We start from the raw sequence: 57671 nt of genomic DNA on the forward strand, positions 1-57671 counted from the left end.
GTGCTTCCACTGCCTCCGGACTATTAATCGTGACATTGCCATCTTCGTCGAAAAAATCGCCATTATTAGCATGTAAAAATTCAGTAAAGCTGACAATAAGTTGTTCAGCGCGTCCCCAGTGCATACTGAATCCTTGAATACCTTCCTCTTCTTGAATCGTTTGTGCAACCTCTACAGCCTCTTCATACGTTTCAGGTACTTTCAAATCATACTTTTCTAACAAATCCTTGCGATACCATAATGGATGTAAGTCATTAAACCATGGAACCGCCCATACATGTCCATCATACGTCATGGCATCAACTTGTCTTTCAATAAATTCTGATTGCATTTCTTCTGTAAACAAATCATCTAATGGCTCTATCCATCCTGCTTCTGCAAATTCAGCAGTCCATACGACATCCATATTCACAATGTCAAGATTTTCAGAGCCAGCCGACAATTGCGTTACAGTTTGATCATGCATTTGTGATGCGTCATTCGACATCTCTACAAATTCTACTTGTATATCATCATGTTCTTCATTAAATCTTTGACGTGCTTCCTCCATCATTCCATTAGGATCAGATTCTAGTTTTGCCATATGGATGGTTTGTACATCCGCATTATTTTCGTTTTCAGCTTCATTTTGTTCCTCATCCGCATTTTCATTACTACAAGCGACTAAAAATACTATTACAATTACTACAACAAAAAGTGAGAAACGTTTTTTAAAATAATTTTTCATAGTTAATTTTCCTCCTTTAATTTTGTACTCATGACTTTGAACAAAGGAAAAGCTCCAACATCACATAATTTGCAAACACCACCCCCTCGAATTAAACGTTTTCATTTTAGGTTAAACGTTTAATCTAAAATTAGTGTTTAAACGCTCTCGCGTTTAACTAATTTACAATTTAATCTAATTTTATTAGACAAGATTCTTTCTCCTCTTATTTTTTTTATTAATAATTTAATGGATTGCTGCCCCATCTCATTTAATGGTAGACTCACCGTAGTTAATTTAGGTGTTAAATACTGGCTGATCTCTCGATTATCAAAACCTATAACCGCTAAATCACCAGGAACGTCTATTCCTAATTCACTTGCTGCCTTTAATACACCACCTGCCATTAAGTCATTCATGGCTAATATAGCACTAGGTTTATGGTTAGTCTGTAATAAAACATGGCCTTGTTGATAACCAGAATTAAATTCCCAATCCCCATTAGTAATCCAATCTGGATTCCATTCTATTTGATTTTCTTGGAATGCTTTTTTAAAACCTTTTAATCGTTCAATAGTTGATTCAGAATTTTTAAATCCTGTAATTAGTCCAATATCTTTAATTCCTTCGTCGATTAGATAGTCCGTTGCATAAAAAGCCGCACTAAAGTCGTTATAATTGACCGATAAATCTTTTGGATTAGATGTATCACAATAAGTATATACAACAGGTATAGATGAATCTGGCAGTATCCCTTTTACATCACGTGAATGAATCCCAATATAGATAATCCCTTCAACTTGACTTGCTAATAAAACTTTAAACATTGGTGCTGCTTCTTGTTTACATATTTCGGAATCGGGATATTGCACACCGGTTTTTTTCTTCATACGTAAGTTCATTAGTAATATAGAATATCCATGATCTTCCGCAAAAGAATTTATTCCATCAATTATTTCTGGTGCATTAAAAACAGACAAGTCTTCGACAATAACACCAATCGTTTGAGATTTATTCATTTTTAAGCTTTTGGCCATTCGATTAGGAGCATAATTAAATTCTTCAGCTATTTGCAAGATTTTCTTTTTAGTTTCTTCACCTACTCGACCTCTATTATTGAGAACATTTGAAACAGTAGCAACAGAAACATTTGCCTTCTGAGCGATTTTTTTTAAACTAGCCATTTTTTCACCACTTTGATAAAACGTTTAATCTTTATAAGAAAATTAACATGAATTCGCTTTCCTTGTCAATAAATATTAGAAAATTAATCCTATTTCTTATCCTTTACTACCTTTCTTTCCGTTTTGCAGACTGAACAAAAAAATATTGTATATAAAAAAGTAGTTCAGTAAGGAGTACAAATTGCCTGCACTCCAGAACTAAACTATTTAAAGTGTCTTCATTTGTTTCAACACAGGCACACCATCAATCGGTACCGCTCCAATCGTTTTCTTATAAAACTCCACGGGACCAGCATCACCTATGATTGCATACGCGTAACCTTTAGCTCGTAATTGAAACAAGCTAGCCAACAACAACTGATAACCAATTCCTTGCCCTCTTGCACTTTCCTTCATTCCGGTAGGGCCAAAAAAGTTTCGAAATGTCGTATCATAACAGGCAAAACCTAATATATCTTTATCTTGGACTGCGATTAAACAGTTAGCAGGTACCTTTGCGCAAGCGACTTCACATTCACTTACCCAGTTTTCAGAAAAATGCTCTCGAACCCAATCCATCACTTTATGTTTTTCTGGTGGTAAAACCGTTCGAATTTGATAGTTTTGCGTCGTATCAAGTGAATCTTCGGATAATGAATATAAATTGACTAACATATCTGTCATTCTCACAGCCTCCTTAAAAACTTTAAACAAGTCGGTTTAATCATTTCATATTGATCAGGTACCGGTTGTAATGTACCATCTGAGGTAATTTTTAGTACTGTGATCATGTCACTATGCTCATTAGCAACCAACATAAATGCACCATCAGGCGTTACAGCAAAATTTCGTGGCCAACACCCTAGTGTTGATACCTCATCATGAAAGGTTAGCACGCCATCGGTAAACACTTGAAAAACGGTAATAGAATCTCTTCCCCTATTCGATACATATAGGAAATGCTCATCTGGCGAAAAGTGTATATCCGCACAATAATTATCTATCTCTTCGTCTTGAGGAATAGTAGCAATTTCCTGAATAAGCTCCATCTCTAACTTCTCTTGATTAAAGCGGTAGACTGAAACAGTAGAACTGAATTCATTTGCAATATAAATGAATTGCCGATTCTGAGAAACAACTAGATGCCGTGGTCCCTTACCTTGTCCTAAATCAAATGAATGAACATGATGTAAGCTTAGTTGATTGCGAATTATTTGAAATAGTGACAAGGTATTCTGACCTAAATCCGTAACTAAAAAAGTATTCTGATCACCTAATGGATAACAAGTATGTGGGTGTGAATGCTTACCTTGCTGAACCATCGGCAGTTTAATTGCATCACTACACGTTTCTATTGAACCATCCTCTTTTAGTGGGTGTAACGAAATATTCCCTTCCCCATAATTTGCGATTAATAAAAATTCCCCTTCTTCATCGGCATGGACATAACAAGGCCCTGATCCTTTTGTAAACTGTCTACCAAGTTCAATGAACTGCGAATCAAGCTGAAAACCCGCTACTTCTCCCTTATCCACCTCACTGACAGCATAAATGATGTCTAAATAAGGGTGAGGCGCTAAAAAAGAAGGGGAAGTAATCCCCTTTATCGTAGACTGCTTTTCAAATGAATGTGTTTTTGAATTGTAAGTTACCAAATGTATCGCTTCCTCCACTTCTTGCCCATATCCTCCAGCAAACATTTTATAGCTACTCATTTGAATGGATCTCAGTCCTTTCGAAAATTGATTAATAGATTGGTAATACGTGAAAAAACACATTTGGAGATGCCATCCGATAATAATAACTGGACCAGCCTAAACCGGTTGTTTTATCTAGATTAGCATTAAACGGTAGACGATCTTGTTCTAGTTCCTCAATCCTTTCTATCTCACCATTCAAATAGTCCATAATTCGTTCTATTGCGGTTTCTAAACGAGCAATAAGTCCACCATAACGAATATCGATCACTTCCCAGCCAAAAGGCTTATTAATGGTCAACCATTGCTTTTTATGTGCATTTCGCAAAACTTTAACCTTATCTATAATTTCAGGTAAGTCTACATCAGCTATTCGCCGTAAGGTCTCTACCTGTTGATCATCATACGTTGTTTTTAGCTTTATACCGATAGCAGCCTTTTGTGCTAATACTGCCGACAATTTCTCTGGTACTTCAAAAATAAAGTCAAGCTCTAAACGTGGGTCTCGTGACTGTTTTATCTTATTCTCCAATTGTTGATAATGAAGAGAAACGTCATGTTCCATCCCTTCTATATGTTTATCAAATAAGCCGAGAAGTACGTCTTGCCATAACAAAAATTTCGATGGATTTGTTTGGTCCAAGTTTCCTTTTACCACTCCCGGAATGGCATCTAAATCATTTAATTGTAAAAAGGTCTTCGCATCTAAACCAGTACAAAATTTAGTACGGGCATACCAATGTTCCTTATCAACAGTAGTTTGGAATTGATGTTCTGCATATAATTGTAAGCCAAGCATCGCCGAATAATAGTTATTTTCGTAACCGTCATCCCCCCATAAAGTAACAAAAACATCTTCTATACCTTCTTGCTTACATACCGATAGAGCCGCTTCACTTGTTTTTAATGATAGTCCATAATTCGTTGCGAAGGTATTCCAAACCCAAATACCACCAGCAAACGCAGGTGTTTGTCCCAATTGTTTATGTTTAGCAATCAACGCCTGATAATCTTCTTGTTCCGTATGATAGTAATCCCAATACATCAGCTTGATATTGTCAGGTATTTTATTTTTCATAACCTCTGAAATTTCCGTTGACATATCATACTGATCATCCCCAGAATTAGAAGCTAGCTTTAAAAACATGTCACTCCACATCATGACATCAAGCTCTAGTTTATCTGTTATTTCTTTTACCTGTCGTAAATGATCTGTCATCAAATCTATACGATCTTTATAGCCAAATTTATTTAAATAGATCCCTCTTCCTGATTCTTCGGCTTCATCCATTCCAATATGAATACGTTTAGTTCGGAAAGGTTGAGCAGCAGCGGTAATCATTTTTCGTAAAAATTCATATGTTGCTTCCTGTTCCACTAACAAAACACCTCTGGTATCCTTAAGGTGTGCTGCTGCATCCCACTTCAAAAACTCTTCTAAGTGTGCAAGTGTTTGGATACAAGGAATCAGCTCGATTCCAAATTGAAACGCATAATCATCAAGCTCTTGCAATTCTTGTTGTGTATAACGTCCTCGCATATATCCAAAGTAAGGAAAGTCTTTAACTTCATACGTATCTTCCATGTAAAGCATTGCAGCGTTAAATCCCATTAATGCCATTTTTCGAAGCATACCTTTGAATTGATCTACTCGGATCACGGCATTTCTAGACAGGTCAAACATCGGACCAATTGTTTGAAAATGTGGTGTTTCTTTCATCATAAACGTTGCTTGTTCTTCACTGTATTGGACAAATAAACCAATTGCTCTATAGACGTGATAGGCTTGACTATAAGAAATAAACCCTTCACCATTTCTGAACTCAACAACAGTCTCCTTACTATCACTCTTCTCTATTGTTAATGGGATACCGTCTTCATGGAGGGTAATATTAATTTCCTTCTGTAATTCTTCAATACCAGGTAAAAATGAATGAAATTCTCCTTGTAATAAAATATACAAATGGATCACCCTTTCTTTTTTGATTGTCTCTCAATCGTTACCCTTTTACTGCTCCAGATGTTGCTCCTTTTTCAAATGTTTTTTGAGCTACAAGATAGAAAATCAGTACAGGAATTACTGTCATCGCAATCGCCGCAGTCATTAAACCGTAATCTGTACCATATTGTGAACTAACATTAGATAATAGCACTACGATTGGTGCTACGCTTTCGTGTGATACTAATACTAATGAGGAGAATAAATCGTTATATGACCAAAGGAATACAAATATACCCACTGTTGCGAAAGAAGGTAATGATATCGGTAAGAATACTCTAGTAAACATTTTGAATCGACCGCAGCCATCCATTACAGATGCCTCTTCCAATTCCTTGGGGATAGTCGCCATATAACCACTGATAACCAAGATAGCAAAAGGCAAATTACCCGCAGTATGAGGAATAATCAGCGCAAGGTATGTATTGACGAGATCCATTTGAATCATCATCCGGTATACAGGAACAATCGTAGCAAATGCTGGGATTAATAAACTTGCGATTAACAACGCTTGCAATACCCCTCTTAACTTAAATTGCATTCGTGCCATTGCAAAAGCTGCTAATCCACCAATAAACAATACAAGTAGTACAACAGATCCAGATATAATAAAACTGTTCATATAACTCTTTCCAATGTTAACCGTTTCAAACGCATTTACATAATTTTGCATCGTTGGGTCAGTTGGCATTTTAAATGTATCCGTAATAATCTCACGGGATTCCTTAAAAGAATTCAAGAATACCCATGCTAAAGGAAAAATGGTAGTCATTGACCATAAAGTAAGTATGACGTAAATAAAAATTTTTCCTATTTTTGATTGAGTAAAATATCTTTCTTGAAACCTTTCCCAAAATGTTAAACGGTCTTCAGTATAAGAATGCAATGGCAAACACCTCTCTTCCTATTAGTATGTTACTTCTTCTTTTTGCAATAATTTGTTCGTAATAAACGCTAAACTTAAACCTAAAACAACGATTACCACTGCAATAGTAGCACCATATCCCATTGCCGTATCTTCAAATGCTTTCTGATACATATAGGTTCCTAGTACTTCTGAGGAACTACCCGGACCACCTCTAGTAATAATGTAAACAAGTTCGAAAATCTTTAACGTACCGGTAATGGCAAGAACAATACATGTTTTCAAATCACTCACTATTAACGGAATCGTCAGTTTAAACATCTTTTGTACACCGGTAATTCCTTCTAAAGCAGCTGCTTCATAAAAATCATTCGGAATCTTTTGAATAGCCGTTAATAAGATGACAAAGTAAAAGCCAACATAGTTCCAAATCGTTGGTATAGCTACCATATATAAGGATGATTGTTCGGTCAGCCATAACACTCTTTCTAAACCAAGATTAACTAAAATCTCATTCAGCAAACCGTTTCTGTAATTATAAATCAAGGTAAATAATAACCCGATCGCAGCACCGGAAATAACGATTGGAAAGAAAAAAGTTGTCCGATAAAAGCCCGCCCCTTTCGTAATTGCATTAACCATTATCGCTAAAACTAGTGCGATGCCTACCTGAAAAATCGTTACATACAACATTAACTCCAGCGAATTGAATAATGCTTCTCTGGCAATCTCATCACTCCATAACCGAACATAGTTATCTAGTCCAATAAACGTAGAGTTAAAGAATCCATCCGTTTTATAAAAGCTCTGCAAAATATTGTCCACAAACGGATAATACAAAAAGATACCTGTTATGACAAAAGCAGGCGTGAGAAAAAGAAAAACATATAGTTTATCACCTTTCATGACATCCTCCCTTCCAGATGAGCAACGAGGCTGACCCAGATACAGGGACAACCTCCTATTTGCTATCTAGTTATCTATTACTCTTCCATTGCAGCTGCTTCCTCTAATACTTGTTCACCAGTTGTGTTACCACTTACAATATCAGGGACGCTTGTCCGCACATGCGTAAACGCTTCCGGATAAATACGATCGTTAATCGGTAAAGCTACTGCTGGGGCGTCACTTACTAATTGATGACCTGCTTCCAGATAAGCTGGTAAATCTTCCAATGCACCTTTAGCTGGTGGTTGTCCTGTTGCTTCAGCAATCCGAACAATAATTTCTTCTGAAGTTAAATAGTTAAACAAATCTACAACGACATCACGCTTTGCTTCATCTTCATAGGATTTAGTACTGATAAACCATCCTTGAGATGCTCCACCGACAATCTCACCAGTTTCACCTCCATCAGCATAAACCGGCATCGGTAAAACGGTAACATCTTCGCCCATACCTGCTTCTTCCAATTGCCCCCAGAACCAGGAGCCTTCGAAAATCATTGCTGCTTGTTCCTGTTTAAATAATTCCTGTGCCATTGCTAAATCAATTGTAGCCGCATCAGGTGTAAACGCTCCCATATCTGCGTGTTTTTTAATGTTATCTAAACCTTCCGCCCATGTCGGATTTTGGTCTGCTAATTCTGCTTTATAATTTTCCATACCACCTGCCGCGAGTGCGTAGTGTTCTACTACATAATAAGAATCCTCTGTAGACGCTGCGATTGGAACAATATCTGTTTCAGCAAAAGCTTCAATTGCTGCTTCATATTGCTCCCAAGTAGTAGGTAGTTCAATTCCATTTTCTTCAAATAACTTCTTATTTACGAATAAGCCTTCATAAAAACCAGATTGTGGCGCAGCATAAATGTTACCGTCACTATGTCTTTGTTGTTCTAACATGGAATTAAATCCAGATAAGTCAATACCTTCCGCTTCTTCTAAGTTTACAACTTTACCTTCTTCGATAAGTCCTTCTGCATCAACTGTATTAAAATAGAACATCATATCAGGCTCATTATCAGAAGAGAAATCCGTATTTACTTTCGTTCGGATTGTACCAGCATCGGCTGATTGTGAATCATTTTCAATGCTTACATGTGGATGTTCGCTTACAAATTCGTCTAATACTTCCTGAAATACTTCACCAGCTGGATCCGTACCTGCCATTGTCGTAACCACTCGTAAATCAACTTCTCCAGATGCTTCTTCTGTATCTGTCTCTTCCGCACTTTCAGAAGTATCATCATTATCTGCCGGTGTTGAATCGGTTTCATTATTAGAACATGCTACTAAACCTATTAAAACAAACAAAAGTACTAACAACAGACTCCATTTAAAATGCTTCAACCTAACTACTCCTTTTCTATAAAGTTTATCAACAACTTATGTACAGTTGTCTATACCTAATATAGCTTGGCAGGTTTGAAATGTCAATACCTATTCTATAATTTTGCCATAATCAACCATTATTTAAATAAATCTGTTAGAAATCAAAACATACCAATCTATAATAGTAGTACATTTTTCATTAATTTAGATTTATTATTCTATCATACTATTGCTTAAACTCCTCCTATTTAATGATCTGATTTTTTGGATACAGTGAAACCATAATCAGTTGGGGTTTTACAGACGGTTAACACCGTGATAAATGTCAACATATCTTGTATATACCATTTGCAACCTTTTTGCAATAACTGTTCACACACTTTTTACAAAAAATATACCATATATCTTTATTAGGTATAGACAACCATACTTTAAACTGGTATTCTATGATTAACAACTTATTCTCTAAAGGTGTGATCATAATTGAATAGACAAAAGCTTTTGATTAAAAACATGAAAATTTATGCAGAAAACCGGAAACTTCATAACGGATTCATTAAAATCAAGGATCATATCATCGAAGAAATTGGTACATTAGACCAATTAACAACAGAAGAGGAATACCAAATCCTTGATTTTTCAGATAAAAATGTAAAGGCGATACCTGGATTAATCGACGTTCATATACATGGCGCCAACGGAGCTGATGTGATGGATGGCACGAAACAGGCATTGCGAACAATGGCTGATACATTACCGAAAGAAGGAACGACTTCTTTTTTAGCGACCACCATGACCCAAAGTAACGACGATATCGAAAGAGCGATTAAAAATGTCGCTTCTTACATGGGTCAGCAACATCCAGGGGTAGCAGAGATTATCGGGATTCATTTAGAAGGGCCTTTCATCAACATTAAGCGAAAAGGAGCACAGTCTGAAGAACATATTACAGAACCAAATATTTCACTGTTTCAAAAATGGCAGCAATTAGCGAACAAACAAATAAAACTTGTCACACTTGCACCAGAAGTAAATGGTGGAATGGAATTAGTTCAGCATTTAAAAAGCCAAGGCATTATTGCATCAGCAGGACATACCGACGCTACCGCTGACGAAATTAAGACAGCTATCAAACATGGCTTATCTCATATTACACATTTATATAACCAGATGCGTGGCTTTCATCATCGGGAACCAGGTGTAGTAGGTGCTGCATGGCTACAGAATGAACTGATGGTAGAAATGATTGCTGATGGTGTTCATTCCACACCTGAAGCGATTCAGACAGCTTTTGAACTCAAAGGGAAAGACAGATTACTTTTAATAACTGATGCAATGAGAGCTAAGTGCTTGCACGATGGTCACTATGACTTAGGCGGACAAAAAGTCAATGTCGTAGAACAAAAAGCTAGACTGGAGGATGGCACGTTGGCAGGCAGCACTTTAAAATTGGGTGATGCACTGAAAAATATCATTCAATTTAGTGGTTGTACTTTCGAGGAGGCAATCGCCATGACTTCCGCAAATGCTGCTAAAGAATTGGGTATGATAAACAGAAAAGGTACCATTGCCGAGAAAAAAGATGCCGATATCGTTTTATTAGATGATAACAATGATATCATTCTTACACTTTGCCGCGGAGAAATTGCTTACGAAAGGATGTAACAAAAGATGAAAGTAATTCGCACAACTAATCACCAAGAAATGAGTAAAATTGCAGCAAATATTATCCTGGATAGAATTAAATCTAGTTCACAAATCACATTGGGATTAGCTACTGGTGGGACCCCTATTCAAACATATGCCCATTTAGCGCAAGATTATCTGGAGAATAAAACCTCTTATCAGCATGTCATCACATTTAATTTAGATGAGTATATTGGACTTCCTAAAGAGGACCCTAACAGTTACCATTACTATATGGATAAACATTTATTCAGCAAGGTAAACATTCCCAGAGATCAAACATTCATTCCCAACGGGCTAACGGAAGATCTTGAAGCAGAATGCAAAGCATACGAGCAAAAAATCCAACAATACAACGGGATTGATTTACAACTATTGGGATTAGGTATAAACGGTCATATCGGGTTTAATGAACCTGGAACACCATTTGATCAGCACACCCATATCGTTTCCTTAACCAATTCAACGATACAGGCAAACGCTCGCTTTTTTGGAACGGTAGCGGAAGTCCCGAAAAAGGCCATCACAATGGGAATTGGCTCGATCATAGAAAGCAAAGAAATATTACTACTAGTATCCGGAAAAGAAAAGAATCAAGCACTAAACAAACTCTTGCATGGTAGAATTGATGAACAATTCCCAGCATCTATCCTAAACCATCATGAAAATGTTACCATCATTGCAGATGAAGATGCTATAATGAATACGGATATTTAATAAATTACAATGTGAAATTTAATGATATTGCAAGTAGAACACCAAAAACGACGCTAACTAAAGCAACTATTTATTTTAGTAATAAGATCGATAACAGAAAGGAGAAAGTCCAATGATAGATAAGCAATCGCCAATTCCTATTTATCATCAACTAGAAGAGCAAATTAAATCTAAAATAGAAAATGGTGAATACAAGCCGGGTGATGCATTACCATCCGAGCGAGAATACGCTGAACAGCTGAATATCAGTAGAATGACAGTGCGGCAAGCAATTACCAATTTAGTAAATGAACGCTATTTACACCGCATAAAAGGTAAAGGAACATTCATAACCGAGCAAAAGTTAGAACAAAACTTAAATGGACTCACAAGCTTTACAGAGGACATGAAAGCACGTGGTATGGAGCCAGGTAACAAATTAATTAATTTCGAAATCATCCCAGCCAATCAGAGTTTAGCCGAACAGCTTCATATACCGGAACACGCACCGATTTATGAGATAAAACGAATACGCTTAGCTGAGAATATTCCCATGGCTTTGGAGCGCACATATATTTCAGCAAACTTAATAAAAGGCATGACAGATGATATTGTGCAAAACTCACTTTATCAATATATCGAGAGTGAATTAGGATTAAAAATAGGAAAAGCAAGCCAAATATTTGAAGCTACTATTGCTAATGAAGAAGAAATTGAATATTTAGAAATACCTGAGCATTCACCTGTCCTTTTCATGAAAAGAACGACACAACTAGAAAATGGCACGACATTTGAAGTTGTTAAATCCTCTTACCGTGCAGATCGATACAAATTTATGCTTGATCTAGAGCGTTAATAAGGAGCGTCGTATAATGGTTAAAACAGTTACAGAAGCGATAAATCAAAATTCGCTTGCTATCGATGAAATGGAAGCTATCGATATCGTCTCTTTAATGTTGGAAGAAGAAGACCATATTCGAGAAGGAATTAAAAAATCACTAACAACTATTGCTGAAGCAGTTGAGCTAATCGTCGACAGGTGGCAACATGGAGCTCGTGTCTTTGTTATTGGCGCTGGAACGAGTGGACGTATTGGGGTATTAGACGCTGTCGAGCTTGGTCCGACATTTTCAATAGACCCCGATCGATGGATTGCTTTCGTTGCTGGTGGAAAAAATGCCATGTGGGAACCACTTGAACAGCATGAAGATAATACTTCTGATATCGTTCAGGAATTACAACATCACAATTTTAACGAAAACGATGTACTGATTGCTCTCAGCGCGAGTGGCTCGACTCCTTATTCCGTAGCTGCTCTAACCCATGCGAAAGAAAAACAAGCTGCATCGATTTCAATAAGCTGTAATCAACAGACATTGTCAACTAAACTAAGTGATGTTGGCATCGAATTGATAGTAGGTCCCGAAGTAATCCGTGGCTCAACGAGACTAAAAGCTGGAACGGCCCAGAAAATAGCGATTAACATGATATCAACCGCAACCATGGTCAAGCTTGGTAAGGTGTATCAGAATGAGATGATCGATATGCAGCTAATTAATAAAAAGTTAGTAAAGCGCGCAGAGTCGATGCTAATGCAATTGACAAGTATCACGGAAAAAGAAGCACAAGCTTTGATGGATGAAACAAACCATGATGTAAAACTTTCTTTAATCATGGCCAAAACAGGATGCAATAAGAACGAGGCAGCTCAATACCTAGCGAAGGCAAATAACCATGTAAAGAAAGCAATCCAATTATATGAAATGGGTTAAGAAACAGCGTGAAGAGCCGAACGTAAAATCATCTAACTCTTCACAAAAAGTATAGACTTCGCTATAATAGAGAAAGAATAAAGTACATACGCAGTCGATTTTTCTTTTAAAAAGGAGGAGACTCATGGGAATCGCATTAATTATCGGTGTTTGCGTTGCATTTTTTGTGGCTATCTTCGCTGCGGGATATGAAGCGAAACAATAGGTAAAAGGCTTGCTTTTGGTTGAAAGCAAGCCTTTTAATTTGTAAGTTAAGAAAGCATAAAATCAGCGCAATGACTGCGTTAAGCGAAGTAGTTATGTTGAAATGTTTATGTCTATTTGCAACAATTCTTGTCATAAGTAATAGGTTGACTTTTTTACAATGGACAAAGTGACAATCGTTATCCGTGAGTATAAAAGCAACTGTGTTACTTCCTGCTAGTGTTGTAGAGCAGATCTTAACGAAGGGCGCCCATTTCCACTCCTGTGGGAATTGTTTTACCTGAAGATCCACTTTTTCGAACGGGTTTTGCTCGAAAAAGTTAGCTGAAGGCCAAACCTCACGGAAAGCAGCCGGAGTGGTGGTCAAGCAGTTGATATTATTCCATAATAGTCACTAGAGGAAGCGTAAATCTTGAGCATTTAGTGATAAAGGACTAAGCGAATTTTTCTCAGTTTTTCTTAAGTGTATGAACCGGATAAAAACGTAAAAACATCTAATTATGCAATTGAAAGCATTTATATCCGAATGCTTCCATTTTAACTGTTGTTTCTTCTTGTAATACCTCTTGATTCGAGAATAATTCTATCGCTTTTCTATTTGAAAGTGCCTCTATCTCAATATTTTTCGCTTGATCACTGTTATTTAATACAAAAATAAGCTCTTCCTCTTCTACTTGTTTTTGATAGACAACTGTATTTTCATCTATTATAAGAAAACAGAAATTCGCACAATTTCCAAAGGCAGGTACTTCCTTTCTCATCTTTATTAGGTTTTGAACAAAGCGGAATAACTCGCGATCTTGCTTTGACTCATCCCACTCCATGCATTTACGGCAGCCAGGGTCATCACCTCCTGTTATGCCAATCTCGTCACCATAATAAATACAAGGTGATCCTAGAAAGGACATTTGAAATACATAAAGAAGCTTGACTAGATCTTTATTACCTTCAGCCATCGTTAAAATTCGAGCCGTATCATGACTATCCAATAAATTAAATGCTGCTTCATTTACATTTTGTGGATACATATGCAATACATTTGTGATACTATCAGCAAATGTTTGACTATCCATTTGTCGGGTAGCAAAATATTCCACTGCACCATTAGTGAAAGGATAGTTCATCACCGCATCAAACTGATCCCCTTGTAACCATGGCATTGCATCATGCCAGATCTCTCCCAATATATAGGCTTCTGGCTTCACTTCTTTTACTACTTTGCGGAAATCTCGCCAAAACGCATGATCCACTTCATTGGCAACATCTAAACGCCATCCATCAATGTCAAATTCTTCAATCCAATATCGTGCCACATCTAGCAGATATTTTTTCACTTCGGGATTGGCAGTATTTAATTTAGGCATGGATGCTACAAATCCAAATGCATCATAATTGGGATAACCTTCTGCTTTTACAGGAAACTCCCATAAATGAAACCAATCTTTAAAACGTGAATCTTGCTGATTAGTTAATACATCTTGAAAAGGCTCAAAATAGTAACCACTGTGATTGAAGACTGCATCTAACATTACCTTTATACCTCGATCGTGGCAGTCTTTAACTAATCTTCGAAATGTCTCTTTATCCCCGAATTGCGGATCAATTTCAAAATAGTCCATCGTATCGTATTTATGGTTCGAATAGGCTTTAAAAATAGGCGTAAAGTAAATACCGGTAATACCTAAATCGGATAAATAATCCAGATGATTTATAACACCCTGAAAGTCTCCTCCAAAAAAATTAGTTGGGCTAGGTTGTTCACTCCCCCATGGTACGGTACCTACTGGATTTAGTGAAAAATCTCCATTTGCAAATCGTTCAGGAAAAATCTGATACCAGACAGTATCCTTCACCCAGTCAGGTGCTTGAAATATATCATTTTCATGTAAATAAGGCATACAGAAATAATTACCGATGTCAGAAGGAGCTGATTTAAAAAATCCCCTTTCGGTAAAAGTGACTTCATTCTTATGAGTATCAGTACAGCGAAAACCATAGCGAAGCCTACGAAATTCCGGCTTAACGGCTATTTTCCAATAATCTGTTTGAGAAGTTGTTCCAGATTTAATCATTTTTTTGGTTTTGGATTGCCATTGATCCTCTTTAAAGTCATATGGATCAGCAAATATTAGTTCAACACTCTCTATATCATCCTTTTTCGTTTCTAACATAATATCTACCGTTTCTTTATCTTTCGCGTAAACATATTGATTAATTGCTCTGTGTTTAATAGCTTCCATAAACATATTTATCCCCTTTTCTTTTTTCATTCTCTGTATTTCAAATGAAAACACCCCCATTATGGAATGGGGGTTGTTTTCTAAAAAGCATTGCCCGCTTCTGTTGTATATTATTCTTGCCATGTTGTTGTTACTGTGTCTGTACCTTGATCTGGCACTGTATAAGTATGATTGGAACCACTTTCCCAAATCACATTACCTGAAGCATCTTTCTTAATAAACTTGTATTCTAATTGTTCATTAGCAGGTACAGCAATATCATAATACCACTTTGGATAAGAATATATGACTTGATTGAAAAATGGTCCAATCGCTTGATCAGTATCCCAATTCCCTAATTCTTGGGTACTCCCAACGATATAAATATTACTTCCGTAGTCAGTATTTGCTTCCTCTACAGCAAATCTCACTGGAATAAGATGATTGGTTAAGACTTCAAAGTTTTCGTAAATATTACTTTCTACATTACCACTTGTCATGACTCTAATATCGTAAAGATCTGCAGTTATATTTGGAATAGTTATAACAATTTCAGAGTCACTCCATGCTGTAATCGTAGCACTATTATTTCCAAAGAAAACATCACCTTCAGTATCACCAAATCCTTCACCACTAATAGTAACTTCACTTCCGGGTTGCCCCACCATCGGACCAACATGGCCTATTTTAGGGTTATTATTGCTTTCTGTTACTTCCCACACTGCTACTTCATTTGGCTGTAAATCAAAATTAGATACTAAACCATTTGCGTTTACATCTATAGAATCGCCATTTAATAATCCATCTAATACATCACTATACGTTCCTTCTGGCAAGGAAGTATTCATATTTGTTATGGAGTAATTTGTGTCACCACTGTTAACAGCTGTCACCACTACATTATCGCCAAATTTCCTTTCATATATATAAACATCTTGATTGATCCAACGCTCAGTCGTATCCCCATATCCTAAAGCTATATTATTTTGTCGAAGATGAGCAAGTTTGCTAATAATTTGATAAGCATTTGTTGTTTTATCAAAACTAGGCATAGGTTTTCTGTTTTCAGGATCTGAATCCCCAGTTAAGTATTGTTCTGTTCCATAATATATCGTAGGGACTCCACGAGAAGTTAATAAAACTGCTAGTGCCATCTCTGTATTTACTTGAGAGGCATTTTCTTGTTGAAATCTGCTCATATCATGATTATCGATAAACGTTACTTGATCATTAACTTGTTCATAACTGTTGGATGTTTCCTCAATCATACTATGGTAATCCTGCCAGTTATCTTCCTCAGACATTAATACTGCTCTTATTTGTTGACCATACTGAAAATCTAAAAGGCTCATGCCACTTTCATTAGCAAAATAATGATTTTTAGGATCTACTTCATCTTGTCCTAAGAACCATTCTCCAAAAGTAAATACTGGTTGGTGTGAATAAATATGATTCATAAGTGTTTCTTGCCATCCTTGAGACATGTGTTTCACTGCATCTACTCTTATTCCATCGATTCCTTTATCTAACCATAATTCAATGGATTCTTTTAAATATTGGTCAATCACTTCATTTTGTAAATCATAATCTGCTAAGTCATAAAGGTTACGATAAATACTATCTTCATACGAGGAAAAATCAGTACCTCCATTATGGTGAAATAGTCCAAGTGTATCATTGGAGTAATTGCCGATTAAGCTACCTTTATCATAAATAGCGCCATTTTCAACATAACTTTCGTCTGTTTCCAAAGCTGGCGATGAATGATTTGGTGTAAAATCCATGATAATCTTTATTCCATTACTATGAGCTACATTCACCAATTCATCAAAGTCTTCGAAATCCCCATAAAATGGATTAGTTTTTTTGTAATCTCTTGCCCAATAACCATGATAAGAAGTATAACCTTCAGGATGCACCTCATAAACGTTTTCAACAGGTTGAGAAATCCACAACGCTGTTATCCCTAAGTCTGTAAAATATCCATCATTAATTTTTTCCGTAATCCCTTTCCAATCACCACCCATGTATTTGTGCAAATCTGTTTGGCTATAGAGTTCTCCCTCCGGGTTATTAGAAGTATCTCCATCATGAAAGCGGTCCGTTACAATTTGGTAAATAGTATCTTTGGCATAATTAACCTTGTTAACATCAGAGTTAGCTTGTAATACTGACGGTGAAAAGAAAATCATCCACAACATAACAACAAAGAGCGCAATCGATTTCGTTTTTGTTTTTAATTTTGTAAACAAATTATTTCATCCTTTCATTTTTTATTTTTCCTTACATCTATCCTCCTTTTCTAAAACAAACAACCCCGGCTTTGTATAAAAGCCGGGGTTGTTTGTAATAAATACAAAAGCAGTGCCCTCAATTTGTTTATTGGTATTTTTCATAGTTGTTAGCATTATTATTACAATAAATTGAATAGTATGTCAATACATTTTTTATTATGGAAAAATACATATAATGTAGGAAAAATTATTAGTTAATTTTTTCGAGAAAACGCTTGCTTAAATAATTGATCCTATGTATAATTAGACTCAATAAGCGCAATCGATTGCGCAAATTGTTAAAAAGGGGAGAAATTATATGAGAAACACAAAATTATTTTTAGCTTTAATTACACTGTTATTTGCAATCGTTATCATTACAGCATGTGCTCCAGACAGAGAGGAAGAAACAAATACAGATAATAATGATGGAAGTACATCAGAAGAGACTTCGGAAGAATCAAATGATTCTGCTCAAACAGATCAACCTGATGAACTAACAGTATGGGCAAATGATGAAGAAGAACAATTAGAAGCTATTGAAAAAATAGCAGCAGATTATGAAGAGCAAAATGGCATTACAGTTAATGTAGTACCTAAATCAATGCTAGAACAATTAGATGAATTATCATTGGCTGGACCTGAAGGACGTGGACCGGATTTATTCTTTCAACCACATGATCGAATCGGTGATATCGTTGCACAAGGATTAGCGCAACCACTTGATATTTCCACTGAACAGTTAGCTGACTACAGTGATGCTTCTCAAGCATCTGTACAGTACGAATTTGAAGAATCCACCAATATGTATGGCGTTCCTGCTGTGATTGAAACATACGGCATTTTTTATAACAAAGACATAATTGATGAGCCTCAAACAATTGATGACTTACTTACTGCATTAGAGGAACACACAGATGCCTCTCAAGATAAATTCGGATTTTTAATGAAACCGAACGACTTATATTTCTCTTATCCATTCTTTAAGAGTTCTGGTGGATACATTTTTGGCGGTGACATCGGTGAATATGATACAAGTGATATCGGACTAGCAAATGAAGGTTCAATCGAAGGTGGTGAACTCTATCAGTCATTCTTCGGCGATGGAAAAATACCTCCTTCTACCACAACTGATGTTATAGATGGGTTATTTACGGAAGGGAAAGTTGGGGCGGTTATTAATGGTCCATGGAGTATACCTAGTTATCAGGAATCATTAGGTGATAGTCTTGGATTTGTGCCATTCCCTGACATCAATGGTCAAGGAGCTCAATCACTTGTTGGTGTAAAAGCTTGGATGGTATCTTACTATTCTGACAATACTGAATGGGCAACAGATCTTGCATTATTCATGACAAATGAAGAAAATCAAAAACATTACTTTGAAGTTGCGGGGGAACTGCCAACTAATACAAACGCACTTGAATCTATTGATGATCCAATTTTTAGTTCATTTAGCCAACAAATTGAAAACGGCGTGCCGATGCCTAGTACTCCGCAAATGTCTCAGGTTTGGGAACCAATGAATAATGCATTACAGTTCTTAGCTGAAGGGGAAGATCCTTCTTCCGTACTTCCAGAAGCGGTAGAACAAATTAAAACAAATATTGATGCTAGTGGTGCTCAATAAAATGAGACTGCCATCAGCGGGGAATTTTTACCCCTACTGATGAATAGCGAAACTATCAGGGTTTAGCTTCCGTTATCTCTCACTTAGAGCTTTCTTACATTGCTAAAAGCTTAAAGTGGAAGGCTTATGGAAGGTTAGTATCGCGACAAAACATTCACCGGGAAGAAAATTATTTCTTCCCTCTCATTTTTTCTGTCCTATTGGGGAGGTAATCAAATTGAATCACAATACCAATAACAACTTTAAAAAACACAATCCTAACATTGCTACTGTATTATCTATAATTTTTGCAGGGTTAGGTCAACTTTATAATCGTAGATTTTTAAAAGGGACTATTTTTATTCTATTAGAGCTCGCTTTTTTAATAACGTTATTCGATACCATTAATTTTGGATTATGGGGATTACGTACGTTAGGTACTATTCCTGGTACAGATCACTCTATTCGATTATTGGTCTTTGGCGTCTTAGCATTAATTGCCACAATTATTTTGATCGTGCTATACGTAGGGAATGTGATGGATGCACGTAACCAGGCCAAAAAAATAAAAGATGGATGGAAGCCAAAAGGGCTTAAAGATACCATTATCGATTTTTATGATACTGCTTTTCCATATTTAATGACTGTTCCTGGGTTATTACTAATGATTTTTGTCGTCATATTCCCACTTATCTTTTCAGTCTTACTGGCATTTACTAATTATAATTTATACAACTCACCACCAAGGAACCTTGTCGATTGGGTTGGGTTTGAAAACTTTAAAGAACTTATTACTGTACCAATCTGGCAGGATACTTTCATTAGTGTTTTAGCTTGGACCATTGTATGGACGGTGGTTGCAACAACACTGCAAATAGCTATAGGTTTATTCTTAGCATTGATCGTTAATGATCCAAGAATTCGATTCAAGAAATTAATTCGTACCATTTTAATTTTACCTTGGGCAGTTCCAGCATTTGTTACAATTTTAATTTTCTCAGCTATGTTTAATGATGACTTTGGTGCGATAAACCGTGATATTATTATTCCTCTCCTCGGTGGAGAAGGGATTCCGTGGTTGAGTGAGCCATTCTACGCGCGGACAGCAATTATATTAATTCAAACATGGTTAGGATTCCCATTTATATTCGCATTGTTTACAGGTGTTTTACAAAGTATCTCAAAAGACTGGTATGAAGCAGCAGACGTAGATGGCGGATCCCGTTTTCAAAAATTTCGATTTATTACTTTTCCACATGTAATGTTTGCCACTGCACCATTACTAATCATGCAGTATGCGCAAAATTTTAATAACTTTAACATTATTTACTTGTTTAATGAAGGTGGACCTCCGGTAAGAAATCAGAATGCTGGTGGTACCGACATATTAATTTCGTGGGTATACAAACTAACCTTTGAAACGAACAACTATGCAATGGCGGCAGTTATCTCTTTAATCATGGGACTTATCATTTCTGGTTTTGCCTTTTATCAATTTAGGCAAACGAAATCATTCAAGGAAGAAGGTGAATTGTAATGAATCAAAAGCAAAAATCAAAAATTGAAGTAACGCTTATGTATCTTGTTATTCTTATCACTTCCATTATTATCTTTTATCCATTAGTGTGGACAGTGGGAATGTCTCTCAATCAGGGTACTAGCTTATATTCATCTTCACTTATTCCAGAAAATTTTTCATTGGAACATTATAAATGGCTTTTTAGTGAGGAAAGTGATTATTTATTATGGTATAAAAATTCATTAATTGTATCCATCTCAGTAGCTGCAGGCAGTGTGATCATCACCTCTTTGGTAGCATATGCTTTTTCACGTTACCAATTTGCTGGTAAAAAGAATGCATTATATATCTTCCTGTTACTACAAATGTTTCCTGTCATGATGGCAATGGTAGCATTATATATTTTTCTTAATATGATCGGAATGCTTGATACATTATCTGGATTGATATTGGTTTACCTTGGAGGACAAATACCATTTAATGCGTGGTTAGTTAAAGGATATTTTGATACTATACCACGTGAGCTTGACGAAGCTGCCAGAATTGATGGGGCTGGACATTTAAGGGTATTTTGGAGTGTTATGCTCCCATTAGCAAAACCTATTCTAGCAGTTGTTGCATTATTTAATTTTATGATGCCACTTTTTGATTTCCTATTACCATCAATCATACTATCAAGTCAAGATAATTATACACTAGCAGTTGGATTATTTAATTTTATTAATGATCGCTTTGCTAATAACTTCACTAGATTTGCTGCAGGTTCTATTTTAATAGCAGTCCCGGTTGCAACAGTCTATCTCTTCTTGCAACGCTATTTGATTTCTGGACTAACAGCCGGAGGAACAAAAGGTTAGTAACATTATATCTTTCGTTTTTTTAATGATATATCTTTGATATTAATACCTTATAACATATAATAGAAATATCAGACAATCATGCATTTTTAGAAAGCTAAAGGGTGAAAATTATGGCAGTTACAATAAAAGACGTAGCAAAAAAAGCAGGAGTAGCACCCTCAACGGTTTCCAGAGTTATAGCTGACAACCCTAGAATCAGTTTAGATACCAAAAAGCGTGTTCGAAAGGCGATGAAAGAGCTTGGTTACCATCCAAACATAAACGCCCGTAATCTCGCGGTACGATCTTCACAAGCAATTGGTGTCATCATGCCATCATCTGCTGATAAAGCACTGCAAAATCCATTTTTCCCTGAAGTTTTACGAGGAATTGGCTCTTTTGCCCATGAAGCAGAATATTCTTTATACGTATCAACGGGTGGTAATGATCAAGACGTATATGAAGAAGTACAACGAATGGTAAATGGTAACCGGGTTGATGGTATTATCTTACTTTATTCACGAATTGCTGATCCTGTACAACAATTTTTAACGGAGAAGAATTTTCCCTTTGTTATTGTAGGGAAACCTTCTGAACAAGAAAGTGAAATTACGTATGTCGATAATAATAACTTTAAAGCGAGCAAAGACTTAACCAATCACCTGATAGACATTGGACATCAGCATATTGCTTTTATCGGTGGTTCCACTGAATTAACAGTGACTGTTGACCGTCTAAATGGTTATAAGTCTGCCATAGAAGAAGCAGGCTTGCCATTACCAAATGAATATACGGTACATGCAGAATTTCTGAAGTCCGGTGGTCGTGATGCGGTCGAGCAACTATTTGCGTTGGATGAACCGCCAACAGGGTTGGTAGTAGCCGATGACTTGATGTCTTTAGGGGTTATTAATACATTAGAAGAAATCGGTCTAAGCTGTCCTGAAGATGTTTCCTTAACATCATTTAATAACCTTTATTTATCGGAAATTACCACACCACCTTTAACAACTGTTGATATTCAAATCTATCAGTTAGGTGTACAATCCGCAAGGTGCTTAATTGAAAAAGCAAAAAACAAGGATGAGCCAGCTAAACGTATCATTGTTCCTTATGATATTAAATTTAGACAATCGACAAAATCGATGACACCTGAAACTTTACGATAGTTGAAAAGGTATACCTGTGTTAGTAGGTATACCTTTTTTATATAGTAATCGATCGACCGACTACTGCTATTGTTGCTTGATTGCTATATGTTTGTTCCGCCTCTTTCAATATATTTTGGACATTGCCGAAATGAGGTAAATGAGTTAGTATCAGTTGTTTAGCGGCTGCTTTTTCTGCCAAGGCCCCCGCTTGTCGACCACTCACATGGCCTGGAATTTTCCCTTCATATTCCTGATAGAGATTAGCCTCCGAAACCAACAATTCAGCATGTTGACAAAACGGGATCAACGACTTTTCCCAGCCAGTATCCGCTGTAAAGACGACCTTTTTCCCTTTTGCCTCTAATCTTATTGCTAAACAGTATACAGGATGATTCGTCTCTGTTGTCTCTATTGTAAAAGGACCTATTTGTGACGATTTGATTATATTATATGCTTCAATATGTTCTTTATAAGATAGAGAGTGGTACTGTTCATCCCGATCATGCGCATATATAGCTAATGTTTTAGGTTGATCTGCTAATTGGTTTTGGATTAATTTTGCGTAATGAAGCGCTCCGACATCCGCAATATGATCATGGTGGTAATGGGTGATAATCACCGCATCTAATTGCTGAATAGATATGTAATTTTGTAACGACGCAAGTACACCACTACCACAATCTAATAACAGATGAAACCCGTCTTCCTCGATTAAAAAAGAAGATGTAGCACTATTTGCCTTCGGGTAGCCTCCCCAAATACCTAGAGGGATTATTTTCATGAGCTCAACTCCTTTTATAGAAATCAATTGGCTTCTGTTTCGTTTCAGTGTTAAACCACATCTTAGGGTCAGCTTTTGCTTGCTTATGTCTTCTAGATTCTGCTTCTCGAAGACACTTTTGCTCATTTTAGCTTTCTTTTGTCCTCGAGAGCGCTTCTCGAAGACACTTTTCTTCATTTTAGCTTTCTTTTGTCCTCGAGAGTGCTTCTCGAAGACACTTTTCTTCATTTTAGCTTTCTTTTGTCCTCGAGAGTGCTTCTCGAAGACACTTATGCTCGACTTCACACTTTTTTATCCACGAGATTGCTAAATTAGTTCGCATGTAAAAAAGCCACTAAAATATCCTAGTGGCTTTACTATACTAATTTTCTTCACTTTTATCAAAAATTCCCTTTGTCTGCTTCTCCGGCATTTTTCACAGCTGCTTCTCTGTCTTTGGCCATTTCTGCCACTGATTTCACTTTTACTCGTGTCGCTCCCTGATAATCTTTCGTTGGAATTTGTTCTTCTTCTGCTAATCTTTTTTCGGCCTGAGCTATCGCTTCTTTATACTGTGGTAACCATTTTTTTTCGGCAACTAACATTTCGTCTGTCATTTGCCAAATTTCTTCCGGGTTACAAACTGCACCGACTAGCGGGTCCATCATCATCGCTTGACGCAACAAATAATCATCTCCATGAACAGCTGCTTCCACTGCCAAGCGTTGAACGGAAATACTGACATTACAAACAGCTGCAGGTCCCAGCGGTAAATCCCCTATATATGGCATATTGATTCCATTGCGATCAACGTAACCCGGTGCTTCAATGATCGCATCATCTGGTAAATTCGAAATAATTCCATTGTTTACCCGGTTAAAATGACCTCGGTATACACGACCGGTTTCCAATCCTTCTAAAATATAGGAACCATGTTCTTCACCGCGATTTTCCTCTTTGTATTCAAAGGCCGGTTCCTTTAACCAATTTGGAAAATCTGTCTCAAACCAATTACGTCCTTCCGTACAAACGCGTAAATATCCGCCTGTTTCCCCGTTTATCCAACTGCTCAAATCAATCCACTCGTTAATTTCTTCTGGACGTTTGCGGTACCACGGTACATATTCACTCAAATGACCGTTAGACTCTGTACTAAAATAACCGAAGCGACGAAGCATATCTATCCGTACTTTCTCGGTATCCTTATACTCCGGGTGACTTTCAAATCCTTCTAATAAATCGCCAGTCCGGTCGACTCCATTTGTTTTTACTTCCATATACCATGTCTGATGGTTGATCCCTGCGCAAATGATATCAACCTCTTCTTTTTTCCTTCCTAATACTTCAGCTATTTGTTTATGCCCATTTTGTACACCGTGGCAAAGACCAATGGTATTGACTCCTCCATACTTGTTGCAAGCCCATGTTAACATTGCCATTGGATTTGCATAGTTTAACAGCAGTACACCTGGATCCGCTACTTCACTAATATCTTTACAAATTTCTAACATTTCGGCAATACCACGCTGTCCATACATAATTCCGCCTGCACTTAGTGTATCTCCGACGCACTGGTCAACACCGTATTTTAAGGGGATCTCCACATCATGTTTAAATGCTTCTAATCCACCAATTCTGACCACATTAAAAATATATTTTGCATCTGTTAAAGCAGTTCTTCTGTCTGTAGTTGCTTCAATCGTAATAGCTAGTCCATTTTCATCGATATCCCGTTGACACAGCTGTGTTACCATATCTAAGTTTTTCTGATTGATATCGGTAAAAGCTACGTCTATTGTTTGAAACTCTGGTACCGACATAATGTCACGAAGTAAGCCTCGGGTAAATCCAATACTACCTGCACCGATAAAAGCAATTTTAAATGACATGTTTCTACCTCCTTTTCGTCTTTAAAGGTATCTTAACACGAAAGGAGTGTAAGCGATTTAAATATTATCGTTTCTTGTTTAGTTTATGTGTAAAATTCTAGCTTTTTATATTTCACGCAAATGCTCTCGATAGGCTGACGGTGATAATCCTGTTTCTTTTTTAAACAAATTGCTAAAGTATTGGCTCGTGTTCACCCCAACATAATTAGAGATTTCTGTAACAGGAATTTCGGTATTGACTAACAACATCTTCGCTTTCTCAAGCCGTACTTTTGTAATATATTGATTAATGGTCATTCCTTGTGAACGACTGAAGATTTTATGTAAATAGCTAGGATGAAGATGTGTGATATTCGCAAGGCTTTCTACCTTTATTTCGGTGTCATAATGTTCATGAATATAAGTCAACGCTTTTTTAATATGCTGATTATCTGCTTGATCCTGATATTCACGTCGGTTGCGGTCAATCCACAATAACAATTGGACCATTAAGTTATCGATCAGTAGCTGATTGTTCTTAGCGTGATGATCTAATTCTAAAACAAGGTGTCGTAAAGTAAAAAATACCGCTTGATCATCTTTTAAGAGAAAATACCGCTCGCTCTGGTCAAATAATGATTGTAAAGATGGCTGTGTTTGAAAAAGCCGTTCAATGGATATATAAGGAGTAATTTTGTTGCTGTGAAGGATAAATTCGACATTTAACATCCGGCAAGGGTGATCTTTATCAATGTTTAAACGATGCTTCACATTGCTATGAATATAAATATATTGACCCTTACGCAGCTGCACAACTCGATCATCAATTTCAATCTGACATTTGCCATCAATTACATACATAATTTCAATTGCATCGTGATGGTGCAATTCCATTTCAAACTCGTGCCAGCGTTTATAATAATATGCCACAGCCTTTGGAAATTGTTCCATTCTCTTTCCTCCTTTGAAAAAAAGCCAGAAGATGATCTCCTAACTTTTTTCAAACTCTCCACTTACGTATATCTGTGATTTTTTCATCAAAAAAGGCAAGCACATCGTCGACCTCTTGTTTCAATAATGTTAAATCCGTTGAAAGCCAACGAATAAGAATTCCCTTACCATCGATATCGGTCATCCCTGCCCGATGGTGCTTCGCTTGTGACAACCGCTGCTGGACATCCCATTCATCAAAAGGCGGATTCGGTGATATATACCATATCGAAGCAACATATGGAAATGACTCGGTCATGCCATGATGTGCCAGCACTTCTTCATTTGCATTAAACTGGACCGGATCATAAGCTAAACAATGTTCTTCCGTCCAGATCTCCATTAACGAATAGTAATGATATTCAGACCCTTGATTTAAATGAACAATTTCCGACCAGACAAATTCCGCATCCCCAGTGACATTCACTTTGATATGCTGGCTAATATTACTATTATTTACTGGAATTATCTCTCGCTTATTAAAAAATAATAGTGCTTCTTCTTCAATATTACAGGTGAATTGAAGAGAATGATTTTCTCGAGTATCTTTTTCTGTCGCTGTGTCTAGTAATTTTATATTAGACGCTTTTTTCACAGTTAAATCTACCGAAATTGGATCTGTTGTTTGATTCAGCCCATCAATATTATAGGTCGTAAATACACGATGGCTCTGATCTGCTTTTGCAATTTTTAATGGTTGATCACCTTTATAGTCTAGAAGATTGACTTTCTGAAACCGTGCTTGTAACTGCTTATTCGATTCCATCATTACCTCCATTAAGATATAAATAATTTTGATAAAAGGTATTTATGCTGCATAGCGGATATTTCTAATCCGATCGCATTATTCTGCATATCTTTTAAATGTAGTGTCATCGCCAATTCAGTTGCTTGATCCACTTCTGCTAGTGCCTCTAATGTGGCTTGTTCTGCGTCTTTTGGTGCTAGTGGAATCGCCCTTACCGCATGTTGGATGAGATTTGTTAAGGAAAAATATAGATAGGTTTGAATCGTTGCAAACAAGTCAAACCCTTTTTCAAATGCGTAAAGACTATATACGATAACATAATGATTTAGTGAATCTCTATCCTTTATTTCTTCCGACCATTTGGATAGGATAGGTGACGATTCAATCGATAATAACCGATCAAGGAAACGACTCCCTGCTTGACGACTAGTCTTCTTTAACTCCAATACATTTTTTCTGGCATTATATATTTCGGCTAAATATAGAACTTGATCCCAATCATTTTTCTTAAGTTTTGAAAATAATTCTTTAATAATAATTGCATCGTTATATAATAAATAATTACCGACGTAACTATGGCAAAAGGAAGCCAGATCTTCCTTCGAATTTACTTGCTTGGATCGGATATACATTTCCATTCCAATTGCATGCGCTACCTGACTTTTTAAGAAAGATGAATGGTGCATATGTAATAAATGTAATAATTTTTGCGATTCATTGATACTCATCCAATCCCCCCCCATTTCTTTGTCTATTATATCATACTCATAAAGGTGGATTGATAATATCTTTCGATTGATTTGTTGCTGAATAGAGATTGTACTAAGAAAAACCGAGCAAAAAACGCTCAATCCTTATGACTAAACCTGCCCACTTCCCTTTTCGTGGGGTTTGTCCTTCAGCTAACTTTTTCGAGCAGAAACCGCTTTGCATAGTTAGTGGAGGCCGTGCCCGCGGAAAGCGAAGTAATTAGACGGAGCGTTGCAAATAGACATCAAACATTTCAACATAACTACTTCGTTTAACACGGTCATTGCGCTGATTTTATGCTTTCTTTCCATATAAGAAAAAAGGATACCACCTTGGTGATATCCCGCCTGTTAAAGCGACACTGTGTCCACTTCTTGCAAATATTTTTTCATATACTTTTTCACTAATGTAGCAGATTTCACTTTTAATTGTAATTGATCGGAGATTTTTATTTGGTATTTTTGTTGCACAATAGCTAGTTTTAATTCTTCACTATTGTGGCAATCTTGCTCGAACACATTCATGATACTACCATATTGCAAATATTGATGAGTATCACTTCCACCTACAACAGGTAAATCAATCTCTTCCGCTAATTCAAGTAATTCTTGGCGACAAGTCTCTATTCCTTTCGCATATAAATCCTTGCCATTTAAATCAAGCGCATCTAACCTTTTCAACTGTTCCCTAGAAACATTTTGCGCTAATGGCGTACTATCACGATAAGGATGTGCACCAATCTTTATCAGAGAATACCCTTCCGCAAGATCCATCAACAAATCAAACGGAATAAATTGATCCTCATCGATATAATCAGCTAATTGCTCACGAACAGCACAAACTTCCTTTCGATCACCAATTAACAAAATATGTCCGACTTCTTGTACATCCACCTCTATTCCTGGGAACAACTTCAATCCATTGACATCATAATAACCATCTAGATAGCTATAATGCTCATCTAAAAAGGAATAGATATCAAAGAATCGAATCGTATTAAAATGCTCCGTTAACGCTAAAGCTGTTAATCCATTCTGTTTCGCCTCTGCTACCATTTCGCGGAAATAATCCGGCATAAAACGAGATTTTTTTGAAATCTTTACATGACTGTGAAAATCAATAATCATACAAACACCTTCCTATAATAATATAAATAATGCTATGACATAAATAGCGGAACCTAGCAAAAATAAATAATCTTGTCGTTTCATTTTTAATGAAGCTAGTTTTAATTTCTTTACTTCAGGGTGATTAAACCCATACATACTTCCCTTTGTTTCTAACGCCTCCACGGTTGTTCGTGCCCTTTTAGCTGTCGATAACAACAATGGGTAGAAAGAAAGCATCGCAAGTTTAACAAAATATGCAATCGAACGGATATATAAGAATCCATGTTTTTCAGGAGCTTTCCCGCGCAAACGGAATGACTGAAATACATGATGATATTCCTCTAATAAAGTAGGTAACATCCGGTAGCCATAAGCAATACTAAAAGAAACTTGACCTGGCACCTTGATTTTGAGTAGACCATCACTTAATTTATCTGGGTTCATCGAACAAAAAACCGAGATACTTGCGAGCGAAATCGTCGATAATTTAACAGTTAAAACAAGCAGTGGTAGCATCGTTGTCCAATTACCACCAAAAAATAATGATACGACCAATAAGTAGCCACCTTGCCCTAATAAACCTAAACAGAGAATAAAAATAATTAATGGACTAATTTTCGCCATATATGTTGTCACCATCATAAAGAGGCACATACCAATCAATACACGCACATCATGAATAAACCACGGTACAATTCCAAAGAACAGGTACCAAATAAATAATGTTCTCGGATCCAATTTTGCTAAAAAAGTATCTCCGTTTCCATATGCCGTATTAAGTAATTCAATTTTCACTTGTTCTACCGACAACTTATCGGCAAATTTACGCGTATACTCCATCACTGACTTCCTCTCTTTGATAGCGCTCGATAAACTCCTGTACCGTATATGCTGGGTCTGTCCATTCTAATGATTTCGTAAGCGAAAAAACCTGTGGAGGCACAAGCCCTGCCTTTTCTAACAATCGGTAATTTTGAAATACCGAAGCACGATCTCCGTCATGAATGATTCTCCCTTCATGCATGACAATAATCCGATTAGCAAATTCACTGGCTAACTGCATATCGTGAGTAGCGATCACGACTGCTTTTAATTGTGTTTTAAAATTTTCCAGTAATTTGGTAATGTGTTTTCTCGTTGCAATATCTAAATTGGCGGTTGGTTCATCTAACAACATAATTTCTGGATTCATTCCTACCCCAATTGCAAGTGATGCTCTACGTTGCTGGCCACCACTCAATAGTCGGCTATCACGATCAGCAAGTTCAGTTAGCTCAAATTGTTTCAGTAATCTATCCACTTTTGTTTGATAATCTTCTATTTTACGAGATTTCATAAAAAATGCTACATCTTTCTCCACACAATCTTCGATAAACATTTGTTCAGGGTTCTGGTGAATATATGTTACCTTTTCCGCTAAATATTCAGGAGGCACATCTCTTGTATTCTCTCCATCAACAATTACTTCACCAGCCGCAGCCTTTACTAATCCTGTCATCAAACGCATAAACGAAGATTTTCCTGCCCCATTATTACCAACTAACGCGATATAATCACCTTCATGAATGGTGCAGTTAATCTGATGTAATACTTGTTTCTTTTCTCTTGTGATTGTTTTATAGGAAAAATCGACATTTTCGTATGACACAATGGCTTGCTTCTGCTCCCTACTGGAAATATATGTACTTTCTTTTGGTTCTGTAGTGGAAAAATGAGACAAACCTTCTTCTAACGTAACAGGTAATCTTCCGTCCATTCCTGTTTCTCGTGCAACTTGTGTAACCTGTGGTGGATAAATCTGGTGTGCAAGTAATCTATCAACTTGATTTAATGCTTCGGCAACTGGTAACGTGAACTGAATGGAACCTTGATCCATCAGCACCACTTTCTTCGCGTAAGAAGCAACAAATTCCGTATGATGTTCAATGACAATGATCGTCTTACCGTGCACTTGATTTAATTCCGTTAAAATATCATAAATGTCTTTGGCATGATGGGGATCAAGTTGGGCGACCGGTTCATCAATAATTATAATGTCAGGATTCAATGACAGTACACTTGCTAATGCTAATAGGTGCTTTTGCCCACCACTTAACTGCCATATAAAAGCATCCTTCTGCTCCTCTAGGCCGACTAACTTTAAGGCATGGAGTCCTCTTTCACGAAAATCAGGCAGTCCGTAGTGCAGAGGAGCAAAAGATGCATCCTCTAACACTCTCGGACTGACAATCTGATTTTCAAAGTCTTGATAAACATAGCCAACATGCTTGGATAAATCTGCTACTTTGTAATCCGTTGTTTTGTAGCCATTTACTGCCACTTCCCCAGAAAAATCGCCAACGTAATAGTGCGGAATTAAACCATTCAACAGCTTACACATTGTTGACTTACCACTACCATTTCCACCTAATATTGCAATAAAATCCCCTTTTTTAATCGATAATTTGATATTATTTAAGACTGGATGTTCGGCACCTGGGTATTGAAAGGTGACGTTTTTTATTTCGATTTGAGATGTCATGATGGAATCTTTTCCTCCTGTTGATCAGCCGCGTTTGTTTTTGATTTTTTCTTGATCATAAACGTAATCGTAATAATTGCTATTATTAACGCAACTCCAAGACTTATCCAAATAAACCAGTCACCGAACATTTCCAGGAAATCTGCTTCCCATTCGACATTAAAGCCTGATTCTGAAAGATATTCAAATAGAAAAGCTGCAGCAGCAAGAAAAATACCTGTAACGATTAATCGTGGACCAACGATTTCACCTAATGAATAGCGGTCATTACGATCACGTGGTTTCATACCTAATAGCGGTTCGATTTTTCCATATAACCTTGGTACTAAATATAAAGTTGGTAACAAGGCAAATAGAATACCTGAGAACAAGACATCATTAAGAAAAGCGACACCTTCCACAACTACAACACTTTCTGCTAATCCTGGTACAGCTTCCAACTCTTCGACGCCGACCCAAACTTTTAAAATATCGACCATTGCGCTAATCGCCTGATGAATAAGCACCCCTAAGATGGCAGCCGTTCCGACTTGTGCCTTGTTTTTGGGGTCACGTACAAATGTGCCTGCTACATACATCGCTAATGAAAAAGCGATAAACTTCTCTAATTCACCAAAGCCGCCGAATTGGCCGAGCATCAACTCACCGAAAATTACTTCTCCTAAGGATGCACCGATCGCAGCATATAACGGGTGGAACAAAATACATAATGTTAAAGGAATAAAGGCAAAATACTCAATCGAAAATTCGATTGGACCAAGGTATGCACTAGGCACCAATTCCGTAATCATATTCGAAAGACCATACAACGACATAGATAAAATAAAGACCATCATTTTTTGTGACTGTGTTAGCTTATAACGTTGATTTAATGTTGCCATTTTTTCTACCTCCTTTATTTGATTATCTTCATTGTAAAGAAGGATTATTAATCTATTTTGCGAATGAAGTTAAGAGAATGTAAATTTGTTAACTTTTATTTTCATAATGTAAATTTTTTATCATAATCAGCTATATTTAAGATTCATTTGCTAGAATACAAACGAGGAGGGATCATATGCTACCATTTTCCATTGAAAAAGATCGGTTAACACCTAGCCAAATGAAAATAGCAAATTACATTTCTAAGCATTTGCAACAAGTATTATTATCAACAGAAAAGGAAATTGCTCAAGAGATCGGAGTAAGTATAGCTACCGTTTCCCGCTTCTGGTCGATAATTGGCTATCACAATCTGAAAGATTTTAAAAAACAGATGAAAAAGAAGCTAGAAGTATCTCCGGCTGGTAAGATTAAACGAGTATCAACGCAACCATCACATTACCTGACGTTAGAAAAAAGTCTGTCACTACTGCAAGAAACGTTCGATAATATGGATCAAACACGCTTTCAACAAGCACTTGACCTACTTTATCGGGCCAATCGTGTTTACATATTTGCTAGTGGACCTTCAAAAGGGCTAGGTGAATTACTAGTTTATCGAATGAAACGTTTTGGAATATCGATTCACTTAATAGAACATCAAGGAAATGAATTGTTAGAAGAGTTGATTCACTTTAAACGAGAAGATGTTGTGATTGTTTTTGCTTTTGGAAGATTATTGCCTGAAACAAAGGTCATATTAGACTATCAGCGAGAAATTCATTACCGAACTGTTATGATTACCGATCAATTAGTAGCAGATTTCACTTCACTATCCACTATTACTTTATATGCTAGTAGAGGAGATGCAAATGAATTCCATTCTATGATAGCACCTACTATATTAGTGGAAAACCTGATACTTGGATTAAGTTTAAAAGACCACGAAGATAATATTGAAAGATTGGAGCATTTATCACGATTAAGAAAAAAGTACGATAAAGAACTTCCAAGATAAAAAATAAACAAGTCTATATTCCTATAATTATAAAAATATATTGTAACTATTTACTTATTTATTTATACTGAAAGCAATAGAATATTATTACATACATAGGAAAGGAAGACTATAAACATGGACCTTATTCAAACGATGAAACACAATGATACCAAGCGTAAGAATATTTTAATGATAAGCATTCTAACGATTATGATGAGTGCAGGACTTATATTATCGTTCGCAACGAATCAAACTCTATCAGCAATCTTCTATGCAAGTGAGCTACTAATTGCTCTGATACTATTTTTTATATTGCAAAAAAGGCTTAATAAACCTGATATATTACCTTTTTTACTCGTCATTATGTACTTCAGTCTTATCTTTATTTTTATAGCACTTCAAGGTGCGAGTGCAACAATTTTTATTATTGTACTTTTTCTTAGCTTATTTTCAGGTATTCCAATGAATAAGAAAGTGTTTTATACAGGATTTGTTATCGGACTATTTGTCATAGCATATAATTACTATGAAATGGATAAAACAAACGAATTAATGGTAGATATTTTTCTATACACGTCACTCTCTTATTTGCTAACTGGGATTATTTTTCACTTCATTATTAAAATGGCGAATTACCAAATGAAACAGCTTGCCGACTTGTTACAAAAATCAGAATTAGATAGTCATAATAAAGAACAACAAGGACAAGTCGTCGAAAAATCGATGACAAATATCTTGAAAAAAATGGAACAGGTCAATGACAAATTGCAAGACAATGTCAAAACACAAAATGATCTAAATGCTACCATTCATGAAATCTCTCAAGCTAGTCAATCACAATCAGAGCAAATTTCTGATATTTCCAATGCCACTAATGATACTCGGCAAAATATTGATGTCGTCGAACAGACTTCTCAGCACCTTTATGACGAAGCTTTACAAGCGAGTGAATTAACATTGTCTGGCAAAGAAAAAATGGATACATTAAATGAAAATAATCATGTCCTTGAACAGACAATTGGTGATTTAAGCAGAACCTTTGCTGAATTAACCGATAAAATCAAAGAAACAAATGGTTTTGCTGACAATATTAAAGAAATTACCGAACAAACCAATTTACTTGCCTTAAATGCATCTATAGAGGCAGCACGTGCCGGAGAAGCAGGGAAAGGATTTGCCGTTGTAGCAGATGAAATAAGAAAGCTCGCTGACTTAACAGGTGAGACAACCGAAAAAATCACAAGCAATTTATCCGCATTAAATGATACTAACGACTCCGCGGTTGCCCAGATGGATAAGAGTATGCAAAATTTTGTCGACGGTATGCAAACGTCTGAGGAAGTAACTGGCTATTTTGAAAGACTCACGACAACGATGGGAACATTAAATGATGCGTTACAGAACTTTTCCCAATTAGCTATGCAAGTACAGGAACAATCAAACGGTGTAGATGGGTCCACTAATGATTTAGCAGCGATTATCGAAGAGACTTCTGCTAGCTTAGAAGAAATGAGTTCAACGATTACCACCTTAACCGAAAGCAACCAAGAGTTGGCTGAATTATTAGATGAAGCAGTCGAGGACTCAGAAACATTAAAGAAACAGTTTTAAGATTTAGAACGATGGAACAATAAAAAGGATAGAGGAGCAAATTATTATGCTCTATCTATCTTTTTTTGCATTTTAAATATCCTAGCAATTTGTTCTTCAGTAATATTTGAAAATTGTGTTCTAGTTGATTAATAACTAGTTTTTGGCACTGTGAAGCATGATTTTGGCTGAACTTAATATTCCTTCTATCTTATTAAATTTTATATAAGTGTTTTCCGCATGATAAAGTCCGTTTGTTCCTCGTCACCCATATAAAAAGAGTGGATCCCAGTTTGAACAAACCCCATTCTCTTATAAAAAGCAATAGCATTTTCATTTTTTTCCCATACACCTAGCCAGATTATCTTTTTATTTTTGGCGATGGCAAGTTCCACCGCTTTATCTAACAAATGTTTGCCTAGCCCAAGTTTCTGAAACTTACTCTTTATATAAATCCTTTCGATTTCAAGTGAATCATCATCCATTTCTTCAGACTGCGCATCATTGGTATTGATCTTTAAATACCCAGCAATTTCATTATGAAAATAAACAAAATAGAATTGCGAAAAAACATTGGATAATTCTTTTTCTAATTGTTTTAAGTTAAATGCCTTTTCCAAATAAGCATTCATATTTTCAGGTGAATTCTGATGCTTAAATGTCTCATTAAATGTTTCAGAACTAAGTTCTTGAAGTTTGTACAAATCTTCAAAAGTACACTGTCTGATATTGATCGTCATTTTCATGTGTCGCTCCTTTAATCAGTAATCCCTCTTGTTCCCTTTTTTAACAAATTCCCAATCTCTTTCTATATTTTCTCTTACTCTTTGAAGAAGGTTGGAAATGGTTTCTATCTCTTTGTCGGAAAATCCGTTTAATGCAACTGTATTGGAATAATCATTTTCTCTTTTGATAAAAGGGTAAACATTTTCCCCTTTCTCTGTTGGAAAGAGTTTTTTTATTTTTTGGTTATGATTGTCTGCATTCTTTTCAATAAAACCATTTAATTCAAGTTTTTTTATAGCGCGTGCTGCTGTTGTTCGATCTACTTTTATCATTTCAGCTAGCTTTTCTTGAATAATACCCGGGTTTTCACATATTCGCACAAGATACAAATACTGCCCTTTTGTAAGATCATATTCTTTAAACTCTATATTACTTATAGAATCTAATGCCCTTGCTATCATCCCGATTTCACGAAGAATTTCCTTCATAATTAACTCCTTAGCGCTTATTTTTTGTTGTAAATGCAATAAAAAATATACATACTTAACTTAACTTATTTTTATTGCATTTGCAACAAAAACAGAAAACTACTAATCACTTTGCATCTCTTACTGACTGCTACTCTTCCAAATTTGTGCTATATTTATTGCTAAGGAGAGGATTACATGACCAAGATTCTGATTGTGGAAGATGAAGAAAAGTTAGCACGTGTATTAGAACTTGAATTAGGCTACGAAGACTACCAAACTACGATTGCTACTGATGGACAGACGGCTTTTCAACTTTTACAGGAAAATGATTATGATCTTGTTTTATTAGATATCATGCTACCAGGGTTGAGCGGATTTGAAATTCTCAGGCGCTATCGCAAAGCGAATACTACTACACCAATCCTTCTATTAACCGCTCGAGATGAAGTACATGACAAAGTTTCTGGCCTGGATTTAGGAGCTAATGATTATATAACCAAGCCATTTCAAATAGAAGAATTGTTAGCAAGAGTACGAGCTCATCTACGACAGGCCGGACCAGCTACGTCCCAGCAAGACCAACTAAATTATCAAGATTTAACGATTGATCTACAGTCACGAGATGTGACAAGAAATGGGGAAACGATCGATCTCACTCCTCGTGAATATGATCTGCTTACCTTCTTATTACGGAACAGAAACCAAGTCTTCAACCGTGATCAATTGCTGGATAAGGTATGGGGATTTGATTATGCTGGAGATACTAATGTTGTCGACGTCTATATCCGTTATATTCGCAATAAAATTGATAAACCATTCCAGAAGGTAACCATTCAAACCGTGCGAGGTGTTGGTTATACCATAAAGGATGTTAAACAATGAAACTACGAACGAAAGTACAACTTTTTCTTAGTGGATTTATGGTCCTTGTTATTTTTCTCATCAATAGTGCTGTTTATGTTTTATATGAAGATCGGGTTAGTGATAATGAACTGAATCGAGTCAAGGAAGATGCTGAAAGTATAATGGAGGCAATAGTAAAAAGCTCAACAGTTGCAATTGAACAGGAGAATTTACTGACAGCATTTCTTCCTGCAAATGGTATTATCCGTATTATTGATGAAAATGGAGAGCTTATTGAAAATGCCAGCACAGAGGATCGATTTAGTGAATGGCCATTTTCATATTCACAAACAGAAAAAAGTCAGATAGCTAAAGATGAAAATAAAACTCCCTATGCACAAGTTTTGATGCCCATCATTTGGGAGGATGGCTCAATAATTACATTACAAGTTAATGAAGCGTTGTACTCCATGGAAGATTCATTACGTACACTTCGTCTTGTTTTATTTCTTACAGCGGGAGTCATGCTCTTCCCTGCATTATTTGCCGGGTATTTTTTGTCGCGCTATATTACCAATCAAATTCAGACACTAACATTAGAAATGAGGAAAAATCCGAAGAACGGAAAATGGGAGAAACTCGCCATTAAGAAGAAAAATAACGATGAGATTAGTGAAATGCAGCAAGCTTATAATGCCATGATCGATCGGATCGAGGAAAATAGACAGAAGCAAGAACGCTTCGTTTCTGATGCTTCTCACGAACTTCGCACCCCTATTTCTGTCATTAAAAGCTATACAGAATTATTACAACGACGCGGAAAAGATAAACCGGAAATTTTTGAGGAAGCAACGAATGCCATTCTTTCGGAATCTGATCGGATGCAGCATTTAACAGAACAAATGCTTATTTTAGCCAAAAATGAGGATCAAGAAAATTTATTATTTGAGCAAGTCAATATCAGTCAGATTACACGTGACGTCATTCGGTCATTATCTACCGCTTATCAACGTGAAATTAAATTTTATCATGAAGAGGATCAAGACATCACCATAAGTGCAGACCGTAGGAAAATTCATCAGGCGATTTATATTCTAGTTGATAATGCATGCAAATATAGTGAAGACATCGTCATCGTAAAGATGCGAGATAAACAGCAACTGTTATCGATTGATGTGGTGGATAAAGGAGAAGGTTTATCTTCAGAAGATCAGGAACATGTTTTTGACCGGTTTTACCGTGTTGATAAAGCTCGCAGTCGAAAAGCCGGTGGGACAGGTCTTGGTCTAGCTATTTGCCAACAAATTATTCAGGCACATGGAGGAAGTATCCATATCACGAGTCAAGTGAATGAAGGGTCAACCTTGACACTTACATTACCAAAATGAGATTATTTTTTCTCATCAAATTCTCATTTTTCTCTCATGGTCTACTCATAGTGTTTGGATAAACTATACGTAATAAGAAAAATCGGCACACCCCCGCCGGTCCTTTATTACTTTAGTAGTAATGATGAAATAGTTGAACAGCTTGACCACCGCTCCGGCTGCCCACTTCCCTTTCCGTGGGGTTTGTCCTTCAGCTAACTTTTTCGAGCCAAAACCGCTCGAAAAAGTGGATCTTCAGGTCAAACGATTCCCACAGGAGTGGAAGTGGGCGGCCTTCGCTTTATACATGTGCTACAACATTTGTCAGATCAGGCAATTTGAGTTGTCATCCCTGTGAAAGTGCAATGTATGGCTTAGGAAATTACTAATAAGGTTTATAAAACCCAATATCTTTTTTCTATTATTCGTTGTAGATAAAGTATAGCGAAGGCGACCGTTTAGAAACGTAGCGGCTTCAGAATCAACTGAGATAAAGGAATTACGGTGAGCAGAGCCGATGATCTTCTTTGTTAAGGGCCGCTTTATTCACAGGGGGGGAATTTTATAATTTTCCAGAACACAAGAAATGAGGAGTGATCATGGATGAAAAAAAAGCTGTTATATCCCTTAATTCTAGTTATCGTAATCGGTGGTGTATTTGTCATTTACAATTTCACTTCTTCTCCTGCTGATGCCTATTTATCAGAAGAAGAAGCAAAAGAAAAAATATCGAAACAATACTCCGGTGAAATCGCAGAAATAGAATTAGAAGCGGAAAATAACAAAAAAATATATAAAGTAAAAATCAAAAGAACAGATCGTGATTATGAGTTAAAAATAGATGCAGAAACGGGAGAAGTATTACTGTTAAATGAAACATCTGTAACCGAAAGTAACAACTCTACTAGAAAGGAGGTTACTGCAGTTGATGATAATATTGAACAAGAGGATAACAGTAGAAATAACCATACAGAAGATCGTGATGATAGTAGCACTGAAGAAACTAAGCAGCAACCAAATAACACATTAATTTCTGCAGAAGAAGCAAGTGATATTGCATTAGATCAATATCCAGGTGCGGAAATTATCGATTTTGAACAGGATGAAGATGATGGAAGATACCTATATGAAATCGAATTGATAACTGACAAAGAAGAAATTGATTTGGAGATTGATGCATATACCGGTTCCATTATTTCCATTTCTAAAGATGAACTTGATGAGGACTAAAGCTATTTGATAAAAAAGACACTATGTCTCACCAATGATAAATTTTTTCCTTCATCACGCTTATGACGGACACTTTTCTCTCACTTCCTTCTTTTTTGTCCTTCATAAGAAAAAACTGAGCAAAAACCGCTCGAAAAAAAAGGATCTTCTGGTCAAACAATTCCCACAAGATTGGGAATGGGCATCGCTAAGACCTTGTCAAAAACATATGTCAGACCTAGCAACTTGGGTTATTACCCCAGTGGTGCTTATTATCGTTCAACATACGATAGTATCACGAATTATATGCTTTCTTATTTTATTAAAAAGATACCCTTCACCAATGGAATGAAGGGCATCTTTTAAGATATTCGATGTAATTGCTTCTTTTAGCAAAAATGGCATCAAACAAAAGCAACATATAATCCATAAACTACTAACAAATAAACTAATGAACTTGCAAATAAGAGATTGGCCCATTTTTTTACTGATGGTGTTTTAAAGCCGATAACTCCAATGATTAACCAACCAACATTTAGTAATGTGATAAGGACATAAAACAAAGTACTGAATCCACTCAAAAACAAAGGAATAAATAGCAACAACAATATATAAATATTAGTCCTGCGAATTGTAGTCTTGAAACCACGTACTACTGGTAACATTTTCAATCCTGATCTTGCATAGTCTTCATACTTACGAATGGCAATTGCATACGTATGTGGCATTTGCCAAAGAAACATAATTGCAAAAAGACTTAGTGGAATAGGGTGAAACGCTGAACCTATTACCCCCCACCCCATCAATGGTGTAACTGCACCTGATAAACTGCCTATATGTGTATTCCACGTTACTTTTCTTTTAGTCCAAATTGTATATACAACAACATACGTATACCAACCTACAAAACCATAAATGGCAACCTCTAAATTAATTAAAAGTAACAAAAATTGCCCAATCAAACTCAAAACTATTCCCATTATCAGAATCGTACGTAAAGAGATAGAGCCAGTGACAGTCGGCCTATTTTTAGTCCGTTCCATTAATTTGTCAACATCTGCTTCTAACCAATTATTTAATGTTAAAGCACCTGCAACCAACATTGCACTGCCGATCAGCAGCAATAAGAAATCAACCGAATAGTCATCGAATCTAATATCATAATAACGCGCGGCGATCATAAATCCGAGTACTGTCGGTAACACATTCGCAATTAATACAAATCTTTTAAATAAGTATTTTAATTCTGTCAAAACACTAACCATTCCGTGAACTCCTTAAACCTTCTTTATATAAACGTGCCAGCTTGAACCAGTTCCAATATTGTGAGCTTTAGCAAATGAACCTTGGTTGATCGCCATTGCCATATTATCCAACGAATTCACATATAATACTGGCTCTCCAATTTGAATAGCAGCGAATGAGCGACCAAACGTCATCTTATTTCGGTATACTCTTCTCGTATCATGGAGAATTTCTATTTCGACTGCTTCACCATATTCAATATTTAATTCGAAAAAAAGCTCTCTACTAATATTAGTCCACAAATTACCAAAACGGACATCCAATATATCAATCGTCCCGCTTATCATTTGCTCCTCAAGCTTTGGCTCATAAAACGGCAGACGTACTATATCCTCTATTTGTAATTCTGGTCCAATATTATCAAAAGAAATCACCCCTGCAGCTATTCGAGCTCCTGTATAGGCATAAATATCTCGACCATGAAAAGTATGAGAAGCTCCTGACTTTGGTAACCGATTGACCTCTTCATCAATTTCTCTGATTTGCTTAATGCCAATTTTATTATAAATATGTGTTAACGTACCATTATCTGGTGTAACAATATATTGATTATTCTTTGTTTTGACAACCACACTTTTTCGTTCTGAACCGACTCCTGGATCTACAACAGATACAAAAACAGTATTTTCTGGCCAATAGGACACTGTTTGTAATAATCGATAGGAACCTGACCAGATATCAAACGGTGGTATATCATGAGTATTATCAAATATGTTAACGATTTTACTTACACTATGCGCAACACCTTTCATTGCACTTACTGCTCCATCTTCTAGTCCGAAATCTGATTGTAACACCAATGGATTCATCATCATGATTACCCCTTTCTATGCTTAGCACCATTATACTATTATCTAGCAATGAAATGAAAGAATATCATTTGAATCCTAAATACTTGGTGCTTGCATAAAAAACCGACACCCACTATCAGGTGCCTGCCTTTCTTCATATAATTAAAATGCTGGCCAATCATTACGCCAGTTTACTTTTCGGATTTGCATACGAATGACACCATCGGCATCCCCATCATAATAATGATAAACCATAAAATAGTCGCCATCTTTCTTGATAATATCTTGCCCACCTGGACCAATTTGATTATCCTGGCTATCTAATATAATATCACCACCGCCTTGCAGTAACTCCTCCCCTTCGAAATCTAGATATGGGCCAGTTACAGCTTCAGCACGACCTACCGCTATTTTATAGGTACTATCTACACCATTACAGCATGAATCCCAAGAAGTTAATAGATAAAAATAACCATCTCGTTCAAAAATAGCCGGTCCTTCGATGGCATTGTGCTGAGTTGTAGCTTGTCTGGAAGCAATTTTCGTCGGTTCTCCATTTAATTCCTTCATATTATCTGAGAGCTCTTGAACTGCAATCCCACCAAAATGAGAGCCATAAACCATCCACCAGCTACCTTCTGCTTCAAAAACCATTGGATCTATTGCGTTATACTCTGTTTCACCAGGTGCTGACGTTAAAATCGGTCCATGGTCTTCCCAGCTAGCTATATCGCCTGGTGTAGTCGTACTAGCAACACCAATTCCGGAATGATTCGTACCAAAAATGGACGCTGCATAATAAAGATAATATGTATCATCCTTTTCTACAACATGCGGAGCCCACAGATGTGCAGTATTATACTTAAAGATCCATTCTGGCACCGCAATTTCGCCCATCGCTTCCCATGGACCTGCTAAGGATTCCGTAGACTTTCTCATGAAGATACCTCCAGGATCTTCTGTACTTCTTGCTACACCTGTAGATACTACGAAAAATTCACCATTTGACTCAAATATCGACGGATCATGTACTGGATCATCAATCCCTAATGCAGGATCATAGTCACCATAATCCCCACTCATTTCTAACAAACCATCTTCATCACTATTTGATAAACCATTTAATTCATCATCATAAAGACTAACTACTATTAATATACCTAACGCTATTATAATAGCAACCCACATACTCCGTTTATTCAAAACAAAATCCACCTTCCTATGTAATTGTCCGCACACATTATAGCATAAAATTAACCATAATGTATACGTTTGCAGATAAAGGTGGATTAAATTAATAAATTAGATATCCATATAATTTCCATTATTATCAATAAATGCAAACGGACTCGATTTCCATCCATTCTCTATGAGACTATATATATTATCTGCTGTATCATCGGGATCTTGTGGCGCCTTCTCACCACCCATATCTGTTTTCATCCATCCTGGATGGACAGATACAACTTCCACTGGTTCATCCTTTAAATATACCCTTAATTTTTCAGTAAGCATATTCAAAGCCACTTTTGTCATACCATAAGGATAGTCGCCACTATAAGCATTGGTAAGACTTCCAGCTTCGGAACTGATATTAATAATCGCTTGTGTTTCTGCTACATGTTGCCTAATACCAATTCGTAAAACAGGAAGAAAATGTTTCACTACTCGCATTGGACCTAAAGTATTCACATCAAATGCTTGCAGTGCGGCATTCATATCCAATTCTTCTATCGCCTTTTCCCGTTCGTTTAAAATAGCTGCATTATTTATAATCACATCTAAATATTGATCAGTCAGTTTCACTGCTTCAGCAGCTTGCTTGACTGATTTTTCATGCGTGACGTCCATATGAATAATCCGAAGTTGTCCTTCATAAGATTCTTTTAAATTTTGTAATTCTTTTATGTGTTTATCCGCTACAGAGCGAACAGTAGCAAAAATAATATTGCCTTTTTTCAAACCACTACGTACTAAGGCTAAGCCTAAGCCTCTATTAGCTCCTGTAACTAAAACTTTCATCTTTTCACCCCATTCTTTATTGTTGAAAACCCTTACATATATTTTATCACAATCTCCTATCTATTTGGTGAAAAACTAATAAAATAGCACTACTGTTGACACGATATTCTTAATTATCAGGCCAACAGCAGCACTTGTTTCCATTATTCACTTTTTATTTCTGATCACCTTCACACCCTCCATTAATACCACACTTCCGAGTGCTAATGCGAAGGCAATTAATCCTTGATTCCAGCCAAATTCAGCTGGGATATGGAACACTTCTCTTGCGAAAGGCATAATGGTAATCGAATATAGTACAAACCCAATTACGACAGCTCCTAATACATATTTATTTTGGAAAAACCCCGCACCAAAAGCAGTCTGCACATTTGATCTTGCTGGGAAGGTTTGTAACGTCCTCGACAGAATAAGGGTGGTAAAAGCCATTGCTACCCCCATTTCTTCTGAGTGTTGTAACCCAATATAATGAGAAATGATAACTGCCACCCCAATTAATAGCCCTCGAATAATGACGGATCGTAATGTTCCTTCAGCAAAAATCCCCTCATCTATTTTTCGAGGTTTACGCTTCATAACGTTTGGTTCTGATTTTTCCATCCCTAAAGCAATAGCCGGCAAAGAATCATTAACAAGATTAATAAATAATAATTGTAATGCTGTAAACGGATTAGCCCAATTCATAATTACTGCAAACAAAATCGCAATAATCGCCCCTAAATTTCCGGCGAATAAATAAGCTATTGACTTCTTGATATTATCAAAAACGGTTCGTCCCACTCTTACAGCTTTCACAATCGATACAAAATTGTCATCAGTTAAAATCATTGCCGCAGAATCCTTCGCCACATCGGTTCCACTCCCCATTCCAATTCCGATATCAGCCTGTTTTAACGCTGGAGCATCATTGACCCCATCACCTGTCATCGCAGTAATTTGGTCTTTGCGCTGCCATGCTTTCACAATTCGGATTTTATTTTCAGGTGAAACACGGGCATATACAGAAATATGTTCTAATTTCTCGTCTAATTCTGTGTCAGACATATTGTCCAATTCTTTACCAGTAACAGCTAAATCACCTTCAGCCATTAATCCGATATCCTTACCGATCGCTTCTGCGGTTGTTTTATGGTCACCTGTGATCATGACAGGTTTTATACCTGCTTTTTTTGCTTCTTCAATTGATCCATAAACTGCATCTCTTGGTGGGTCCATCATTGCTGTAAAACCTATTAAAGTGAAATCTTGTTCATCATCTAATGTGATCTTTTGATCTTCTTCGATTTTTTTATATGCAAAAGCTAAAACACGTAAAGCTTGCTTGGAGTAACGCTCATTTTGATTCTCTAAATGTTCAAGCCATTCCGAAGTTAATTCTTGTTCCTCACCGTTAACGAAAATAGTACTTGCACGGTCTAACATTACATCTGGACCGCCTTTGATTAACATCAACCGTTCTCCATCAATCGTATAGACAGTCGACATCATTTTCCGATCAGAATCAAAAGGCAGTTCTGCTTCACGCTGATATTTATTTCGTAATTCTTTATATGACAGATTTTGCTTTTCCGCTAATCGAATCAATGCAATTTCTGTCGGATCTCCAATTTCATTGTTATCTTCATTAATATAGGAATCATTACAAAGCACTAAGATTTGAATGAGTAATCGTTCACTTTTTGTCCATTTTTCTTTACTGAACGGATCCTTAATTTCTGGTAAATAGGCTTCTGTAACGGTCATTTGATTTTGGGTTAATGTTCCGGTTTTATCGGTACAAATCACACTCGTAGAACCAAGTGTTTCTACTGCCGGTAAACGGCGAATGATCGCATGTTGTTTTGCCATTTTATTAGTACCAACTGATAAAACAATCGTCACAATGGACTGCAAAGCCTCAGGAATAGCTGCAACCGCAATAGCAACGGAGAACATTAAGGCATCTAATATTGCCTTCGTCATATCAACATCAGTATCATTAAACCAAATCCGACCAACCTGTACGGCAAAGATAACGATACAAATAAGTAAAATCGCAATCCCTAATTTCTTACTGAAAGAATCCAGTTTTCGTTGCAATGGTGTTTGTTTTGTTTCCGCTGTTTCAATCATTTCGGCAATTTTTCCAATCTCAGCTTTTTCGCCAGTTGACGTTACCACGAAAGTAGCTCGACCATTCACTACTAGTGAGCTGGAAAACACCATGTTTTTCTGATCGCCGATTGATACTTCCTCTTGAATCGGTTCGGTGACTTTTTCTACTGCATCGGATTCACCTGTCAGCATACCTTCATTAATTTTTAATGATTCAGCTTCCAAAAGACGACCATCTGCCGGTATATAGTCTCCTGCCTCGAGCAAGACAATATCACCTGGTACTAATTCACGTGCCATTATGGTATGACTTGTACCGTCACGAATCACTTTAGCCTCTGGTGCAGACATATCCCGGAGTGCATCTAGTGAACTCTCCGCCTTCTTCGTTTGCACCACACTGATAATGGAATTTAACAAAATAACGATGAAAATAATGATTGATTCTATTAATTCACCGAGTACTAATTGCACAATTGCCGCCGCGAGGAGCACAACGACCATTGCGTCTTTAAAGCTTTCTAAAAATAGCTTCCATGTCGGTACTTTTTCTTTATCAGCGATTTCGTTATAGCCTTCCTGTTCAAGTCGGTTGTTAACTTCGTTGGCTGTCAACCCATTCGAAGGTGATACTTCCCATTTTTCTAATACTTCCTGCTTCGTTTTTTGATAACTACTCAAGATGGATCTCCTCCTGGTTCGATCGTAATCAATACTTTTTCTATACGATAGTCGGATATTTCTACTGCTTCAAATGTCAGGTTTTTATACGCTATGGATGGTCGCTCCTCTGAATTTTGCGGAATGTATCCAAGCTGATGAACAATAAATCCATTCACCGTCTCGAAATCGTCGTAAGGTAACTCCATTTGGAAAGCTTCCTCCAATAAATAGAGATGAGTCGTGCCCTCCACCTCATATTGATTCGTATTAACTTTTTTTACACTGCTAGCTTCATCTTCACCAGGTAAATGATGTTCACTTAATATTTCCCCGACAATTTCCTCGATCATATCTTCCATTGTAATAAGGCCATCAATTCCTCCATATTCATCCACGATCATCGCAATATGAATGTTATGCTTTTTCATATCACGAAAGGCGATATCAATTGGCTGGGACTCCATTACATAATAAGGTTTGCGTAAGAGGTGATTCCACGGATGATTATTTCCTTTTAAATAAGGAAACATGTCCTTCATATGTAAAATACCAATAACATGATCGATACCCTCCTCATAGACAGGAAAACGAGTAAAACGTTTATCATTAATGATATCTAAGATTTCATCGATACTTGACTCGACATTAATGGCTGTAATATCTGTTCTGTGTGTCATAATATCGGAGACGGTTTTATCATTAAACTCAAATATATTATGAATCATCCGCTTTTCATCATTTTTGATCGTTCCACGTTCACCACCAATATCTACTAACATTCTTATTTCTTCTTCATTTGCCTCTTCTTGTTTGGCATGGGGATCTACTCCAAACAATTTTACGATTAAGTTCGTCGAAAGATTCAATATTTTAACAAATGGATAACTAATTTTAAACAATATTGATAATGGATTAACGGTTTTATATGCGATGGTTTCTGCTTTTTGTAAAGCTAATTGTTTCGGTACTAACTCCCCAATTACCAATGTAAAATAGGAAAGTAGTATCGTAATAGTAACAACAGCGATTGTTTTTAGTAATGATAAAGCGACCGGTATACCGATAGACACTGACCATTCCGCTAAAGGTTCCGCAAATCGATCAGCAGCAAACGCACTTGCCAGAAAGCCTGCTAAGGTTATACCGATTTGAATCGTTGCTAAAAAACGGCCAGGTTCCGATAATAACTCCTGCAATTTAACTGATTTTTTATCTCCTTGTTCCGCTCTTTTCTTTATTTTATTGTCATTCAAAGCAACTAGTGAAATCTCAGAAGCCGCAAAAAATGCATTGATTAATATTAGTAATACAAGAATAATAAAAGATAATACCAAAATACCACCTTCTCTTTGCCAGTCTTATCATTGTTATACCCAAAATAAACGGTAACAAGACAATTTTTTTGATAATACATGATTAAAAAATGTTAAATTTGGATGAAACCTGTTACAAAATATGTCATAATAGATTATGTTAGAAAATTTATTCTTAATATGTGATAATAAAAATAATTTAATTAGTACTCAGAAAGTAGTTGGTGGAATTATGCAGTTAGAAATAGATAAGTCGTCTTTACCGGTGTATGAAGCATTAGCAAGCCAAGTTAGATTAGAAATTATTCAATTATTATCGAAAAATAAAATGAATATTAAGGAACTATCCAGTGTTTTAGGGATCAGTAGCCCGATTGTGACCAAACATATCGAGAAGTTAGAAAAAGCTGGTATAATTCGAACAGAAAAGATACCGGGGAAATCCGGGTTACAGAGAATCTCCATATTAAAAGTCGACCACATCGAAGTCAATTTCCCTAAAAAAATCTACCATTCGTTTGCTACATATGAAACGTCAGTACCTATTGGTCATTATACAGACTATCATGTCGTACCTACTTGTGGCTTGGCAACTAGTAAAGACTTTGTTGGCCCAGTAGACCAAACCAAATATTTTATGGATCCTAAACGGATAGACGCACGAATATTATGGTTTACTCAAGGATTTATTGAATATAAAACTCCGAACTTTTTACAAGAAGAAGATCAATTACAACAGATGGATATCAGCTTTGAAATCTCATCGGAGTTTCCATTTTCAAACGAGGTATGGCCATCTGACATTACTTTCACTTTAAACAATATCGAGTTAGGAACATGGCAAAGTCCTGGTGATTTTGCGGATACTAGAGGTAAATATACCCCTGACTGGTGGCCGCACAACATTAACCAATATGGGTTATTAAAAACGATTCGTGTCACGTCACATGGTACCTATATGGATGGGGAACCTTTGTCAGATGTAACCATTCATGATTTAGACACTACTGTAGATGGATGGAAATTCAGAGTAGAAGTAAAAGAAGATGCCGAACATGTCGGTGGAGTTACATTGTTCGGAAAAGAATTCGGAAACCATGATCAGGATATTAATTTTAAATTGTATTATATTTAATAGTTAGCTATTTCATAAGGGAGTTTGGAAAACAAGAACCCGTTTCCATATTTATTGGACGGGTTTTTTGTTATTGAAAATTATATATTCCATATTTATAGTATGTCGCGAATTACTATCCTTCTAAAACTTTTGTCTTTTTAAAGTGTAAAAAAAACAGCTTCACAACGGCTTTTACTTCCTTTAAAATAAAAGTAGAAGAATGTCGAATTATGAAATGAAAAAGAAAATGAGGGAACAGTGATGAAAAAAACAGTAATCATTGCAGATGATTCGCGATTTATGAGGCAATGGCTTAAGCAGAAAGTAGAACAACATTCTTATCAAGTTGTCACGGAAGCCTCAACTGGTCTAGAAGCAGTTAAAGCATATCAACAATACAAACCAGATATTATCATCTTAGATATCGTTATGCCAAAATCGAACGGATTAGATGCCTTACTAAAAATCAAAGACTTAGATCCAAACGCTAATGTCATCATGGCCTCTTCCCTCGCCACTCACGATAACGTTACAAGGGCATTACACTACGGAGCCAAAGACTTTATCATTAAACCACACTTTCATAACTTGATACAAATTATGGATAGTATCTTCGATTAGCAAGGCTCTTGAACTATTTAATGTAGAGCGGACATTTAGTGCCTTATTTGTTAGAATAACAACCTTTTTTGATCTTGGGCGGACTTTTATTCCCTTATTCGGTCATTTAAATTAATATTAGCACTATTTTCGATGAATAGCGGAATAGATGTCCGCATGCACCCTAAAAATGGCACTTTTGTCACAAATAACGGAACAAATGTCCGCGCTCAGCCCTAAAATAATCTATGTTTATGTTACTTCGTAGCTTGGAACAAAAGCGCAAACGACACAGCGACTTCACGGTGAGTTAAGCTTGGCATTTGTCTAGCCAAGCTTCCTCACTAAAATAATTCGTAATAGCTTTCTTGTCCTAAGTGCTGAACATATTTGTCCGCCAATTCTTTTAAATCCGTAGATTCTTCTAAAAAGAGCCACTGATCATCTTTTTCACCCGTATAAGATTTACGTTCTACTTGAAAAGCTCTCGTGTCTTTGTCCAATAATGTAAAGCATAACTGCGCATCATATGTTTTATATTTCGGGTCTGATAATGCCTCAACAATCAAAGGATTCTCATCAAACGGAACCGGATTTTCGTACGTATACAAATAGATACTTTTTTGTCTGATATCTAACTTATAATCCTTAATTGGACTATTATATTCCATACTCTCGTTAATTAACTGCACTTCTTCATCAGTTATTTTCCGCCTTGACTTTTTCGTTAAAAATACCCTTCCATTCGGGTGTTCATATATTTCATAACCTTCTGGAATGCTATCAACTGAAGTATTAGAATCATCTTTTTTAAAATAATAGGACGGGTTACCTTTATTCGTTTTCCTTACATGTAAATAGTACTCATCTCCACGAAAGTTCGTATATTTCACTGCCATCTTTACACCACCTTTAGTTTCATCACCGATACATAATCTCAAGATTTTACTTTCATTAGTATAACAAAAATCAGATTAAAGTGAAACTTTGAATAGAAACATGTTTACAATTGAATAACATTTAAATAATGTGATTTCGATCACAAATAACTTCTTATCCTTTTGTTACAGTAAAAGTAATACAAGTAAAGGAGGATCAATATCATGAGAGAGTTCCAACTAACTGATACACCTGCAGATATTGTCAAAATATACCCGAAAGCAAGTGATTTTTTTAAAAAAGAAAAAATTGATTTTTGTTGCGGCGGTGACCAACCTCTTCAATCTATTCTCGATAAGAAAAAAAGACCTGTTGATGGCAAACAACTTATCGGATCGATCAATAAATCCTACCAAGCATGGATAGATGCCGGCAATAAAGAAATCAATTGGGATGAAGTCTCTCCTTCAGAATTGGTGGACTATATTATGCAACATCATCATCACTATTTACATGAAGAGTTAACACCACTTAGCCAGTTTGTTACAAAAATATACCGAGTACACGGTCCGCATCATCCGCACCTTGAAGATTTATATAAATTATTTCATCAATTCAAAATGGAAATGGAAGCTCATATGATTGAAGAAGAACGTGATTTATTTCCGCTCTTTGAAGAATATGATGTAGAGCCTAGCGAAACATTAAAGGAGCACATTTTCCAATTGAACAAAACGATGATCGAGGATCACGAATTTGTAGGTGAAATTATTCAACAAATGAACGAAATAACCAACGACTATACATTACCAGAAGGCGCATGTAATTCATACAGGATCACCTATGCTAGACTAGCAGAGCTAGAACAAAACACGTATCAGCATATACACTTGGAAAACAATATACTCTTTAAGTCGATTTCATAAAGTAAGCAAGAACTGGAACATAACTAAACAGGAAGAACGAGAATCCGAACAATCTGAGCCTAGCGTAGACTCCTGCGGGAATTCACGTAAGCTGAAGCCGCGCCCACGGTATAGGATAAACTGCGAAAGCAAACTTTGGGCAGATGTTCGCTTATGCCCTTAGGGTAAAAGCGAATTATTTTGCCGGAGCGGTAGGTGTACTCAGATATTAATGTTCGGATTTTTTCTTATCTTTTGTCCCTGCGACAATTCCCGAGGAACACTTCCAAATTATTGTATTGATTTATGATAATATAGTGTAATAATGATCCATATTGGGAATAGTTTAAAGAGTATTATTCTAATGTAATTAAAGGAGTGCTTATGCATGGAAATTAAAGTATCAGATCAAGCATTACAATGGTTTAAAGACGACGTAGAGGTAAGCGATGGAGATACAATTAAATTTCAAGCTAAATATGGTGGCTACAGCCCAATACATGAAGGCTTTTCATTAGCCTTTGCACTAAATGAACCAATGGAAGATACGATTACAACAACTGAAAAAGATGGCATTACCTTTTTTATTGACGTAACAGATGCATGGTATTTTGAAGGGTATAATTTAATTGTCGAATATAATGAACAACTAGATGAAGTTGCGTATGATTATGAAGAAATTCAGTAGAAGAGTGAGGAATTCCCTCACTCTTTTTCTTTATCTAAATTTTCCTACCTCTCGAACCAATTCCAACGAAACAGGAGGAAATTATGTTAAAATAAAGGAAGACTTAACAGGAAGGTAGCGAACTTCATCGCTTGCTTGATGAATCTTGAAGTGGAGCCTTACGGACGGTTAGCAACGTGATAAAAAGGAACTTATTAGAATGTTAAGTATAATTTCTCTATACATATTTTATAAAGGAGGTTTTAATCGATGGGGAAGCAGGAGTTCCGTAAAGCGATGAGCAAATTTGCGACAGGAATTACTGTCGTAACATCGGAATTGGATAATGAGATACAAGGAATGACAGTCAATGCGTTTATGTCTGTATCTTTGGATCCACAACTAATCACTATTTCACTAGATTCCAAAACGAATTTTTACCAAAATGCCGATAAAATTAAACGATTCGGCGTTAGTATCTTACGAGAAGAACAACAGGAAATATCCATGATCTTTGCTAAACAAATAGAAAAGGAATATAAAGACTTTACAAATTTAGATGGTATACCTGTCATTGATCATGCACTCACTACATTGGCATGTTCGGTTGTCAATACGGTTGAAGCAGGTGATCACTTACTGATTATTGCAGAAGTAGACGAAATCAAATTAGACGAAGGTAATCCAATTCTTTATTACAACAGTACATATAAAAGAATATCGGATAAATAGAGACGGTACGGAGGATAGTCATGGCCATTCTTGCAATCTTACGAAATAGTGCAATATTACCTAAAAAAGAAGCTATGTTTTGGCTAAATCGAGTAAGTATGAGGGGTACACTCGTTTATCTTTTTCTTATATTCTTTATTAGCTTCTTGCCTAATGTCATTTTAATGATAACAAACTTTAAACAAGGTCAATCTCACATTTCTTTTAGTCAATTTCTATTACAAATTATTGTCTTTTATCCATTTTTTATCATGTTTATCGTTGTTACAGGGATTTCCATATTAGCAACCGGCTCATGGATACTAAAAGCCTTCCTGCAGCGCAAATTAGCATATCAACAATTATGGAAAATGACTTCCTTTGCGTTACTTTGGCCATTAATCATTTATCACCTGTTATTTTTCACACCACTACCAACTTCCATTGCTTTTTTAGTTGGGTTAGTGTTGTTATATATACTCATCTATCAAATGATTTTGATTTACCCAAAAAAAAGAAAGTGAGGGAGTTTCATTGGCAGATAATGAGTGGAAGATAAGCCATAGCTCAACTACACAAGTAGATCGGTTTAAAATAACGATCGATGAAGTATTACTTGCAAATGAACAGACACAGAATTTTTCGTATATTGAATTTCGTGATGGTGTCTGTGTTTTGGCATTAACAGATGATAATAAAGTGATTATGTTAAAACAATATCGCCATCCATTACAATCCACTGAACTAGAATTTCCTGCAGGTATGATTGAAGAAGATGAAGAACCTCTTTACGCAGCAAAACGGGAATTACTAGAGGAAACAGGATATCAGGCAGAAGAGTGGCAATCTCTCGATTATTTCTATCCATCTCCTGGTTCCACAACCGAAAAAATCCACTTATATCTAGCAACAAAAGCAACAAAGATAGATGACCAATTCTTAGACGAGCTAGAAAACATCGAGGTTGAAATAGTAAGTATGAAAGATTTTTGCAAACTGGTAGAGCAAGGGATTTTCCGCCATGGTGCCGGTCTTGCTTGTTGGGCTAGATATTTAAGTATGTCTTTCAATTAATTCTTTTTTAAAAAAGCTTGATCCATACTAGTGTCTGCAAGAATTGATTTAATCATGCAGACACTTTTTTATAAATCGTCCATAAGGTTAATTCTTAGAAACACTTCTTTGAGAGCTAAACAAAAAAGCTAAAGCCTTTTTCAGACTTTAGCTTTTGATCATGTCCCTCACTTTCGCTACTTCTTCATCAGGAACTATGTAATAATAAATACCGTCGATCGTTGTTCCCGATCCTTGTACTTGATAGCTTGTGACATTTTTCCTTGTATCAGTATAACCATTCAGTAGTGACTTCACTGCATTAAAATCAAGACTGGTAGACATGTTATTACCCATTATGTCAATCAATTCGTTCACTTTGGTAACATTTGCTACACTGGCACCTTCATCAATTATTGCTTGTATTACATTGCGTTGGCGTTCTGTTCTTCCAAAGTCACCAGCCGGATCTTGCTTTCTCATCCTTACATATGCAAGCGTCTTTTCTCCATCCATTTCAACTGGACCTTTTGTAAATTCATATTTGTTATCATTCCACTCTATCTCATTGTCAACAGTAATCGTTCCTAGCTCGTCCACCAACTCTTGTAAGCCTTCCATATTAATACGAACAAAATAATCAATTTCAATATCCAGAAAATTTTGAACAGTTTGTACGGCCATATCAGCACCACCGAATGCATAGGCATGATTAATTTTATCCTCATTACCCCTACCGACAATCAGTGTACGAGTATCTCGTGGAATACTAATTAATTGCATCTCATCTTTTTCTGGCTTTAATGATAATACCATTAAAGCATCAGATCGACCTGAATCATTCCCGCGCTGATCCACTCCTAATAACAATATGTTTAAAGGTTCAGCATTTTCCGTTTTCTCTTTAACTTTTTCCATGTCGATCGATTCTACCGGATCATGCATTTTAGTATTGAATGTATCCTCCACATTATTCACAACCGACCAAACATAACCACCCACCGCTAAAATAATAACGAACAGAATAATAAGGGGGGTTAATATCCACCATTTTTTTGATTTTCTTCGATTTGATCTTGTCTCCACTCTCAATCAACATCCTATCTGATTTTCTAAATGATCTTCCATCATTATAGCACAATAAGACCACAAAAAGGAAACTCCTTTTGCATTTTTATGGCAATATATCTCATTTTTTGTATAAGTATGTCAAAGAAATTGATTAATCAGACACAGTGATTAACGGAAATAATATTACTTTAACGTTAAGTTGTTTATTAATAATAATTTTTTATATCATTATAAAAAAGATCACAAAATGGAAGGGGAATATGGTCTGGCATATAATTTTACGATGGCCGGAATGAGCTAATCACAAAAGATGTAATCTCACAATTAGAAAAGAATGCTACTATTCAATTAAACTATCAAAACACAACTGTCACTATTCCTGTCCAACTTTTACAATCGTATATTGTTCTACCAAAAAACAGATTTTTATAGCTAACCTCGAATACTTGCATTCCGATAGCAAAAGGCAGATAATGATAACAGGAAGTTTTTCAAAAATGGAAGGAACGTGTCAAAATGGGGTCTACTCATGAATTTTCAGTAAGAGAAGAAATTGCTAATTCTATTACTCATGGAATTGGAATGGCGTTAAGTATTGCCGGGTTAGTTATTTTGATCGTCTATTCATCACTATACGGTACAGTATGGCATATCGTTAGTTTTACTTTATTTGGCGTTACAATGGTACTCCTCTACACATCCTCTACTCTGTTGCACAGTCTCCGAAAAGGGAAAGCAAAAAATGTCTTTGAAATATTGGATCATTCATCGATCTATTTCTTTATCGCCGGTTCCTATACTCCCTTCTTATTAGTTGTTATTCGCGGATGGGAAGGTTGGACATTATTCGGCGTTATTTGGGGACTTGCGATTGGCGGAACTATATTTAAAGCCTTCTTCGTTAAAAAGTTTTTATATTTTTCCACGATACTGTATGTATTGATGGGCTGGCTTATTGTATTTGCTTGGCAGCCACTGGTAGAAAATATGCATCCTAACGGTCTCAAACTTTTAGTTATCGGTGGTGTATTATACACGGTTGGTGCTATTTTTTATGTATGGCGTGGGTTTAATTATCACCATGCATTATGGCATTTATTTGTTTTAGCAGGATCAATTGCTCACTTTTTCGCTGTTTTGTTATATGTATTGCCTATTCAATAATATGAAAGAAGCTCCAGTAAATGGTGCTTCTTTTTTTATCTATATGTGTGCATTTGATCACATCATTTCCATAACAGGAGCGATACAATATCATTAACACCTTGTTAAGGAGGTACTATATTGACTCGACAACCACCGTTTTTTAAACCTAGAGACTATCATAAAGACCCTTTTATTGTTATATGGGAAGTTACACGTGCTTGTGCATTGAAATGTCTTCACTGCAGAGCTGATGCACAATATCACCGTGATCCCCGCGAATTAAATTTTAATGAGGCAAAGCAATTAATTGATCAAATCCAGTCTATGAATAACCCGCTTCTCGTATTTACTGGTGGTGACCCACTGGAACGTGAGGATTTACTGGATATTGTCCAATATGCTGTCAAAAAAGGCGTTCGAGTCTCCATGACACCATCCGCTACCCCTAATGTAACTAAAGAAGTGATGCAAAAAGCGAAAGAAGTCGGATTATCTCGTTGGGCATTCAGTATTGATGGTCCAAACAAAGAGGTACATGATTTCTTCCGGGGCACAACTGGCTCCTTTAACCGTACAATTGAAGCTATTAACTATTTACACGAACTTGGGATGCCACTGCAAATTAATACCGTCATTTCTCAATATAATATCGATTACTTAGAAGAAATGAGAGCATTAATGGAACAATTAAATGTCGTGCTCTGGAGCGTATTCTTTCTTGTACCTGTTGGGCGTGGACAGGATAAAGATATGATTTCACCAGTTGAACATGAGAAAGTATTCCGCTGGTTATACCAAGTATCAAAGACAGCAAGTTTTGATATTAAAACAACTGCTGCACAACATTATCGCCGTGTTGTGCTTCAGCAAAAAGCAAGAGAACAAAAAATCGAAAAAGATGATATCGCATTTCAGAATGTCTTATCAGAAGGTGCAACAGGTACAGTGGATGGATTAGGACGAGCGCCCAAAGGTGTCAATGACGGGAATGGTTTTATTTTTATTTCTCATATTGGAGATGTCTATCCAAGTGGTCTACTCCCTGTCAAAGTAGGAAATGTCCGTTTGCAATCATTACCTGAAATTTATCGGGAATCACCTATTTTAAAACAGTTACGCGATCCAGATCAATATAAAGGAAAATGTGGCATTTGTGAGTTCCGTCATGTATGTGGAGGGTCTCGTTCTCGAGCTTATGCAGCAACTGGAGATTATTTGCAAAGTGAGCCGTATTGCGTCTATATACCTCGGGCGATGCGGAAGAAGGATAAACAAGGTAATTTTTTATAGATTATTCATGATTTCAGCAATGTCATATCTCATCACTATCAAATTTGTTTTCATCACGTTACTAATCGTCTGTAAGCCCTCCACTTCAAACTTCAAGTAACACGAGGATAGTTTAGGGTTAACAAAAGAGTTCCACTAATGCTTAGTAGGGGCAAAACCCCCCCACTGAGATCTGTGATAAGGCGGAAAAGGAGTAGAAAAGTCGTGAACACAATCACGGCTTTTTTCTTTTACTATTGATTCATTTTGCTAATTAAATCTCACAACATTTTCATCAGTTAAAGCACTCCACTGTTCACCATTACTCTTAGATAGCATATTTTCCCCTGTCTCTTTGCTAACTATTAAGAGAAAACTGAATGCCATATCGCTAGTTGCATCAGGCATCTTTTTTCAAAACACCTATTCCAGCTAATATTACTTTTGCATCATTAGTTAAAAAATTTAATGCTTCTTTTTCCATAAAAAGATTAGGCTTTTCTTTTATGACTAACTTAATACCTCTAACGTCGAATTGTTCAGCATACACGTTGACAGCTCTAATCGAAGCTAATTCTTTCT

General features: G+C 36.3%; 52 protein-coding genes (2 of these 52 cut by a window edge). 22 read left to right on the forward strand and 30 right to left on the reverse strand.

The window, feature by feature from the left end; all coding sequences use genetic code 11:
* The 8 genes from J5J03_RS11900 to J5J03_RS11935 all read right to left on the reverse strand — a co-directional run.
* Positions 1 to 727, reverse strand: partial view of an ABC transporter substrate-binding protein gene (locus tag J5J03_RS11900; protein WP_208589779.1) — the 5' portion only. Its footprint begins 575 nt before the window's first position; only the first 727 of its 1302 coding nucleotides appear in the window; its start codon is at positions 725 to 727; the stop codon falls past the left edge of the window.
* Between the two features lie 137 nt (positions 728 to 864).
* The gene (locus tag J5J03_RS11905) at positions 865 to 1890 is read right to left on the reverse strand and encodes a LacI family DNA-binding transcriptional regulator (RefSeq protein WP_208589780.1); all 1026 of its coding nucleotides are present in this window, start codon (positions 1888 to 1890) and stop codon (positions 865 to 867) included.
* A gap of 207 nt (positions 1891 to 2097) precedes the next feature.
* The gene (locus J5J03_RS11910; RefSeq protein ID WP_208589782.1) at positions 2098 to 2553 is read right to left on the reverse strand and encodes a GNAT family N-acetyltransferase; all 456 of its coding nucleotides are present in this window, start codon (positions 2551 to 2553) and stop codon (positions 2098 to 2100) included.
* Positions 2554 to 2555: 2 nt separating this feature from the next.
* Positions 2556 to 3584, reverse strand: a complete 1029-nt coding sequence (locus J5J03_RS11915) for a lactonase family protein (RefSeq protein WP_208589784.1) — start codon at positions 3582 to 3584, stop codon at positions 2556 to 2558.
* Between the two features lie 31 nt (positions 3585 to 3615).
* Complete coding sequence (locus tag J5J03_RS11920; RefSeq protein ID WP_208589785.1) at positions 3616 to 5529, reverse strand: beta-N-acetylhexosaminidase; 1914 nt, start codon at positions 5527 to 5529, stop codon at positions 3616 to 3618.
* A gap of 37 nt (positions 5530 to 5566) precedes the next feature.
* Entirely contained in the window at positions 5567 to 6451 is an 885-nt protein-coding gene (locus J5J03_RS11925; protein ID WP_208589786.1) for a carbohydrate ABC transporter permease, read from the reverse strand.
* A gap of 21 nt (positions 6452 to 6472) precedes the next feature.
* Positions 6473 to 7336 (reverse strand): carbohydrate ABC transporter permease, encoded by an 864-nt coding sequence (locus tag J5J03_RS11930; protein ID WP_208589787.1) that lies wholly within the window; start codon positions 7334 to 7336, stop codon positions 6473 to 6475.
* A 77-nt stretch (positions 7337 to 7413) separates the two neighbouring features.
* Positions 7414 to 8721 carry an ABC transporter substrate-binding protein gene (locus J5J03_RS11935; RefSeq protein ID WP_208589788.1) on the reverse strand — a complete coding sequence of 436 codons (1308 nt, stop codon included), beginning with the start codon at positions 8719 to 8721 and terminating at the stop codon, positions 7414 to 7416.
* Between the two features lie 465 nt (positions 8722 to 9186).
* Here J5J03_RS11935 and nagA point away from each other — a divergent pair, with 465 nt between their 5' ends.
* The 4 genes from nagA to murQ all read left to right on the forward strand — a co-directional run bounded on the left by nagA (position 9187) and on the right by murQ (position 12857).
* Positions 9187 to 10368, forward strand: a complete 1182-nt coding sequence (nagA, locus tag J5J03_RS11940; protein ID WP_208589789.1) for an N-acetylglucosamine-6-phosphate deacetylase — start codon at positions 9187 to 9189, stop codon at positions 10366 to 10368.
* A gap of 6 nt (positions 10369 to 10374) precedes the next feature.
* Entirely contained in the window at positions 10375 to 11106 is a 732-nt protein-coding gene (nagB, locus tag J5J03_RS11945; RefSeq protein ID WP_208589791.1) for a glucosamine-6-phosphate deaminase, read from the forward strand.
* Between the two features lie 112 nt (positions 11107 to 11218).
* A complete protein-coding gene (locus J5J03_RS11950) occupies positions 11219 to 11941 on the forward strand; it encodes a GntR family transcriptional regulator (protein ID WP_208589794.1) in 723 nt (240 codons plus the stop codon).
* A gap of 16 nt (positions 11942 to 11957) precedes the next feature.
* Positions 11958 to 12857: an N-acetylmuramic acid 6-phosphate etherase gene (murQ, locus tag J5J03_RS11955; RefSeq protein WP_208589795.1), complete on the forward strand. Its 900-nt coding sequence runs from the start codon at positions 11958 to 11960 to the stop codon at positions 12855 to 12857.
* Between the two features lie 698 nt (positions 12858 to 13555).
* On the opposite strand, the gene J5J03_RS11960 is transcribed toward murQ, so the two are convergent.
* Together J5J03_RS11960 and J5J03_RS11965 are read right to left on the reverse strand one after the other, a co-directional pair.
* Positions 13556 to 15307 carry a glycoside hydrolase family 13 protein gene (locus J5J03_RS11960; protein WP_208589796.1) on the reverse strand — a complete coding sequence of 584 codons (1752 nt, stop codon included), beginning with the start codon at positions 15305 to 15307 and terminating at the stop codon, positions 13556 to 13558.
* A gap of 104 nt (positions 15308 to 15411) precedes the next feature.
* Positions 15412 to 17481: an alpha-amylase family glycosyl hydrolase gene (locus J5J03_RS11965; RefSeq protein ID WP_208589876.1), complete on the reverse strand. Its 2070-nt coding sequence runs from the start codon at positions 17479 to 17481 to the stop codon at positions 15412 to 15414.
* Between the two features lie 391 nt (positions 17482 to 17872).
* Here J5J03_RS11965 and J5J03_RS11970 point away from each other — a divergent pair, with 391 nt between their 5' ends.
* The 4 genes from J5J03_RS11970 to J5J03_RS11985 all read left to right on the forward strand — a co-directional run bounded on the left by J5J03_RS11970 (position 17873) and on the right by J5J03_RS11985 (position 22689).
* Entirely contained in the window at positions 17873 to 19183 is a 1311-nt protein-coding gene (locus J5J03_RS11970; RefSeq protein ID WP_208589797.1) for a sugar ABC transporter substrate-binding protein, read from the forward strand.
* A 217-nt stretch (positions 19184 to 19400) separates the two neighbouring features.
* Entirely contained in the window at positions 19401 to 20699 is a 1299-nt protein-coding gene (locus J5J03_RS11975; protein ID WP_208589798.1) for a carbohydrate ABC transporter permease, read from the forward strand.
* Positions 20699 to 21538, forward strand: a complete 840-nt coding sequence (locus J5J03_RS11980; RefSeq protein ID WP_208589800.1) for a sugar ABC transporter permease — start codon at positions 20699 to 20701, stop codon at positions 21536 to 21538. Before J5J03_RS11975 ends, J5J03_RS11980 begins: the two co-directional genes overlap by 1 nt.
* Before the next feature lie 113 nt (positions 21539 to 21651).
* Positions 21652 to 22689: a LacI family DNA-binding transcriptional regulator gene (locus J5J03_RS11985; RefSeq protein ID WP_208589803.1), complete on the forward strand. Its 1038-nt coding sequence runs from the start codon at positions 21652 to 21654 to the stop codon at positions 22687 to 22689.
* A 37-nt stretch (positions 22690 to 22726) separates the two neighbouring features.
* On the opposite strand, the gene J5J03_RS11990 is transcribed toward J5J03_RS11985, so the two are convergent.
* The 9 genes from J5J03_RS11990 to J5J03_RS12030 form a co-directional block, all read right to left on the reverse strand.
* Positions 22727 to 23452, reverse strand: coding sequence for an MBL fold metallo-hydrolase (locus tag J5J03_RS11990; RefSeq protein WP_208589805.1), 726 nt, complete (start codon positions 23450 to 23452; stop codon positions 22727 to 22729).
* Positions 23453 to 23832: 380 nt separating this feature from the next.
* Positions 23833 to 25320, reverse strand: coding sequence for an alpha-glucosidase/alpha-galactosidase (gene melA, locus J5J03_RS11995; RefSeq protein WP_208589807.1), 1488 nt, complete (start codon positions 25318 to 25320; stop codon positions 23833 to 23835).
* Between the two features lie 105 nt (positions 25321 to 25425).
* Positions 25426 to 26250, reverse strand: a complete 825-nt coding sequence (locus J5J03_RS12000) for a helix-turn-helix transcriptional regulator (RefSeq protein ID WP_208589809.1) — start codon at positions 26248 to 26250, stop codon at positions 25426 to 25428.
* 49 nt (positions 26251 to 26299) lie between these two features.
* Positions 26300 to 27055 (reverse strand): urease accessory protein UreD, encoded by a 756-nt coding sequence (locus tag J5J03_RS12005; RefSeq protein ID WP_208589811.1) that lies wholly within the window; start codon positions 27053 to 27055, stop codon positions 26300 to 26302.
* A gap of 11 nt (positions 27056 to 27066) precedes the next feature.
* On the reverse strand, positions 27067 to 27765 hold the full coding sequence (locus tag J5J03_RS12010) for an urease accessory protein UreF (RefSeq protein ID WP_208589814.1): 699 nt from the start codon (positions 27763 to 27765) through the stop codon (positions 27067 to 27069).
* A 372-nt stretch (positions 27766 to 28137) separates the two neighbouring features.
* The gene (locus tag J5J03_RS12015) at positions 28138 to 28914 is read right to left on the reverse strand and encodes a PHP domain-containing protein (RefSeq protein ID WP_208589816.1); all 777 of its coding nucleotides are present in this window, start codon (positions 28912 to 28914) and stop codon (positions 28138 to 28140) included.
* 12 nt (positions 28915 to 28926) lie between these two features.
* Positions 28927 to 29736 (reverse strand): energy-coupling factor transporter transmembrane component T family protein, encoded by an 810-nt coding sequence (locus J5J03_RS12020; protein WP_208589818.1) that lies wholly within the window; start codon positions 29734 to 29736, stop codon positions 28927 to 28929.
* Complete coding sequence (locus tag J5J03_RS12025) at positions 29720 to 31417, reverse strand: ABC transporter ATP-binding protein (RefSeq protein ID WP_208589820.1); 1698 nt, start codon at positions 31415 to 31417, stop codon at positions 29720 to 29722. Before J5J03_RS12025 ends, J5J03_RS12020 begins: the two co-directional genes overlap by 17 nt.
* On the reverse strand, positions 31414 to 32298 hold the full coding sequence (locus J5J03_RS12030; protein ID WP_208589821.1) for a cell division protein FtsQ: 885 nt from the start codon (positions 32296 to 32298) through the stop codon (positions 31414 to 31416). Before J5J03_RS12030 ends, J5J03_RS12025 begins: the two co-directional genes overlap by 4 nt.
* 176 nt (positions 32299 to 32474) lie before the next feature.
* Between J5J03_RS12030 and J5J03_RS12035 the strand changes: the two genes are divergently transcribed.
* Positions 32475 to 33296: a MurR/RpiR family transcriptional regulator gene (locus J5J03_RS12035; RefSeq protein WP_208589822.1), complete on the forward strand. Its 822-nt coding sequence runs from the start codon at positions 32475 to 32477 to the stop codon at positions 33294 to 33296.
* Between the two features lie 117 nt (positions 33297 to 33413).
* Positions 33414 to 34889: a methyl-accepting chemotaxis protein gene (locus J5J03_RS12040; RefSeq protein ID WP_208589823.1), complete on the forward strand. Its 1476-nt coding sequence runs from the start codon at positions 33414 to 33416 to the stop codon at positions 34887 to 34889.
* Between the two features lie 200 nt (positions 34890 to 35089).
* Here J5J03_RS12040 and J5J03_RS12045 read toward each other — a convergent pair whose 3' ends face one another.
* On the reverse strand, positions 35090 to 35608 hold the full coding sequence (locus tag J5J03_RS12045; RefSeq protein ID WP_208589877.1) for a GNAT family N-acetyltransferase: 519 nt from the start codon (positions 35606 to 35608) through the stop codon (positions 35090 to 35092).
* A 21-nt stretch (positions 35609 to 35629) separates the two neighbouring features.
* On the reverse strand, positions 35630 to 36082 hold the full coding sequence (locus J5J03_RS12050; protein ID WP_208589824.1) for a MarR family winged helix-turn-helix transcriptional regulator: 453 nt from the start codon (positions 36080 to 36082) through the stop codon (positions 35630 to 35632).
* 177 nt (positions 36083 to 36259) lie between these two features.
* On the opposite strand from J5J03_RS12050, the gene J5J03_RS12055 reads away from it, so the two are divergent.
* The 3 genes from J5J03_RS12055 (at position 36260) to J5J03_RS12065 (ending at position 39504) form a co-directional block, all read left to right on the forward strand.
* Positions 36260 to 36946 (forward strand): response regulator transcription factor, encoded by a 687-nt coding sequence (locus J5J03_RS12055; RefSeq protein WP_208589827.1) that lies wholly within the window; start codon positions 36260 to 36262, stop codon positions 36944 to 36946.
* On the forward strand, positions 36943 to 38295 hold the full coding sequence (locus J5J03_RS12060; RefSeq protein ID WP_208589829.1) for a sensor histidine kinase: 1353 nt from the start codon (positions 36943 to 36945) through the stop codon (positions 38293 to 38295). Before J5J03_RS12055 ends, J5J03_RS12060 begins: the two co-directional genes overlap by 4 nt.
* 582 nt (positions 38296 to 38877) lie before the next feature.
* On the forward strand, positions 38878 to 39504 hold the full coding sequence (locus J5J03_RS12065; protein WP_208589832.1) for a PepSY domain-containing protein: 627 nt from the start codon (positions 38878 to 38880) through the stop codon (positions 39502 to 39504).
* A gap of 383 nt (positions 39505 to 39887) precedes the next feature.
* Here J5J03_RS12065 and cyoE read toward each other — a convergent pair whose 3' ends face one another.
* From cyoE to J5J03_RS12095, 6 genes are all read right to left on the reverse strand, one after another.
* Positions 39888 to 40748, reverse strand: a complete 861-nt coding sequence (gene cyoE / locus J5J03_RS12070) for a heme o synthase (protein WP_208589834.1) — start codon at positions 40746 to 40748, stop codon at positions 39888 to 39890.
* 12 nt (positions 40749 to 40760) lie between these two features.
* Positions 40761 to 41603, reverse strand: a complete 843-nt coding sequence (locus tag J5J03_RS12075; protein WP_208589836.1) for an SAM hydrolase/SAM-dependent halogenase family protein — start codon at positions 41601 to 41603, stop codon at positions 40761 to 40763.
* Between the two features lie 138 nt (positions 41604 to 41741).
* The gene (locus tag J5J03_RS12080; RefSeq protein ID WP_208589837.1) at positions 41742 to 42782 is read right to left on the reverse strand and encodes an arabinan endo-1,5-alpha-L-arabinosidase; all 1041 of its coding nucleotides are present in this window, start codon (positions 42780 to 42782) and stop codon (positions 41742 to 41744) included.
* 99 nt (positions 42783 to 42881) lie between these two features.
* Positions 42882 to 43601: an SDR family oxidoreductase gene (locus J5J03_RS12085; RefSeq protein WP_208589838.1), complete on the reverse strand. Its 720-nt coding sequence runs from the start codon at positions 43599 to 43601 to the stop codon at positions 42882 to 42884.
* 147 nt (positions 43602 to 43748) lie between these two features.
* Positions 43749 to 46376: a cation-translocating P-type ATPase gene (locus J5J03_RS12090; protein ID WP_208589839.1), complete on the reverse strand. Its 2628-nt coding sequence runs from the start codon at positions 46374 to 46376 to the stop codon at positions 43749 to 43751.
* Positions 46373 to 47692 carry a hemolysin family protein gene (locus tag J5J03_RS12095; RefSeq protein ID WP_208589840.1) on the reverse strand — a complete coding sequence of 440 codons (1320 nt, stop codon included), beginning with the start codon at positions 47690 to 47692 and terminating at the stop codon, positions 46373 to 46375. The genes J5J03_RS12090 and J5J03_RS12095 overlap by 4 nt, the downstream gene beginning before the upstream one ends.
* 211 nt (positions 47693 to 47903) lie before the next feature.
* On the opposite strand from J5J03_RS12095, the gene J5J03_RS12100 reads away from it, so the two are divergent.
* Together J5J03_RS12100 and J5J03_RS12105 are read left to right on the forward strand one after the other, a co-directional pair.
* Positions 47904 to 48806 (forward strand): ArsR/SmtB family transcription factor, encoded by a 903-nt coding sequence (locus tag J5J03_RS12100; protein WP_208589841.1) that lies wholly within the window; start codon positions 47904 to 47906, stop codon positions 48804 to 48806.
* Between the two features lie 243 nt (positions 48807 to 49049).
* Positions 49050 to 49409 (forward strand): response regulator, encoded by a 360-nt coding sequence (locus tag J5J03_RS12105; RefSeq protein ID WP_208589843.1) that lies wholly within the window; start codon positions 49050 to 49052, stop codon positions 49407 to 49409.
* 323 nt (positions 49410 to 49732) lie between these two features.
* Here the strand turns inward: J5J03_RS12105 and J5J03_RS12110 are convergent, their stop codons facing one another.
* Positions 49733 to 50287 (reverse strand): hypothetical protein, encoded by a 555-nt coding sequence (locus J5J03_RS12110; RefSeq protein ID WP_208589844.1) that lies wholly within the window; start codon positions 50285 to 50287, stop codon positions 49733 to 49735.
* A 204-nt stretch (positions 50288 to 50491) separates the two neighbouring features.
* On the opposite strand from J5J03_RS12110, the gene ric reads away from it, so the two are divergent.
* The 5 genes from ric (at position 50492) to J5J03_RS12135 (ending at position 53624) form a co-directional block, all read left to right on the forward strand.
* Entirely contained in the window at positions 50492 to 51193 is a 702-nt protein-coding gene (gene ric, locus J5J03_RS12115; protein ID WP_208589845.1) for an iron-sulfur cluster repair di-iron protein, read from the forward strand.
* A 367-nt stretch (positions 51194 to 51560) separates the two neighbouring features.
* A complete protein-coding gene (locus tag J5J03_RS12120; protein ID WP_208589846.1) occupies positions 51561 to 51860 on the forward strand; it encodes a HesB/YadR/YfhF family protein in 300 nt (99 codons plus the stop codon).
* A 249-nt stretch (positions 51861 to 52109) separates the two neighbouring features.
* Positions 52110 to 52571 carry a flavin reductase family protein gene (locus J5J03_RS12125; protein ID WP_208589847.1) on the forward strand — a complete coding sequence of 154 codons (462 nt, stop codon included), beginning with the start codon at positions 52110 to 52112 and terminating at the stop codon, positions 52569 to 52571.
* Positions 52572 to 52591: 20 nt separating this feature from the next.
* The gene (locus tag J5J03_RS12130; protein WP_208589848.1) at positions 52592 to 53074 is read left to right on the forward strand and encodes a hypothetical protein; all 483 of its coding nucleotides are present in this window, start codon (positions 52592 to 52594) and stop codon (positions 53072 to 53074) included.
* A 10-nt stretch (positions 53075 to 53084) separates the two neighbouring features.
* Positions 53085 to 53624: an NUDIX hydrolase gene (locus J5J03_RS12135; RefSeq protein ID WP_208589849.1), complete on the forward strand. Its 540-nt coding sequence runs from the start codon at positions 53085 to 53087 to the stop codon at positions 53622 to 53624.
* A 147-nt stretch (positions 53625 to 53771) separates the two neighbouring features.
* On the opposite strand, the gene J5J03_RS12140 is transcribed toward J5J03_RS12135, so the two are convergent.
* Positions 53772 to 54689 (reverse strand): LCP family glycopolymer transferase, encoded by a 918-nt coding sequence (locus J5J03_RS12140; RefSeq protein WP_208589851.1) that lies wholly within the window; start codon positions 54687 to 54689, stop codon positions 53772 to 53774.
* A gap of 501 nt (positions 54690 to 55190) precedes the next feature.
* Between J5J03_RS12140 and trhA the strand changes: the two genes are divergently transcribed.
* Both trhA and J5J03_RS12150 read left to right on the forward strand, forming a co-directional pair.
* Positions 55191 to 55838, forward strand: coding sequence for a PAQR family membrane homeostasis protein TrhA (gene trhA, locus J5J03_RS12145; protein WP_208589853.1), 648 nt, complete (start codon positions 55191 to 55193; stop codon positions 55836 to 55838).
* 120 nt (positions 55839 to 55958) lie between these two features.
* The gene (locus tag J5J03_RS12150) at positions 55959 to 57110 is read left to right on the forward strand and encodes a TIGR04053 family radical SAM/SPASM domain-containing protein (protein WP_208589855.1); all 1152 of its coding nucleotides are present in this window, start codon (positions 55959 to 55961) and stop codon (positions 57108 to 57110) included.
* Positions 57111 to 57489: 379 nt separating this feature from the next.
* On the opposite strand, the gene J5J03_RS12155 is transcribed toward J5J03_RS12150, so the two are convergent.
* A protein-coding gene (locus J5J03_RS12155) for a hypothetical protein (protein WP_208589856.1) crosses the window boundary here: on the reverse strand, positions 57490 to 57671 show its final stretch. The gene runs 190 nt beyond the window's last position; 182 of the gene's 372 nt are visible here — the last part of the coding sequence; its start codon lies beyond the right edge, outside the window; the stop codon is at positions 57490 to 57492.

Origin of the sequence: Gracilibacillus suaedae (genome assembly GCF_017599345.1) — a bacterium.
In the GTDB taxonomy this organism is placed as follows: domain Bacteria; phylum Bacillota; class Bacilli; order Bacillales; family Amphibacillaceae; genus Gracilibacillus; species Gracilibacillus suaedae.

Excerpts from the sequence above, each read along its gene's own strand:
- J5J03_RS11905 (WP_208589780.1), bottom strand. The coding sequence starts at position 1,890 with ATGGCTAGTTTAAAAAAAATCGCTCAGAAGGCAAATGTTTCTGTTGCT.
- J5J03_RS11910 (WP_208589782.1), bottom strand. The coding sequence starts at position 2,553 with ATGACAGATATGTTAGTCAATTTATATTCATTATCCGAAGATTCACTT.
- J5J03_RS11915 (WP_208589784.1), bottom strand. The coding sequence starts at position 3,584 with ATGAGTAGCTATAAAATGTTTGCTGGAGGATATGGGCAAGAAGTGGAG.
- J5J03_RS11930 (WP_208589787.1), bottom strand. The coding sequence starts at position 7,336 with ATGAAAGGTGATAAACTATATGTTTTTCTTTTTCTCACGCCTGCTTTT.
- nagB (WP_208589791.1), top strand. The coding sequence starts at position 10,375 with ATGAAAGTAATTCGCACAACTAATCACCAAGAAATGAGTAAAATTGCA.
- J5J03_RS11950 (WP_208589794.1), top strand. The coding sequence starts at position 11,219 with ATGATAGATAAGCAATCGCCAATTCCTATTTATCATCAACTAGAAGAG.
- murQ (WP_208589795.1), top strand. The coding sequence starts at position 11,958 with ATGGTTAAAACAGTTACAGAAGCGATAAATCAAAATTCGCTTGCTATC.
- J5J03_RS11960 (WP_208589796.1), bottom strand. The coding sequence starts at position 15,307 with ATGTTTATGGAAGCTATTAAACACAGAGCAATTAATCAATATGTTTAC.
- J5J03_RS11965 (WP_208589876.1), bottom strand. The coding sequence starts at position 17,481 with ATGTTGTGGATGATTTTCTTTTCACCGTCAGTATTACAAGCTAACTCT.
- J5J03_RS11970 (WP_208589797.1), top strand. The coding sequence starts at position 17,873 with ATGAGAAACACAAAATTATTTTTAGCTTTAATTACACTGTTATTTGCA.
- J5J03_RS11980 (WP_208589800.1), top strand. The coding sequence starts at position 20,699 with ATGAATCAAAAGCAAAAATCAAAAATTGAAGTAACGCTTATGTATCTT.
- J5J03_RS11985 (WP_208589803.1), top strand. The coding sequence starts at position 21,652 with ATGGCAGTTACAATAAAAGACGTAGCAAAAAAAGCAGGAGTAGCACCC.
- J5J03_RS11990 (WP_208589805.1), bottom strand. The coding sequence starts at position 23,452 with ATGAAAATAATCCCTCTAGGTATTTGGGGAGGCTACCCGAAGGCAAAT.
- melA (WP_208589807.1), bottom strand. The coding sequence starts at position 25,320 with ATGTCATTTAAAATTGCTTTTATCGGTGCAGGTAGTATTGGATTTACC.
- J5J03_RS12000 (WP_208589809.1), bottom strand. The coding sequence starts at position 26,250 with ATGGAACAATTTCCAAAGGCTGTGGCATATTATTATAAACGCTGGCAC.
- J5J03_RS12005 (WP_208589811.1), bottom strand. The coding sequence starts at position 27,055 with ATGGAATCGAATAAGCAGTTACAAGCACGGTTTCAGAAAGTCAATCTT.
- J5J03_RS12010 (WP_208589814.1), bottom strand. The coding sequence starts at position 27,765 with ATGAGTATCAATGAATCGCAAAAATTATTACATTTATTACATATGCAC.
- J5J03_RS12015 (WP_208589816.1), bottom strand. The coding sequence starts at position 28,914 with ATGATTATTGATTTTCACAGTCATGTAAAGATTTCAAAAAAATCTCGT.
- J5J03_RS12020 (WP_208589818.1), bottom strand. The coding sequence starts at position 29,736 with ATGGAGTATACGCGTAAATTTGCCGATAAGTTGTCGGTAGAACAAGTG.
- J5J03_RS12025 (WP_208589820.1), bottom strand. The coding sequence starts at position 31,417 with ATGACATCTCAAATCGAAATAAAAAACGTCACCTTTCAATACCCAGGT.
- J5J03_RS12030 (WP_208589821.1), bottom strand. The coding sequence starts at position 32,298 with ATGGCAACATTAAATCAACGTTATAAGCTAACACAGTCACAAAAAATG.
- J5J03_RS12035 (WP_208589822.1), top strand. The coding sequence starts at position 32,475 with ATGCTACCATTTTCCATTGAAAAAGATCGGTTAACACCTAGCCAAATG.
- J5J03_RS12040 (WP_208589823.1), top strand. The coding sequence starts at position 33,414 with ATGGACCTTATTCAAACGATGAAACACAATGATACCAAGCGTAAGAAT.
- J5J03_RS12045 (WP_208589877.1), bottom strand. The coding sequence starts at position 35,608 with ATGACGATCAATATCAGACAGTGTACTTTTGAAGATTTGTACAAACTT.
- J5J03_RS12050 (WP_208589824.1), bottom strand. The coding sequence starts at position 36,082 with ATGAAGGAAATTCTTCGTGAAATCGGGATGATAGCAAGGGCATTAGAT.
- J5J03_RS12055 (WP_208589827.1), top strand. The coding sequence starts at position 36,260 with ATGACCAAGATTCTGATTGTGGAAGATGAAGAAAAGTTAGCACGTGTA.
- J5J03_RS12060 (WP_208589829.1), top strand. The coding sequence starts at position 36,943 with ATGAAACTACGAACGAAAGTACAACTTTTTCTTAGTGGATTTATGGTC.
- J5J03_RS12065 (WP_208589832.1), top strand. The coding sequence starts at position 38,878 with ATGAAAAAAAAGCTGTTATATCCCTTAATTCTAGTTATCGTAATCGGT.
- cyoE (WP_208589834.1), bottom strand. The coding sequence starts at position 40,748 with ATGGTTAGTGTTTTGACAGAATTAAAATACTTATTTAAAAGATTTGTA.
- J5J03_RS12075 (WP_208589836.1), bottom strand. The coding sequence starts at position 41,603 with ATGATGATGAATCCATTGGTGTTACAATCAGATTTCGGACTAGAAGAT.
- J5J03_RS12085 (WP_208589838.1), bottom strand. The coding sequence starts at position 43,601 with ATGAAAGTTTTAGTTACAGGAGCTAATAGAGGCTTAGGCTTAGCCTTA.
- J5J03_RS12100 (WP_208589841.1), top strand. The coding sequence starts at position 47,904 with ATGCAGTTAGAAATAGATAAGTCGTCTTTACCGGTGTATGAAGCATTA.
- J5J03_RS12105 (WP_208589843.1), top strand. The coding sequence starts at position 49,050 with ATGAAAAAAACAGTAATCATTGCAGATGATTCGCGATTTATGAGGCAA.
- J5J03_RS12110 (WP_208589844.1), bottom strand. The coding sequence starts at position 50,287 with ATGGCAGTGAAATATACGAACTTTCGTGGAGATGAGTACTATTTACAT.
- ric (WP_208589845.1), top strand. The coding sequence starts at position 50,492 with ATGAGAGAGTTCCAACTAACTGATACACCTGCAGATATTGTCAAAATA.
- J5J03_RS12120 (WP_208589846.1), top strand. The coding sequence starts at position 51,561 with ATGGAAATTAAAGTATCAGATCAAGCATTACAATGGTTTAAAGACGAC.
- J5J03_RS12125 (WP_208589847.1), top strand. The coding sequence starts at position 52,110 with ATGGGGAAGCAGGAGTTCCGTAAAGCGATGAGCAAATTTGCGACAGGA.
- J5J03_RS12130 (WP_208589848.1), top strand. The coding sequence starts at position 52,592 with ATGGCCATTCTTGCAATCTTACGAAATAGTGCAATATTACCTAAAAAA.
- trhA (WP_208589853.1), top strand. The coding sequence starts at position 55,191 with ATGGGGTCTACTCATGAATTTTCAGTAAGAGAAGAAATTGCTAATTCT.